Source organism: Caballeronia sp. LZ033 (assembly GCF_031451265.1).
GTDB lineage: Bacteria > Pseudomonadota > Gammaproteobacteria > Burkholderiales > Burkholderiaceae > Caballeronia.
This window is the reverse complement of sequence record NZ_JARUXQ010000002.1, coordinates 386,483-444,153: the sequence shown is the minus strand read 5'-3', so window position 1 is coordinate 444,153 and position 57,671 is coordinate 386,483. Positions and strand designations below refer to the sequence as shown.

Here is a 57,671-nt window from a genome sequence, read left to right as displayed (position 1 = left end):
AACCGCCCATCTTTTCGAAGTAGTCGCGCTTGATCGACCAATAGAGCGACTGCCCCACCACGCGCACGCGCATGGCTTGCGGATAACCGTCGGGACCAAGCGCCGCGCGCATGCGCGCCGAGACGCCTGGGCGATAAAAGCCGTGGCGAATGTCGTCTTCGCGCGAGCGGATAACCTTAACGGGTTTGCCCACGGCCTTCGACGCCACGGCCGCGTGAATCACGAAGTCCGGCAGGTACTTGCGCCCGAAGCTGCCCCCAAGGAAAGTCGTGTTCACGATCACCTTTTCCGCACGCACGCTGAAGATGGCGGCGAGCGTCCAGCGCACCTTGTCCTGCCCCTGAATCGGCCCCCATACCTCGATGTCGTGCTCGCGCACGTGCACGGTGGCATTCACGGGCTCCAGCGTCGCGTGCACGACATAGGGCGTGTGATAGTCCGCTTCGACCACGCGCGCCTGCGGCGCATCGAGATACGCCGCCGCGTCGCCGATTCGCGTGGCGACCGGCGCCCCGGTGGCGTTTAGCGCGGCCTTGCGCTGCGCGAGTATCGTCGCACTGTCGAAGGGTGCCGTGCCGCCGTCGTCCCATTGCACGTCGACCGCGTCGCAGCCCTTCTTCGCCTGCCAGTACGACTGCGCGACCACGATCACGGCATCCTTCGCCTGCACCACCTCGACCACGCCCGGCATCGCGCGCACCGTATCGCGATTGCGCACGGCAACAGGCCTGCCGTTGAGCGTCGGCGCCATTTTCACGGCCCCGTTGAGCATGCCTGGGACGACCACGTCGACACCGAACCCTGCACGCCCGCTCACTTTCGCGGGCACGTCGAGTTTGTGCAGCGACGCGCCGATGAGCGTGTGCATCGATTCCGGCTTCAAACGCGGCTCCGCATCGAGCGGCAGCTTCGCTACGTCATCGAGCAATTCGCCGTAGGCGACCGCGCGGCCCGTTTGCAGCTGGATTACTCGGCCGCTCTTCGTCGTGCACTGCGTGGGCCGCACGCCGAGCCGATGCGCGCCGGCCTTCAGGAACGCCTCACGCACCTGCGCGCCGGCCACACGCAAGCGCGTGTAGAACATCGTCATCGACATCGAGGCGCCGACGAACTGCTGCGGCATTTCATTCGCTGCCGAAATACGGTAAGCGTCGCGCCCCGTCACGAACGCCACGCTCACCTGGCTCCAGTCGGCATCCATCTCGTCGACGAGCACTTGCGGCAGTCCCGTGTAGACGCCTTGCCCGACTTCCGCCTGGGACAGACCGATTATCGTTCGGCCATCGGCGTCGATACGCACCCAGTCGTTGATCTCGTGAAAGCGCGAGGTTTCGCCGGCAGCTTCGGCGTGGGTGCTCCATGCGAGCGGCAGCACGAGACTGCCTGCCACGGCAAAGCCTACCCTCAGGAAAGCGCGTCGGCCTTCGCTGCACGCGCCCTGATCGCACTCACGAATTCGCTGCGACATGAATGGCCTCGCGAATACGGTGATAGGTCGCACAGCGGCACAGGTTCGTCACGCCCTGGTCGATCTGCGCGTCGGTGGGGTGCGGATACTGGGTGAGCAGCGACGCAACGGCCATCACCATGCCCGACTGGCAATAGCCGCATTGCGGCACGTCCTGCTTGATCCATGCGGCCTGCACGGGATGCGTCACGCCGGGCGAAAGCCCTTCTATGGTGGTGATGCGGCGCCCCGCGACCACTGATACCGGGAGCACGCACGAGCGCGTCGCCTCGCCTTCCAGATGCACCGTGCACGCCCCGCACGCGCCGATGCCGCAACCGTACTTGGTGCCGGTCAGGCCGGCGGCCTCACGAATCACCCAGAGCAGCGGCGTTTCTGGATCGCCGTCAAACTCGAAGGGGCGTCCGTTCAGTGTGAATTGCATGTCATCTCTCCCGGAAACATTGTCGGCCGAAGGCTCACTGCCGCCGAACGCGATGAGTGAAATTCTTGGGCCGGACCAAATGTTCGGCAATGGCATGCACACCCGATTAGGTTGCCGATCGTCTCGCAATGCGTCTTGCAGCGAGTAACCAGCAGAAGGGATTTGCTTTCCCTGAAACACTGTCATGCATGGTTTCACTGAATGCGACAGTCATATGGCCGCCGCATCATCCATACATGGCATTTTCTCGCTTGACGAAACATTGGAGAGACTCATGCACCTGTGGAGATTTCGGTTTCCCAATGAAAAACCTCACCCCGAACGGGCGCTCGTCGCGACGAGCGCCATCGGCATGGCCGAGAGCATCGGGTTCATCACGCTTCCAACTGCTCCAGCACCTTCCCCTTGGTCTCGATGCCGAGACAATGCACCGCGATAGCCGCAAGGAACGGCACGGCCGCGAGAACATAAAATGCAACATCGAGATTGCCGCCAACCATGGTTTTCGAAACGATGGCCGGCGCGAAGATCGCCGCCACCTTCAGCCACGCACCGCCCACACCACAGCCGAGCGCGCGAATACTCGTGGGATACAGCTCCGGCGTATAGACGTACGCGGTGATGAACCCGCACGCCAGCAAACCCAGCGCCAGCGCACAGAACGCCGCGACCACGAACACCGACATGGCGTGGCACACGCCCGCCATCACCAGTGATAGCGCGCACAAGACGAACGAAACGTTGATGATCGGCTTGCGTCCCACCTTGTCGACGAGCAGCGCACAGATCAGCGACCCCAGCACGCCGAGTATCGACGCTGCCACCGCGAGATTGAGCGCAAGCTGCAACGGCGCGTGATAGACCGTGCGATAGATCGTGGGCAGCCAGGTCGAAAGTCCGTACTGGATGAAACCGCAGGTCATCCACAGCATCGCAACGGCGAGCGTGCGCCTGCGGTACGCCGGGCCAAACAGGTCCTTCACGCGACGCCTGGGGTGACGGCTGACGAGTGCTTCGAACGCCTCGGCCTGCGCAGGAGCCGCAAGTGCGCCCTTGACGGTGCGCTCGAAAGCGGTCACGGCCATGTCTGCATCATTCAGGCGACGTCGCTCGGCCAGCCAACGCGGCGACTCGGGCACGAGACGGCGCAGTACGAAGAACAGCACGAGCGGCAGTCCGCCGATGAAGTACATCGCCTGCCAGCCGAAGCGCGGCACGATCCACGCACCCAGCGCATTTGACGCGAGCAGCCCGATCGGGAACACAATTTCGAAAAGTAAAACGAACCGTCCACGGCCATGAGCACGACTGATCTCATTGATATACGTTGCCGCCACGGGCAACTCGCCGCCGAGCCCGAAGCCCTGGATCACGCGCAGCGCTGCAAATGCGGCAAACGTAGGCGCAAAGCCGCAGGCAATGCTCGTCACGCCGATGATGCCGGAACTCCACGCGATCGCACGCACGCGGCCATGCCGCTCGGCCACCCATGGAAACAGGAATGCGCCGAACAATTGCCCGACCGATCCCGAGGCGATCAAACACGCGATTTCCCATGGGCTCAGGTGCCACTTCTGGATGAGAATCGGCAGCGTCGCGGCAATCGCGATCACGTCGAAGCCATCAAAAAACGTTGCAAGGCCGACGAGGAGGCGCGCACGCACCTGCATTGCGTTGGCCGGCAAGCGTTCCAGCCGGGCAATGATCGAGCCGCGCGTATGCGGTTCGTCCACGGCGAGTCGGTTGCTCTGTCCCACAAATTCATCGATGCTTCCCATGCGTCTCATCCTTCCACATGTGTGTGCGCCATGCGAGCGCCTTGCTGGTGTAGGTCGAGATCGAGAGATCGACCGGGCGGCCTCGACTCATCCACTTGCGCCCAAGCTTCAGGTCGCGCGGCGCATCGATGGCGATATCGCCGGGCAGGGTGCCGTGCCTGACGAAGCAGAGCGCAGCGCGCTTCCAGCGAGGTTGACGCGTATGGCAAGCTGCGCGTCCGCCGGGAGGTCACCGGGAATCAGCGCGTTCACGTCGTACTGGCCGGAGCAGAACCACGGAATCCCGGCATGTGCCACCTCCGCGCCCCGCACGGCCTCTGGCACGCCGCCGCACGCGAACACGCGCGGGTTGACCGTCGCGATGACGAGCCGGTCGTCCTCCACCTCGCGCCCAGAACGGGGCTCTACTCCACGCGCCGTGCGGTCGATCGAGGTCGCGCAATCGGGCTGCCACGTCTGGATGTCGAGCGTATCGACATCGCCCGCCAGCACCGCTCTCGGAAGCGGCGGCCGCTCGTCGGGCAAATCCGCTGCGCCGGCGACCATCACGAGGCGCCCTGCAAAGCCCTCCTTGCGCAGCGTCTCGACGACTGTACGCGACGCTTCGAAGGCGCCCTCGTCGAGTGAGCCGCTCATTGCTTACGCTGCGTCATGAACGCTCCGTGCGGTGAATCGGCGCTCTTCTGGCGGCGCGTATTGCCGTCGAGACCACCGTCCACGGCCCATTCCGCGAACACAGTGGGGCCCGGCTCGAAATCGCGCGGCTGCCACGCGGGTGTGAGCACGTCTTCGTCGGCGTAATACTCGATGAGGCCACCCGCCGGGTTCATGAAGTACCAGAAGTACGCCGACGACACCGGATGCCGGCCCGGGCCGAGCTGCGTGGTCCAACCGCAACGGCTGAGGTGCAGGCCGCCGCCGAACACTTCGTGAATGTCGCGCACGGTAAAGGCCACGTGGTTCAGCCCCTTCTTGCCGTCGGGCAGCGCGAGCAGGAACAGGTCATGATGGCCGCCGTGCGGCGCGCAGCGCATGAACGCGCCACGCTTCGGATAGCGGTCGGAGGTCTCGAAACCAAGCAGTTCGTGATAGAACGCTTCCTGTTCGGCGAGGCAGTTCGTGAAGAACACGACGTGGCCCACTTCGACGGGCTCCGCACGCTCGTACACGGGCGAAGGCGTATCGACGCGCAGCGCCTGCCCCCACACGTTCGACGGCGAACCTTCGACGTCGAGTTCACGGCGACGCGTGACTTCGACGCGAACCGCCATGCCCGCCGGGTCGAAGCAGCCCACCGCGTCATCGGTTGTGTAAAAGCCGGGCTGGCAGGCGAGGAGCTCGCGCAGCGCCGCGAGCTCCTCGCGCCGCGCCACGCCCCACGTGACCTCGCGCAGCGTCGGACCGGCTTCGAACGCCTTCGGCAGCGACGGGTCGTTCGCGTCGACGGCGAGCACCGTGCAGCCGTTCAGCGTTTCGAAACGCGCACGTGTTTCGTCATGCGCAACGTCCTTCAAGCCCCAATCGATGAAAAAGCGCCGGCAGGTTTCGAGGTCCGTCACGCCGTAAGTAATCTGTTCGATGCCGAGGATCGTCATGTTCGTGGCTCCTGTCGGTTCAGGCATTTGCCCAGGGCAGCGGTGCGTCGTTCAAGCCCCAGTAAAGGCTCTTTTGCTGCATGTATTCGCGAATGCCGAGTCGGCCCTTCTCGCGGCCCATGCCGCTCTCCTTCCGGCCCGAGAACGGTGTGGCGATCGAAAACAGCTTGTAGGTGTTGATCCACACGGTGCCCGCTTCGAGCGCACGCGCGGTGCGCCAGGCGCGCTTGTAGTCGCGCGTCCAGATGCCGGCGGCGAGACCGAACACGCTGTCGTTGGCCTGCTCGACGAGCGAGGCTTCGTCGTCGAACGCCAGCGCCACGAGCACCGGTCCGAAAATTTCTTCCTGGCAGATGCGCGCGCTGTTTTCGAGTCCTTCGATGATCGTCGGCTGGAAGAAGAAGCCCCTCTCGCGTCCGTCACCAACCGGGCGTTCGCCACCGCACAGCAAGCGGCCGCCCTCTTCGAGGCCGAGCGCCACGTAGCGCTCCACCGACTCACGGTGCTGCGCCGTGATGAGCGGCCCCATCTGCGTCTCGGGCCGCGAGGGGTCGCCCACGCGCAGCTTGCGCGCGCCCTCTGCGAGTCGCTTCATGAACGTGGCGTAGATGGGCCGCTGCACGAACAGGCGCGAGCCCGCAATGCACGCTTCGCCCGACGAACTGAAGATGCCGTATAGCACGCCGTTCACGGCGTGATCGAGATCCGCGTCTTCGAACACGATGGTCGGCGACTTGCCGCCCAGTTCGAGCGAGACCGGGATGAGCTTCTCCGCCGCAATGCGCGCAATGCCACGGCCAACTTCCGTGCCGCCCGTGAACGACACTTTCTTCACCAGCGGGTGGCGCACGAGTACGTCGCCGATCACCGAGCCCTTGCCCGGTAGCACGCTCAGCACGCCCTTGGGCACGCCGGCTTCCTCGCAGATGCGTGCGAGGGCGAGCGAAGCGAGCGGCGTCGGCTCGGCGGGCTTGAGCACCACCGAGTTGCCGCCCGCGAGCGCGGGGGCGAGCTTCTGCGCGTCGGAGGCAATGGGCGAATTCCAGGGCGTAATGGCCGCGATCACGCCGATCGGCTCGTACACGCTCATCGTCAGATAGTCGCCGCGCGAGGGCGTCAGTTCTTCGTCGAGCGTTTCGAGGCAGCCCGCGTAATAGCGGAACGTGCTCGCCGCGCTCGCCACCAGCGCGCGAGTCTCGCCAATCGGCTTGCCGTTGTCGCGCCGCTGCAGGTTCGCAAGCGCTTCGTGGCGCCGCGTAATGAGATCGGCAATGCGGTAGAGCACGAGCGCACGCTGATGCGGCTTGAGCCCGGCCCAGTCGGCGCGGCGCCAGGCGGCGTCGGCCGTGACCACGGCTTCGGCCGCGTCTTCGGCGCTCGCTGTCGACACCTCCAGGTTGAGCGACTGGTCGGCCGGATAGAGGCTCACATAAGGCGCGGCGCGCCCGCGCCGCCACTCGCCGCCGATCAGGATGTCGCCGTTGGGCACCAGATCGTGCACGTGGCTCGTATCGAATGAAGTCATTTCACAGGTCCCGGAATCTGTCTTTTCGCACGTGCCATTGCAGCGGCACGGCCCCGCATTACTGCGCCTCGTTCAGATCACGCAGCGTACCGCGCGGTTGCGCAGTGCGCGAATCGCGCTGTACGCGGTCAACGCCGAGGTTTTCGGGTTGTCGGGCAGCGGACGCCCGCACATTTCGAGCGACATCTCGCCAAACGCGCCGCGCGCGACGATGCGATGCACGTTGCGCTGCACCGCCGGATCGGCGATGAGGCGCACACGCGTTTCGTCCAGGCCGAGGCCCGCGAGCGCGATCGTCGCCGCCACGTTGGCGTTCTTCGGAAAGAGGCGCGCCGCCTCACGCGCACTGCCTTCGAAAACAATGTGTTCGCTCGTGAGCGTGCGCAGGTCGCATACGGCTTCGGCCGGTGTGTCGAGCCAGCCGAGCGGCGGCTTGCGGCTCGTGTACAGCACCTCGTCGAGCCCGCCCAACCGCGCCGCCGAAAGCGCGTCGATTCCGCCAATCGCGCCCGGCAGCAGCGTGAGCGTGGCGCGGCCTTCGTCGGCGGCAAGCGAGAGCCGCTCCAGCAGGTCAACGTCGGAGAGCGCGCCGATCGACGCCATCGCACAGTCGGTGCCCGACTTCAGTAGCGGTACCACGTGATCCTCGAGCGCGCCGTGACCCGCGCATTCGAGCGCGAACTGCGGTTTCGCAGAAAGCACATGCACGGACGACACGACTTCCACCGACGCATCGACAATGCCGCGAACCGCGGCCGCATACTGCGCAGGCACGATCACGTGCGAGACATGCACGAGCGGATCGGAGGCCACGGCCCGATAGACTGTCTGCCCGATCGCGCCAAAGCCGATCATCGCGACGTGGACAGGCGCGTGCCGCGATGCTCCCCAGCGGGCGTCATGCATGTTGCGACTCCTCCGCATCTTCCTTGCGCACCGGCGGGCCGGCGAATGCGGTCTCGAAGCTGCCCACGGTTTTCATGTCCACTTCGAGCAGCACCGGACCTTCGCATTCGAAGCCTTCGCGAATCAGGGCCTCGGCGTCATCGAGCGTAGAGACGCGCAAGTGCTTGAGCCCGAGGCTCGCGCAGAACTGCGCGAACTCCGGCTGATGCAGATCGACATACATGCGGCGGCCGCCGTACTGCGCGTCCTGAATGTTGCGGATCACGCCATAGCATTGGTCATTCATCAAAACGATCATGACGTTCGCTTTTTCCTGCACGGCCGTTGCCAGTTCGCCCACGTTGACCATCAGGCCGCCGTCGCCGACAAGGCACACCGTCTTCGGTGCCGAACCCGCCAGCGCCGCGCCAATCGCCATCTGCATGCCTTGGCCAATGCCGCCGCCAAGCGCATGCACGCCCGCGCGCGGCGTGAAGATCTTCAGCATGCGGTTGCCCCACGTGCTGTTCGAGATCGTCACGTCGCGAACCCAGTTGTAATCGCGGCCCACGACACGCTGCAGTGCGTCGACGAGACGGCGGTAAGGCCCGAGCCCCTTCGCCGTTTCGGCCACGGCCGTTTCGTGCGTGGCGGCGAGGTCGACGGCGAACTGCGGATCGACTTTCATGCGGCCTTCGAGCTTCGTTGCGAGCGCATCGAGTACCGCGACGGCGTCGCCGTGAACGAACAGCGCGTTGCAGTAGCCGCGGTTGTCGGCCAGCGCGTCGGCATCCACGCGATAAAGCGGTTGGGGCAAGGCGAGCATGTACTTGAGCGTTTCGTTGCCGCGCAGGCGCGAGCCCACCACGAGCATTGCGTCGCAAGTCCTGTAGAAGCGCTCGACCGGCTCGCTGACATTGAACGCACCGAGCGTGGCCGAATGATCTTCGGGCAGCACGCCACGGCCCTGCACGCTCGTCACCACGCCGAAGCCCAGCGCCACGAGACGCTCGACTGCCGCGCGCGCGTGACGCGCGCCGCCGCCGAGCCACAACAGCGGACGCCTCGCCTTGGCGAGCGCGTTCGCGAGTTCCTGCACGCGCGCGTCGTCGTGCGTGAGCGTAGTGAGGTGCGGCGCGGCGAGGTCGGCGGGCCACTCGACCCGTGCGGCCTGAATGTCGATGGGAATCTCTACGCTCACTGGGCCGCTTGGCGCGGTGCGCGCAACGCGCACGGCTTCGCGGATGGTCGGCAGCGCCGTGTCGACCGAACGCACGCGAAATGCGGCCTTCGAGATCGACTTGAGCATCGTGAGCTGGTCCGGAGCCTCGTGGATATAGGCGAGGTCCTGATCGAGATAATCGCTTTCGATCTGGCCGGTGATATGCAACAGCGCCGTGCCCGCGGTCAACGCTTCGACCATCGCGCCGGCCGCATTGCCCGCTGCCGTGCCGGTGCTCGTGAAGGCCATGCCGAGGGCGCCGGAAACGCGCGCGAGCCCGTCCGCCATGTTGACGGCGCCCGCTTCGCCGCGTGCGCCGACGTAGCGGATCTTGCCGCGCCGGCCGATCGCATCGAGGATCGGCATGTTATGGATCGAGATCACGCCGAACGCGGTCTTGACGCCACATTGTTCGAGAAAGGCGGCAATCAGCTCGCCGACGGTAGTGGTTTCAGACATGTCGCGCAACGCCTCCAGATACATCGATATGACTGCCCGTCGTGTAGGACGACAGCGCCGTCGCCAGATAAAAGAGCGCCTGGGCCGCTTCTTCGGGGCGACCGAAGCGGCCAAGCGGAATGTTCTTCTTGCGTGCGAGCTCGCGCGCCCAGTCGTCCCAGCTCTGGCCGGCGGCCTGCGCCTGTTCGTCCGCTTCATGGCGGCGGCGCCACTGGCCCGACTCGACGATGCCGATCAGGATCGAGTTCACACGAATCCGCTCCGGCGCGAGTTCGCTCGCGAGCGACTTGATGAGGCTCAGCACGCCGGCGCGCGCCGACGACGTCGCAATCATGTGCAACTCCGGCTGCAGCGCGAGCAGCGAATTCACGCAGACGATCGATGCGTTGCCGCTCGCCGCCGCGCGCAACATCGGCAGGAATGCGCGCGTGGGCCGGATGATGCTGAAGTACTTCAGTTCCAGTTCGTCGCGCCAGGCTTCGTCGCTGGTGTCGGCGAACGTCGAGATGCGGCCCTGGCCCGCGTTGTTCACAAGCATGTCGGTGCGGCCGAAGCGCGCCTGCACCGCGCTCGCGAAGGCGCTCACGTCGATCGCGTCGAGCACGTCGCAGCGCGCGACCAGCAATTGCGCCGCGGGAAAGCCATCGCGCAGGCCCCGCTCAGCGCGTTCGAGACGCGCGGCGTCGCGGCCGCAGATCGCGACCGAGGCGCCCGCCTGCAGAAAGAGTTCCGCCGTCGCGAGCCCGATGCCGGACGAACCGCCCGTCACCACCGCGACCTGACCGGTCAGGTCGAATCGAATCATCGGATCCCCAGGGCCTTCATGTATGGGTTGTGCTTCTGCACGGCCGAGCCGTGGCAATTGAACCGCTTCGCGAGGTCGCCAGCGGCATGACGCACCTTGTCGACAAGGAAAGCCGAGCAATTCCAGCGTCTGCAGCAGGCGAAACACAGTCGTGCGCGGAATGCCCACGCGGCGCGACCATCTGGGCACGTCGAGCATTCAGTGAGAATGCGCCGTCCCCGTGCCAGACCCGGCACGCGATAGTGCGCGTCGCTGCGGTCCTCGTCGGCGTCGGGTGCCGCGCTGGCGAAGTCGAGCGTCATTCAGTGACTCCGATTTGCGTCGCAGGCGCGGGCGAACGCGGCAATCAACGCGTTGTAGGCCCGCGGGGCTTCGATATAACCGGCGTGGCCGGCGTGCGGCACGATCTGCAACGGCGTGCGCGCAGCCTTCGCAATGCGTTCGCAGGCCGCGGGTGAAGTGATCGTGTCCTCGGCGCCCACCGCGACGCTCACTACGCCGCGGTAATGCGCGAGATCGGCCGCGAGATCGGCATGGGCGAGCAGATGGGTAGCCTGGGCGTAGCCGTGCGGAATCACACACGACATGTTCCAGCGCACCCATGCGCGCGCGGCCTCGTCGGCGGAGGCGGAAAGCATGTTTGGGCTGCGCCGTTGCGCGAGGCCCGCCGGGCCCAGCTCGGCGAGCATGGCAAGACGCGCGTCGCGCTTCTCATCGCGCAGCGCTTGCGTGGCCGCGCCGTATCCGCCTGCCGGCGAAACGAGCAGCAAGCCGCCGAGCCTTGCCGGATGCGCTACGGCGAACGCGCCCGCGACGATTGCACCAAGCGAGTGCCCGACCAGCACACAGCGCGACACGCCGAGCGCATCGAGCCACCCCGCGAGCACGCGCGCATAGTCTTCGGGGCGCGGCGAGGCCGGCGCCACCGGCGTGGAAACGCCGTAGCCTGGCGCGTCCCACGCGAGCACGCGGCGCGTGCCGCCCAGCGCTTCGAGTTGCTGGACCCAGGAGCCCGCCCCCGAACCGAGGCCATGCAGCAGCACGAGCGGCAACGCGTGTGTCGCGTGTGCCGCTGTCGCCTCGCGATACGCGACGATGACTCCGCCCGCGTCGGCAATGCGCGCCGGGAAGCGCGCGCTGCGTGCTTCGAGAGGCGCGGCGGCGCTATAGGCGGGTTGGTGGATATCATTCATGGATTCGTTTGCGGCAGCAGGCAATCTGTCATCCTTACTTTTTCAAGTCACGCTTGATCTTCGCGAGCGGCGAGTCCGGCGGGTATGTCGGCGTAATGGGCTTCGGCGAGCCGAGCATCACGCACATCAGCGCGTCTTCCTCGCCAACGTTGATTTCCGTGCGATAAACGCCCGGCGGCACCGAGATCAGATCGCGCTCGCCGAGCACGGCTTCCCAGGTCTCGCCATCTTTTTCGCAAACTACCTTCAACTTGCCGCGCAGCACGAAGAAAATTTCTTCGACGTCGGTATGGATATGGCTCGGGCCGATGTTGCCGGCCGGAATCACCATCGTCGAAAACGTGAAGCCGCCTGCGGGCACGGTGTTCGAATCGTTCGCCACGCCCGTACCGCCCGTGCCTACATAGCGCATTTGCGCGCGGCGATACGTCGGGTCGTAGTCGGCCTGAAACTTCAGCGCGTCCCAGTCGTAGCGGCGCGTTTCGAGACGCGCCACGCGGCCGTCCATCCACCGGCCAAAACTGGCGTCTTCGGGACGCTCCCACGACTTGCGTTCGATATCAGCATCCACCATCGCTTTCTCCTTTCGCTCCGACCAGGTCAATTCATCACAAAGCCGCCGTTCACCCGCAGCAACTACACGCTTACGACGCGCGCGGCATCCGGAGGCAGGAACAGCACCGGGGCTCCCTCTGCCCTTATCGGACGCGATAGCGACGATCGCCCCGCAACCCGACTCGCACAGCAGCGCTTCAGCTGACGGGCCCATGCCAACGCGGCGCCGTTGAACACGAACTCCGGCGATGTGTCGCCGGACAGGTCGCCGGCATGTCCGGCACGTGCGCCGTACTCCAACCAGCTGCCTCTATCGGCCCTGCGTTTTGTTCCTTATGTGGAACATTGATTTACATATGGTCATTATATGAGTCGGGTTCTCAGGGAAAAACAAAAATCCTTTTGTTCTAGGGAAAACACTTAGGTAGCTTCGAAAAAATCACCGTATCAATTCCCCGAAACGCTCGACGAGGTTGCCGAAACGCTTGATATTCAATACCTTGCGATCATGAGACTGCACTCATTCCGCCTTCCTGAAAGTGTCTCGATGACTTGAAAGTTTTTGAATACGTTCCATCCACGTTGTTCTTGACCACCTATGGAACATATGAGTCGGCATTCTCGGTCCTAGGCGGGGAGCGACCGAAATCAAAGTGAGGTCTACGCAGGGCTGGCGCAGTCAGTTCATGGTTGCCAACAGCGTGGGGGGCGGCGCAGCGCGCTTCTACGCTCTCCGGCCACCGCCGGACACACCACATGACCGGCCACGTGCACGCGCTTTCGAAGTCCACGCCGATGTACGTGAACGCGCTCTACGAGCACGCCACTTCGAGGCGCAGGCAGCGCTCTTCACGGCGGCGGGCATACATCCGGATCAGGCGATCGTGCTGACCGGCATGCGCCGCTCGTTCTGGTTGCGCGCGAAGCATGCACGGCGAGGCACGTGAAGCGCGGGCCTCGCCTGCTGTGGCAGCCGGCGTGTTTCAGGCCGCCGGGACCGCCCGGCGGTGCGACGCGAGCAACGCCGTAGGATCGTTCGGCCCGGGCCGGTAATTCAGGCGCGTGGACAGATCGAGCGCCGCGCCGCACACGGCGCTGACCAATGGCGCACGTTCGGCCTCTCCGCCGATGTTCGAGCGCGGCACCGTCACGGTAATCGCCGCGACGATGCGCCCCGACTGGTCGCGCACGGGCGCGCTCACTACCGATATGCCCGTTTCGAAGGAAGCCTCGCTGAGCGCAAAACCGTGCTCGGCGCTTTCGCGCACGCGCGCGTAGAGATCGGCAAGGGTGGCCGGCGTGCGGTCGGTATAACGTTCGAACTGCTTCTCCGGATAGAGCGCGCGCAGTTCGGCAAGCGTGAGGTCGCCCATCAGCACCTGGCCGTGCACAGTGGCATGCCCGGGCAAACGCGTGCCGACATTCACCTTCACGGAACTGAACATGGGCTCGCGTGTTTGCGCCTTCGCGACGAACACCACGTCGCGCCCATCGCGTATCAGCAGGTGAGCGCTCAGGCCCGTCGTGTCACGCAGGCGCTCCAGCACAGGCGTGCCGAGATCGGTAAGTTCGAGCGAACTCAGATACTCGAAGCCGAGGCGCAGCACTGCGACACCCAGTTGAAACTGGCGGTCGCCGTTGACGCGCTCGAGAAACCCGAGCGATTCGAGCGTCTGAAGCAGGCGGAACGTCGTGGTGCGCGGAATGCCGATACGGCGGGACAGTTCCGGTGCTCCGAGCACCGGTTCGCGCGCGGAAAATTCGGTCAGGATGCGCAGGCCGCGTTCGAGTCCTGGCACGAGATACGCGGACGCACCTGCCTCCTCCTCGCCCCGCTCCTCCATAGGTTCGTCCGATCCTGCACGATCGGACGCGACGATCTCATCCGCGGTGGCCCGCACTTCGCCTTCGCGCTGCCGCGCACCGCGGCGTGCGGCATCAGTGGTATTTCGTTTGGCCATTGTCGGCTGGTCTATCTGACGGGTCGTTTGTTCTTTGAAAAAAATAGCACGTGGCACTCGCGATCCCATGCTCACGCCGCATTCGTCTGCAATGGGAGCAAAGCCACGCCCGGCTTTTCGCCGCGCGCCTGGGCGACGCCGGAAGTGTCCGGTTCACACTGAGCGAGCATATCAGGTGGCCCCGGTGCGCCCCGTTTGCGCATGCTCACTCATTCGCCACCTCAGTGACGCCCGATGCCGTCGGATACATCACGCAGCGCCCGCTGCAATAGCGCTGCATGCAAGCCGTAACGGAGCGAAACGGCTGGGCAGTTCCTTGCGTCGCATAAACCGCCGTCCAAAATCTTAGGGCTCGAAAAGTAGCCTGCCGTCTCTTCTCAAACGATGCGCTCTCCCCGAACGGGACATTTCAGCGCCGAACGGAGAGACGGACGAAGCGACCCCGTTAAAGGCTGGAACGGGACAGTGCACTGGCGGCGGCCCTGACGCTCGCTTCGACCGTTGCGCGCAGGGAAACATCATTCGAAAACGCGATGTTCGGACCGGCTACGCTCAGGGCGGCGAGCACGCCGCCGCGGCGATCCGCGACGGCCGCCGCGCACGAATCGATTCCCGCTTCGAGGCCCGAAAAACTCCAGGCGCATCCTGTTTCGCGCACTTTGCCGAGCGCGGCATTGAGCGCTTCCCAGTCTGGCTGGTCGGCGACGCTTGCATCTGGATTGTGCGCGTATAGGTCGGCGAGCGCTGACCCGTCGAGCGTTGCCAGCATGGCAAGTCCCGGCGTTGCGCGATGCGCCGGAATACGGCTGCCGACACGAATGCGGCTGACGAGCGGCGTATCGGGCGTCTCGCACAACAGATAGATCAGTTCGGTGCCTTCGAGTACAGCCAGATACGCCGACAAGCCTGTTTTCGCGACCAGTTCGGGCAGGATCTGGCGCGCGCGCGAGGTGAGATCCGCCGAGCCGAGCGCGCTCGCTGCCAGCGTCAGGAACGGCATGCCGAGCCGGTGGCCGCCGCCGGACGGAACGGGTTCGATCAACCCGGCCGACGTCAGCGATTCGAGCAGCCGCATCACCGTGACGCGGTTCACGTTGATCTGCCGCGCGACCTCGCTCAGATTGGTGGTCGAGCCGCCGCCGGCGATATGGCGCAATAGGCTGAACGCGCGTTCGACGGGCGTTGCCGACGCGCCGGAAGCGCTCGCAGTGTCCGATGGCTTGGTCATCTTCAGATAGTTCCGGTCAGTTCAAGTCGTGCGCAGGAGGCTCATGGCAGCGCCACGGACCACGCGTCGTATCCGTAAACCCAGTCGGCATTGCCGCCTGTCTTCAGCCAGTTGTTGCCACGCGAGCCGATCTGGATCCTGGCGGTGCGCTCCTGGCGCGCGCGTTCATAGCGCGAGAGCGCCGCGCCGAGCCCGCTGGCTTCGACGCCCTCGAGCGCACGAGACAGCACAACAGCGTCCTCGATCGCCATGCCCGCGCCTTGCGCCATGAACGGCATCATCGGATGGCATGCGTCGCCGAGCAGCGCCATGCGCGCACCCGTCCAACTGGTCAACGGATCGCGAACATACAGGGCCGACGCGAGCACGGTGTCGCAAGCGTCCAGCAGTACACGTGCTTGCGGATGGAAGTTTGCATAGGCGCGCCGCAACGCGTCAGCATCGCCGGGCGTGGTCCACGATTCGTGCGTCCAGTCGGCTTGCGACGTCGTCGCGAATATGAACACATTGCGGCCGCGATCGAGCGGGAACGTGACGATCTGCAGATCGTCGGTGGGCCCCCACCATTTGACGAACGCGCCAGGATTGCTGCCGCTCAGGCGTTCGGCGGGCACCACCGCGCGATATGACACGATGCCGGTGAACTGAGGGTGTTCTTCGCCAAACAGGAACTTGCGCACGCTGGAATGGATGCCGTCGGCGCCGACCAGCAGGTCGAAAGCGTGCGTCGAGCCGTCCGCGAACGTCACGCCTGCCTGGCCGTCTGCATCGGCGAATGAGACGCTTCTTTTGGCGAGGTGCAGTGCGCCGGGCGCCATGGCCTGCTCGAGCGCGGCCATGACGTCCGCGCGGTGCATCGTCAGTTGGGGCGCACCGTACTTGCGTTCCGCTTCATCCGACATCGCGAGCCGAGAGGTTTCTTCGCCCGTGTCCCACATCCGGCTGATACGCGCGTTCGGACGCGCCGCCGTTTCCCGCAACTGTACGCCGACACCCAGACCGTCGAGCGCGCGTACCGCATTCGGTGTCAGGTTGATATCCGCGCCGACCCTTCCAAAGCGCTCGGCCTGCTCGAACACGCTTACCTGATGTCCCGCTTGTTGCAGCGCGATTGCCGCCGCCAACCCGCCGATTCCGCCGCCGATGATCCCGATATTCATGCTCTTCCTCGCCTGGACTCGCCATTGAATCGTTCATTTATGAACATTACGAACGAAAATGAACAATCATTCTGTGACAGTTTGGCTTCGATCGCAAGGGAAAGCTCATCATGAAAGGCCAAGCTAGACGTGCCCGGAAATGCCGTTCGCTCGAGACGAACGACAGCCTTTTGCGATGTTGGAGAGATCGTAGACAGGCAAGCGCGCCTGCGTCGAAGACGCGCGTCACTGCTTGCGAAGTACGCGCAAGGGCGCGCATGGAGTGAGCGTACATGGGTCCGTCGCCCGCGCCGGAATTGCCAGGGCGTCGGCCGCTCTTGTCAACACGCCCCCTGCCTTCACTCGCGGACTCGCATCACGTTGCGTTCGCGTGGTTTCGCACACCGGAACGCGCAACCTGTTGATTGCTGCGCGAGTGTGTTCGGGAACGGGTCGGTGCGGACCTGCCAGAAAACATCCGGCGCAGCAACGCCCGACTACGCTTTTGTGAGTCTGGGAAACCTGTCGGATTCAGTGCGAGGTGCATTGAGTTGTATTGGCTGTATTCGCGGTGTTGGCCAGGACTTGATCTGACAGCAACGCCGCCAGAGCCCCGGAACCACCTCGGCACGTCACCCGCCCGGCGACCAGCCCCCGCCCCCGAACGCCCCTTCCAGAAACTCGACACAAGCCTTCACCCGCGCCGAGGTCGCGAGCCGCGACGGATAGACCGCGAATACATCGGCGGGCTGCGTGACTTCCGGCAGAATCTGGATCAGCCGGCCATCGTCGAGATAGGTCCGCACGTTCCAGATCGAGCGCAGCATCACGCCGCGCCCGGCCAGCGCCCACTGCACCGCGGCCTCGCCATCGTTCGAAGCCAGCGCGCCGCTCACTTTCACCCGCATGTCCTCGCCGTTCACGACGAAACGCCAGACGCCGAACGGATGATCCCGCTCCTTGATGCACAGACATTCATGTGCCTGCAACTCGCCGATACTCCGTGGCGTGCCGCGCGCCCTGAGATACTCCGGCGCAGCGCATAGAATCCGGTGATTGGTCGCAAGACGCCGCGCGATCAGATGCGGCGCGATGTCATTGCCGACGCGGATATCGAGGTCATAACCTTCAGCGGCCACATCGACGATACGGTCGAACAAATCGAGCCGCATGTTCAGTTGCGGATGAGTCTCGATGAAGCGCGCCAGCACCGGCGCGACCACCCGCCGCCCGAAGCCGAAGCTGCTGGAAATCCGCAGCATGCCGCGCGGCGCGTGCTTGACGCCGGACACATCGTCGAGCAGTTGATCCGCATCGTCGAGCAGCTTCTGCGCGCGCCGGTACAGCCGCTCGCCGGCTTCGGTGAGCGCAACGCGCCGCGTCGAACGAAACAGCAGCGGCGCATCCAGCGCGCTTTCCAGCAACCGGATGCGCTTGCTCACATAAGCGGGAGACACCGACAGAAAATCAGCGGCCGCCGCAAAGCTGGACTTCTGCGCGACCACATGAAACACGCGCAGATCGTTCAGATCGACATGCCGGTTCAATCGAGCCCGCCTTCGCACACATACTTGACGCACAGGTAGTCGTCGAGCCCGTAGCGCGATCCTTCGCGGCCATAACCCGATTCCTTCACGCCGCCGAACGGCGCCGCCTCGCTCGACACCGCGCCTTCGTTCGCACCGATCACGCCCGCCTCCAGTTGCGCCGACACGCGATGAATGCGCCGCGCATCGCGCGTGTAGAAGTAGGCGGCAAGTCCGTAAGGCGTGTCGTTCGCGGCGCGGATCACGTCTTGCTCCTGCTCGAAACGGAACAGCGGCACGACCGGTCCGAAGGTCTCCTCGCAGCACACGGCCATGCCGTCTTGCGCGTCGAGCAGCACGGTCGGCGCATAGTAGTTCGGACCGATCGCATCGAGCCTGCGGCCGCCGGTCAGCACGCGTGCGCCGAGCGACAGCGCATTGCCGACGTGACGCGCGATCTTCTCGACCGCACGCGCGTTGATCATCGGACCGATCTGCGCGGTCTCGTCGGTGGCAGGCCCGACCTTCAGCGCCGCCACGCGCTCACCGAGCTTGCGCGCGAAGGCATCGTAGACGCCCGCCTGCACGTACACCCGATTCGGGCACACACACGTCTGCCCGCCGTTGCGGAACTTCGACGCCATGAGCCCTTCGATCGCCGCATCGAGATCGGCGTCGTCGAACACGATGAAAGGCGCATTGCCGCCCAGTTCCAGCGACAGCTTCTTCAACGTACCCGCCGATTCACGCGCAAGATGTTTGCCGACCGCCGTCGAGCCGGTGAAGGTGATCTTGCGCACACGTGCATCGGCGAGCCAGTCGGCGACCGCCGCCACGCCCCGTTCGCGCGACGCCGAGATCATGTTGAGCACGCCTGCGGGCAAGCCGGCTTCCAGCGCGAGTTGCGCAAGCGCCAGCGCGGTGAGCGGCGTGTCCTCGGCGGGTTTCGCGACCACCGTGCAGCCGACCGCGAGCGCGGGCGCGATCTTGCGGGCGATCATCGCGAGCGGGAAGTTCCACGGCGTGATCGCCGCGACGATACCGATGGGCTCCTTCACCGCGCTCATGCGCTTGCCGCGCTGCTGCTGAGGAATGAGGTCGCCATACACGCGCGGCCCTTCCTCCGCGAACCACTCGACATACGACGCACCGTAGCGCACTTCGCCACGCGCCTCGGCAAGCGGCTTGCCCTGCTCGGTCGACATGATGCGCGCGAGATCTTCCAGGTTCTCCAGGATCAGCCCATGCCAGCGGCGCAGGATGGCCGCGCGCTCGCGCGGCAGCGTCGCGCGCCAGGCGGGCCATGCGCGCGCGGCGGCATCGGTCGCGGCGCGCGCATCGGCGGGCGTGCTGTCGGGGACCTCGGCGAAGCGCTCGCCGCTGGCCGGATTGATGACCGGATAGCGCCCGTCTTCGGCCGCCCCGCTCCATTTACCATCGATCAGATTGCCCGTGCGTACGAGCTCCGGTCGCGTCAGTTCGAGAAACATGCGAATTCCTTGTGATGAGTCCGGCGATCCCGCTTCAGGCGCCGCGCGCGAACACCGTACCGGCTTCGTGCATCGCGTCGATCTGTTGATCGGCATAGCCGATCTCGCGCAGCACCTCGCGCGTGTGCTGTCCGAGCAAGGGCGCGGCGAGTCCCGATTGCGACGCATTGCCGCCCGAGAAACGGATCGGCAGGCCGATGCCCCTCACGTCGCCCGCGAGCGGATGATGCGACTCCACCACCATGCCGCGCGCCTGCGCCTGCGGATGCTCCAGCGCCTGCGCGACATCGAGCACGGGACCGGCGGGCAGGCCCACTTCGTCGAATGCGCGAATCCATTCGTCGGTCGTGCGGGTCATCAGGCGCTCGGTCAGCAGGCGCACGAGTTCGTCGCGATTGGCCATGCGTCCGGCGTTGTCGGCGAAGCGCGGGTCGGCGGCGAGTTGCGGCATGTCGAGCACCGCCAGCAGGCGTTCGTAGTTGCTCTGGTTCGCCGCGCCGATGTTGATCCAGCCGTCCTTCGACGCGAACACCTGATACGGCGCGCTCGTCGTGTTGGCCGAGCCCATCTTCTTCGGCAGGGTCCCTTGCGCGAACCAGCTCGCGGCGGGCCAGTACATCTGCTGCAGCGCGGCCTCGAACAGCGACGTATCGACGACCTGCCCTTCTCCCGTTTTCAGCTTGTGCGTGTAGGCCGCCGAGATGCCGAGCGCGGCCAGGATACCGGCGTTGATGTCCGCCACCGGCGAGCCGGCCTTGACAGGTGGCCGCCCTTCCTCGCCGGTCAGGCTCATCATGCCGCTCATGCCTTGCGCGATCAGGTCGAAGCCGCCCTTGCCCGCCCACGGACCGGTCCGTCCGAAGCCCGAGATGCAGCAATAGATGAGACCCGGATTGAGTTTCTTCAGCGTGTCGTAGCCGAGACCGAACTTCTCCATCGTGCCTTCGCGATAGTTCTCCGTGACGACATCCGCGCTCGCGAGCAGCTTGCGCAGCACTTCGCGCGCGCCTTCCGTCTTGAGATTGAGGCCGATGCCGCGCTTGTTGCGGTTGACGATCATGAACGAAGCCGATTCGCCGTTATCGAGCATCGGCGAGAAGCGCCGCGAATCGTCGCCAAGCGGAATCTTTTCCACCTTGATGACTTCGGCGCCCATGTCGGCAAGCATCATTCCGCACACGGGTCCCGACATGATGTGCGCCAGTTCGATCACGCGCATGCCGCTCAAAGGTCCTGCCATGTCTGTCTCCTTTCAGTTCGATTCGATGATTCAGGCCGCGCGCCGGTCGACGCCACCCGCGGCCAGTCTGCTTTCGCGGGTGACGAGCAGCACCAGCGCCGCGCCGAGCGCAAGGCACGCGCCGACGACGATCAGCGCCACGTCCGTGCGTCCCGTCACGGTATTCAGATAACCGATCAGATAGGGCGCGATAAAGCCCGCCAGATTGGCGATCGCGTTGATCAGCGCGATGCCGGCGGCCGCCGTGACGCCGGTCAGCAGCGCCGTGGGCAAGCCCCAGAAGAGCGCCGGAATAGAGTACACGCCCATGTTCGCCAGGCACAGCGCGATGATCCCGAGCACCGGCTGATGTTGCCAGACGACGCACAGCGCGAAGCCCAATGCGCCGGTGACATAGGCGATCGTCAGATGCCAGCGCAAATCTTTGCGGCGGCTCGAACTCAGGCCCATCAGCACCATCGCGGCGATTGCGCAGGCGCTGGGGATCGCCGTCAGCAGCCCGATGCTCAGCGCATCCTTCACGCCCATGCGTTGCACGAGTGTCGGCATCCAGAAGCTGATTGCGTAGAGGCCCATCGTGAAGCCGAAATAGATGGCGATCAGCGCCCAGATGCGGCCGCTCGCGAGCAGCGCGCCGAAGCCCGTTTCGAGCTTGTGGCGGTTCTCGCTGGCGAGCACGGTTTGCAGATGGCGCTTTTCGTCGTCCGAGAGCCAGGACGCGTTGGCGATGCTGTCGTTCATGCGGAACCAGATGTACACGCCGAGGAGCAAGGTTGGAATACCCTCGCAGAGGATCAGCCATTGCCAGCCCCGCAATCCGCCGAGATCGCTCATGTAGTGCAGGATCGCGCCCGATACCAGACTGCCGAACAGACCCGACGACGCCAGCGCCACATAGAACACGCCCCATGCCCGGCTGCGCCGCGCGCCCGGATACCACTGGCTCATGTAATAGATTGCGCCCGGAATGAAGCCCGCTTCGGCGAGGCCGAGCAGGAAGCGCATCCCGTAGAACTGCATCGGCGTCTTGACGAAGATCGTCGCGCACGAGAGCAGCCCCCATGTCAGCATGATGCGCGAGATCCAGCGCCGCGCGCCCACCTTGTGCAGGATGATATTGCTGGGCACTTCCAGCAGGAAGTAGCCTACGAAGAAAATGCCCGCGCCGAAGCCGTACACCGCGTCGCTGAAATGCAGGTCGCTCGCCATCTGCAGCTTGGCGAAACCCACGTTCACGCGGTTCACATAGGAAAAGAAAAACGCCAGCATGAGGACCGGAAGAATTCGCGTGGATATCTTCCGGAAGAGCCGGTTCTCGTCGATTGCCTGCATGTTCGTCTCCTGGGTTTTCTTTATGATCATGCGTTGGGAAAGGCTTGCTTCACGGGGCGTCTACGCGATACACACGCCGGCAGGTTTCCGCGAACAGCGCGCGCAACTGTGTTTCAGTGGCATCGGGCAGCGCGTCGGTCACATCGGCGATCATTTGCGTGAAGCTCGCGGAGAGACCGCCTACCGGCAGGTTGCTCGCGAACATCGCGCGCTCATAGCCGAACATGTCCACGGCTTCGCGCACCACGCGCCGGTTGCTAGCGCTGTCCCACACGCCGCCCTTCAGACCGAGTTCGGAAACCTTGAGGTGCACGTTCGGGCAATCGGCAAGCGCCCGCATGCCGCGCCGCCACACGGCAAGCCCCTGCTCCGAGCGGTCCAGCGGCAGGCCGAGATGATTCAGCACTACCGTCGTATCCGGAATGCCGCGCACCACTTCGGCCGCTTCCTCGAGATGCCAGAACGGCACGCGCAAATCCCACGAAAGACCGAAGCGCGCGAGCAAGGCGAGGCCGCGCAGCCATGCGGGGTCCTGCATCGTGCCGGGCTGGCCACGCACGCTCGAGGCCGCATCCGGCGCCGTCACCGGCTTCGACCGCACGCCGCGCACGAGCGGATGGGCCGCATGCGCGGTGAGCACCGTTTCGCCATCGTCCTGGGTAAAGTACACATGCGCGACCGCCGCGCACGGCAAGCCTTCATGCGCCTTCAGTCGCGCAAGGAAATCGTTCTCGCGGGTCTGCTCGCTGCGGGCGCGCTCGGCTTCCATGTGCACCGTGCCGATCACGTCGAAGCCCGCCGTCGCGGCGCGATAGTCCGCAGGCAGGAAGTCGCGGCAGATCGCGCGGTAATCGCCCAGGAAGAAGTCCGGGTTATACGCGTCGGTGAGCCACGGATAGTGGCCGTCGGACAGATCGAAGAAATGATGGTGCGCATCGAGGATCGGCAAGTCGAAGCCCAATGCGTTACGCGGCGCGCCCGCCTGCATCACGCGGCCTGCTCGACGTTGCCCGTAAGCAGCGCGATCAGTTCCGGCACCGGCGTGTGTTCGCCGCCTTCGGTCACGGCCTGTTGATACACCTCCCGCACTGCGCTGGCCGCCGTATGCGCGGCGCCGACTTCACCCGTCATCGCGACGTAATAGCTCATGTCCTTGAGCGCATTCGACATCGAGAAGCGGAAGCCGGAACTGTCCGCCGACTCGATGAACGGCTTCAATCGCTTGAACACGACGCCGTCGCCGCCGCCCGCCGCCAGCACGCTGATGAGCACGTCGGGGGACACGCCTGCGCGGTTCGCACACGCGGCGGCTTCGGCCAGCACGGCAGAAAAGCCGAGCGAGACGAAGTTGTGCAGCAGCTTGAGCCGATGCCCCGAGGACGCCTCGCCCGCATACACGATGTTCTCCGCAAACGTCTGCAAGAGAGGCAGGCACTCGTCGAACACCGCGCGCTCGCCGCCGACGATCAGATTGATGCGGCCTTCGGCGGCTTCCTTCGGGGTGCGCGTCATGGGCGCATCGAGGAAGCGCGCGCCGGCGTCCTGCACCGCCGCCGCAATGCGCATGGTCGATTCCGGAATGGCCGTCGAGCAGTCGATGACCACCGTCCCCGGACGCAAGGCCTCCAGCACGCCGCGATTGAACAGCACGTCCTCCACTTGCGGCGTGCCGGTGACGCACAGGATCAGCACATCCACCGAAGCCGCGAGCGCCTTCGGATCAGCCGTGGTGCGCGCACCCGCCGCGCGCAGCGCATCGAGCGGCTGGTTGCCGGGATGTTCCAGCACGTTCAGTGCATAGCCGTGCTTCTGGATGTTGCTCGCGATACCATGCCCCATCATCCCTACCCCGATCACGCCAATCTGCTTCATGCCATCTCCTGGTGTATGTTGTCGGTGCATGCGAGACGACTGACTCGCATCGCAAAGTCATAGTACAAATTTATACGACACATTTGTCAAGCGAATTTCTCGACGATGTTATGATCGAGTGACCCGAACTCATCGCTTCCGATCATGCAAGACGCCAGGATGAACAACGACGAATCCACCCTCGCCGACCGCGTGACGCGGCTGCTGGTGGATCAGATCCGCAGCGGCTACTACCCGGTGAATGCGCGCCTGCCCACCGAGAAGTTCATGACCGAGCAGTACGGCGTGAGCCGCACGGTGGTCCGCGAGGCCATCTCGCGCCTCAAGTCCGAGGGGCTCGTGGACACGCGCCAGGGCAGCGGCACCATCGTGCTCGATCCGAAGGCCGCGCAGGTGTTCCGCCTCGCGCGCGACGAGCTCAATCCGGCGGCGGGCGTGGTGCGCATCATCGAGTTGCGGCGCGGCATCGAGGCCGAGATGGCGGCGCTGGCCGCCGAGCGGCGCACGGTGGCGCAAATGAGCGTGATCCGGCGTGCGCTCAAGGCCATCGACCGCGCGGTGGCCGAAGGCGGCGACGGCGTCGAGGCCGACCTCGAATTCCATCTGGCCATTTCACGCGCGGCGGGTAATCCCTACTTCACCGAGCTCCTGTCGATGCTGACGCACGCGCTCCAGGACGCCATCCGCATCACGCGGACCAACGAGGCGCGCCGCGCCGATCTCGCCGACGACGTCCGCGCGGAACACGAAGCCATCGCGGCCGCGATCGAGGCGCGCGACCCCGACGCCGCGCGTCAGGCGGCGCACGCGCACATGCAGCGCACGGCCATGCGCATCCAGCAGGTGGATCGCAGTTTCTGGAGCGGCGACCGCGGCGCGGCCGCGCAACGGCTGTCGCGCGCGCGGCTCGATACGGTGATCGAAAAGCCGGCGCGTGGTGCAAAGGGGTGAATCAGGCTGGCGCGTAAAACGCCACTGCGTTGTCATGGAAGAGGCGCCGTTGATCGGCCTCGCTCATGTCCTGCACGATCTCGAAGAAGCCGTCATAAATTTCGTCGAACGTCGCGCACAGGCTGTCCACCGGGAAATTGCTCGCGAACATGCAGCGGCCGGCGCCGAACAGTTCGATGGTCGTGCGCACGATCCAGTCGTTCGCTTCCGCCGTCCACGGCATGCCGGGCTGACCCAGACCCGAGATCTTGACCCACGCGTTATCGCATTGCGCGAGCTCGGCCATGGCATCGCGCCACGCCGCGAGCATGGCGGCGCTGCGATTGGCGGGCAGACCGGTGTGATTCAGCACAAGGCGCGTATCCGGATGATCGCGCGCCAATTCAGCCGCTTCGTGCAGATGCCACCACGGCGTCTGCAATTCGAAATGCAGGCCGTGTTGCGCAAGCCGCGCATAACCCGCGCGCCACGCCGCGTCGCTCATGCCGCCCGCCGCGCTCATGCCCGGCGCGGCATTGGCGCGGGGCTTGTGACGGATGCCGCGCACGAATGCATGGCGCGTCAGTCCCGCAAGCGTCGCGTCGAGATCCGGGCGATCCAGCCACGCCTGTCCCACGGCGACGCTCGGCAAGCCTTCCCGCCGCCGGAGTTCCGCGATGTACTCCATTTCGCCGAGCGGATCGCGCGGCTCCCATTCCGCCTCGATATACACGCTCCCCGCAAGCCGGAAACGCTGTGTGTCGCGCCGGTAATCTTCCGGCAGGTACGGCGCCCGGATCGGGCGATAGTCGCCATAGCGGAAGTTCGCGATGGTCTCGCCGCACAGCCACGGATAGGTGTTAAGGCGCGTGTCCCAGAAGTGCTGGTGGGCGTCGAAGATGGGCAGGGTCATGTCGGCAGGAATCCGGTCGAAATCCACGGCACGAACGCGACCACCACGATCACCAGCAGCAGCGCGAGCAGATACGGAACGACGCCGCGCATTACGCCGTCGGGTGAGGTCTTGCCGATCATGCACGCCGCATAGAAGCCCACGCCGAAGGGCGGCGCAAACAGGCCGACGCCCATGCACAGCACGACCACGATGGCATAGTGCACGTCGCCGATGCCGAGCGCGCGCGCCACCGGAAACAGCAGCGGACCGAACAGCACGACGGCCGGAATGCCTTCGAGCACGCTGCCGAGCACAAGAAACACGACGATCGAAATGGCCAGGAAGCCGATGCGCCCGCCCGCCACGCTCTCCATCAACGCGGCCAGCGACGCCGAGAAACCCGACTGCGTCAGCGCCCAGGACATGGCCGTCGCCATGCCGATCGTGAACAGAATGGCTCCCGACAGACTGGCGGTTTCGATCAGGATCGGATACAGCCGCCGGAACTCGATATGCCGGCGAAACGCATGCAGCGCGAGCCCCGCGACAATCGTATAGGCCACGCCGACGGTCGCCACTTCGGTCGCGGTCGCGACGCCTTCGACCACGGCCGAGCGGATCAGCACCGGCAGGGCGAGCGCGGGCAACGCGGCCAGGAAGGCGCGCAGGATCTCGCGCGGCGGCGCACGGCGGAACAGGCTTTTCGGTTCGGAACGGGTCTTGAACCAGACCACGGCCGCAATCGCCAGGCTCGCGACGCACGCGGGCAGCAGGCCGCCGGTGAACAGCGCGGTGATGGAGATGCCGCATACGGCGCCGATGGTGATGAGCACGATGCTCGGCGGAATGGTCTCGGTCATCGCCGCCGATCCGACCAGCAGCGCAACGAGTCCGCGCGGATCGCAGCCGCGCTCTTTCATTTCGGGAAACAGCGCGGGCGCGACGGCGGCCATGTCGGCTACCTTCGAGCCCGATACGCCCGAGACGAGGAACATCACGACCAGGAGGACGAATTGCAGGCCGCCGCGCAGATGGCCGATCAACGCCGCCATGAATTCGATCAGCGCGCGCGCCAGTCCGGACAGATCGAGCAGCGCGCCGAGCAGCACGAACAGCGGCACGGCGAGCAGGATCATCTGCGACATGCCCTCGTCCATGCGATTCACGACGATGCTCACGTCGATGCCTGCCGCCAGGTTCAGGTACGTGACCGTGGCCACACCGAACGCGAAGGCAATGGGAATGCCGGCCGCGATCGCCATGCCGAGCAGCAGCACGAAGAACACCAGCAGGTTGTAATTGCCCATCGCGGCCAGCGGTTCACGTGCGAACCACAACGCCGCGCCGATCGCGCCCAGCACGGCGAAGGCCAGCGCCAGCTGACGCGGCGAGCTTTCACGCACCAGCACCGCGAGCGAGGCGATCAGCATCAGGATCGCGCCAACCGGCAGCGCCGCCGTGCGCAGGCCCACGGGAATTTCCAGCGCGGACGTGGTGATCGCCATGTCGGCCTGCGCGTGACCGATGGCCGGCACGATGATCAGCGCGACGAACACGCACACCAGCATCGCAGCGACCGTGCGGCACCAGGTCTGCCAGCGCGCGGGCAGCCGGCTGACGAGCGCGGTCATCGCCATGTGCTCGCCGCGATCGAGTGCGAGCGCCGCACCGAACATCGCGAGCCAGACGAACAGGATGGACGCGAGTTCGTCCGACCAGACGAGCGGCGCATCGAACGCATAGCGCGCCACCACGCCCGCGAACAGGATCACCGTTTCGGCCACCACGAGCAACGCGGCCAGCGCGCCGGCCAGCCGCATCGCCGCGCGGCTCGCGCAGACGAGCATGCGCTGCAGCGGATGACGCGCCGCCTCGCCTTTCTTGTAGACGGCGCTCTGCATCAGCCGATCCTGCCGGTGTATTGTTCGAGCTTCGCCCACAGCGTGTCGCCGAAGCGCTTCTTCCAGTCGGCATAGAAGCCCGCGCTCTTCAGGCGATCGCGGAACGCCGCGTGATCGACTTCGTTGAACTGCAAGCCGTGCCCCTTCAGTTGTGTGATCAGCGAATCATTGAGCGCCTTCACGTCGGCGCGCTCCTTGAGCGCGGCGGCGTTCACATTGCGGCGCACGATCTCCTGCATGTCCGGCGGCAGCTTCTTGAAATTCGCCGTGTTGCCGAGGAACCAGAAGCCGTCCCACATGTGATTGGTCAGCGCGCAGTATTTCTGGACTTCATAGAAGCGCGTGGTGTCGATCAGCACGAGCGGATTCTCCTGCCCGTCCACCACGTGCGTCTGCAACGCCGAGTACACCTCTTCGAGGCTCAGCGTCGTCGGCGACGCGCCGAATGCGCGAAACACCGAGGTCCACAAGGGGCTCGACGGCACCCGGATCTTCAGGTCCTTCAACTGGTCGGGCTGCGTGATCTGGCGCGTGCTGGTGGTGATCTGGCGATAACCGCCGTCGAATATCTTCTCGAAGGCGAACAGCGGCGTAGCGTCGATCTTCTGGCGGACGTAGGCGCCAAGGGCGCCGTCCATCGCTTTCCACACTGCGTCATAGTCCGGAAACGCGAAGCCGACGCCGCTGATCTGCGCGTCCGGCACCATCACGCCGAGCGAGAGCGGCGAGTACGTCAGGAAGTCGATGGAGCCCGCCCGCAGCTGCGAAAACATGCTGACATCCGAGCCCAGCTGCGCGTTGGGAAAGACCTGCAACTCGATGCGCCCGTTCGATTCCTCGCGAATCTTCTGCGCCATCTCCTTGACGCGCACGGTCATCGGATGCGTGACAGGCTGGAAGTTTGCGTACTTGAGCCGGAACTCCGCCGCGCTGGCCCTGCCCGACCAGCCCGTCATGGCGCCGGCGGCGGTCGCCGCGGAAACGGTCTTGAGGAAACTGCGCCGCGTCACTGATTGCATGTCGTCTCCATTTATTCTGTGGCGATGCAGCCTGCAAAACCGCAGCCCGTCATCGCCTTCCGATGGCAACCGCTTTGTTGTATGACGAAGTTATCATATAAGTTGGTACGGCAAATCTACGGTATTTCCCGTAGTTGCGATGCGGGAACGTGCGGATGACGGACGTGCGAAAGCGACGCGCTGACCTTGCGGCCCGCGCGTCGCGTGTTTGAGCGTGAAAGTGAGAGAGTGAGCGAGGAGCGCGCCGCCCGGCGTCACTCGCCCGTCCAGACCGGCGGCCGCTTCTCCGTGAACGCCGCGACGCCCTCATGAAAATCGCGGCTGCCGTAGCACTCGCGCACGAGATCGTCGCCTTGCAGCGGCAGAGCGGCGAGCATGCGCGAGATGGATTGCTTGGTCACGCGCATCGTGACCGGCGCATTGTGCGCGAGCCGATCCACATGCGCGGCGGCACGCGTATCGAGCTGATCCGGCTCGCAGCTTTCGAACACAAAGCCCGCGGACAGCGCGTCATCCACGTTCAGCATGTCGCCCAGCACGAGCATGCGCTTGGCGCGCCCGATGCCGAACTCGGCGACGAGCCGCGCCGTATTGCCGATCGCGAGGCAGTTGCCCAAGGTACGCGCGATGGGCACGCCGAACTTCGCGTTGGGCGTTGCGATGCGCAGGTCGCAACAGGCGGCAATCGCGAGCCCGCCGCCCACACACCAGCCATCGACGATGGCAAGCGTCGGCATCGGTAATGCATCGATGCCGCCGAGAATGCGCTCGATGCGATGCTCGTAGTTCACGCCGTCCTCGCCGCTTTCGAACGCGCCGAACTGCCGGATGTCGGTGCCCGCGACGAAGGCCTTGCCGCCCGCGCCGCGAAACGTCACCACGCGCACGTCACGTGACGCGGCGAGGCGTTCGCAGATCGCTTCGAGTTGCTCGTACATGTGCCAGGTCATCGCGTTGTGCGCGGCCACGCGGTCGAACACCACGTGCGCCGCCGCGCCCTCGATGACGAGACGGACGTCGCCGTCGCTGCTTGCATCGGTCTGAGTCATGCCGTGTCCCCGTTGTCGATGATCCGCTTCAGCCGAGGCGCGCCACCACCGCGCCGCCCACTTCGCTCGTGCTGGCCTTGCCGCCGAGATCGCCGGTATGCGGGCCGTCCTTCAGTACGTCGGTGATGGCGGCGAGGATCGCGTCGTGCGCCTGCTGCTCGCCGAGAAACTCGAGCATCATCGCGGCGGACCAGATCATGGCAATCGGATTGGCGATGCCCTTGCCCGCGATATCCGGCGCCGAGCCATGGACCGGTTCGAACAGCGACGGGAAGTCGCGTTCCGGATTCATGTTCGCCGACGGCGCGATGCCGATCGTGCCCGTGCAGGCCGGACCCAGGTCCGAAAGAATGTCGCCGAACAAGTTGGTGGCGACGACCACGTCGAAGCGGTCCGGGCTGAGCACGAAGCGCGCGCACAGGATGTCGATGTGCTGCTTGTCCCACGTCACGTCCGGATACTGCGCGGCCACTTCGGCGGCACGCGCGTCCCACCACGGCATGCTGATCGAGATGCCGTTGCTCTTGGTGGCCACGGTGATTTTCTTCGCGCGGCTCTGCGCCAGGTCGAAGGCGAACTTGAGCACGCGTTCCGAGCCCTTGCGCGTGAAGATGGACGTCTGCGACACGAACTCGCGCTCCGTGCCTTCATACATCACGCCGCCCACCGACGAATACTCGCCCTCGGTGTTTTCCCGCACGATCATGAAGTCGATGTCGCCGGCCTTGCGCTTCGCCAGCGGCGAAGGCACGCCTTCGAACAGGCGCGCGGGCCGCAGGTTGATGTACTGGTCGAACTCGCGGCGGAACTTGAGCAGCGAACCCCACAGCGAAATGTGATCCGGCACCTTCGCGGGCCAGCCCACCGCGCCGAACAGGATGGCGTCGCAGGCTTGCAGTTGCGTCTTCCAGTCGTCGGGCATCATCTGGCCGTGGGCTTCGTAGTAATCGCAACTGGCCCATTCGATATGCTCGTATTCCAGCGCAATGCCGAAACGCTTGCTCACGGCATCCAGCGCGCGCAGCGCTTCGGGCATCACTTCCACGCCGATGCCGTCTCCCGGAATCACGGCGATGCGATAGGACTTGCTCATGCTGCTCGTCTCCTTGATGGTTCGATGGTGGCCATTCTAGTCGCCGCGCGTCCGCGCTTCGACCGCATAACGGTGAAGTGATTCTGCACGAAGTGTGAATAATCGGCTGACGGTGCCGGGGCGCGCCCGCGCTAGAATCGGCACGTTCCTTTCATCAGGCAAGCCATGACGCGCCGCTCCGACCGCATCCAGTTCGACCTGAAGACGCTGCGCCTGTTCGAGGCCACCGCGGAACTGGGCGCGATCACCAAGGCCGCCGAGCGCCTCGCGCTGGCGCCCGCTGCCGCTTCACGGCGCATCAGCGAAATGGAGACGCAACTCGGCGTCGCGCTGTTCGAGCGCCGTCCGCACGGCATGACCCTCACCGACGCAGGCCGTGCGTTGCTGGCTCACGCGCGCAGCATGATCCACACCGCCGAGCGCATGCATGAAGATGCCGCCGCGTTCCGGCAAGGCGCGCGCGGCGTCGTGAAGATCGCGGCGTGCACGTCGGCGGTCTTGCAGTTCCTCGCCGAGGACGTGCAGCGCTGCCATGCGGCGCATCCGGGTATCGACATCGACTTGCAGGAAGCCAACAGTCACGGCGTGATGCAGGCGCTGACGCGCGGCACGGTCGATATCGGCATCTATGAAGCCTCGCTCGGGCGGCTCGATCTGCCGACGCGCCCGTATCGCGAAGACCGGCTGGTCGTGCTGACCACCGCCGATCATCCGCTCGCCGCGCACACCGAAGTGCGCGCCGCCGACCTGCTCGACTGCGACGTGATCGGCCTTACCGTAGGCTCGGCCATCTCGATCGCGCTCAGCCGTCTCGCCAGCCAGATGGACCGGACCTTGCACATGCGCATTCGCGTCGGCAGCTTCGACAGCATGACGGCGATGGTCGCGGCGGGCGTCGGCATCGGCGTGATGCCGCTGGGCGTGGCGCGCGTGCTGGCCGACGGGAAGCGCTTCCGCATCCTGCCGATCGAAGGCACGTGGCCGGTGCGCCAGATGCTGCTGTGCCATCTTCCCGCCGATGAACTGTCGTCCTCGACGCTCGCCGTGCTGGACCTGCTGGCGCAGCCGGTTTCGCAAAAGGCGAAACCTGCATAAGCCAAAGAGCGATGGCGTGAGCGCGTGTTTGTCCTTAACGTAAGGACTTTCCGCTCGCAAGAAGCGGAGCGTTCCCACTGTCATCGCCGGAGCTTCATGACTTCAACTCCCGTACGCATTGCGCTCAGCATCGGCGACCCCGCCGGTATCGGCGCGGAGATCATCGCGCGTCTGCTGGCGGATCCCGCCACGCGCCAGCGCGCCCACGTCACGCTGATCGGCAACCGCGACGCCCTCGCCCGGGGCGCCGCCGCCGCGAACGTGCCGGTTCCGCAGGCCAGCGACTGGCTCACAATCTTGCCGTGGGCCGGCAGCGACACCGTGTTCGAGCCGGGCGTCATCAGCGAGGCGAGCGGCCGCTTCATGCTCGATTCATTGCGGCTCGCCGTGCAGCACGTCACCGAAGGCCATGCCGATGCCGTGTGCTTCGGCCCGCTCAACAAGAGCGCGCTGCGCGCCGGCGGCATGCAGGAAGAAGACGAGATGCGCTGGTTCGCGAAGCTGCTGGACCATCGCGGCGTGTGCGGCGAACTCAACGTGCTGGACCCGCTGTGGACCGCGCGCGTGACTTCGCACATTCCATTGCGCGAAGTGTCCGAGCGGCTTTCGCCGGAAGCGGTGGCGGACGCCATCGGCATGCTGACGGCGGCGCTGCGTGCGGCGGGCGTTGCGCAACCGCGCATCGGCGTGTGCGGCCTCAATCCGCATAACGGCGATCACGGCAACTACGGCAGCGAGGAGACCGACATCATCGAGCCGGGCATGCGCCTCGCCGCTGAACGCGGCTGTGCCTCCACCGGCCCCTATCCCGCCGACACCATTTTCCTGCGCGCCCGCGCCGGCGAACTCGACGGCATCGTCACGATGTATCACGACCAGGGGCAGATCGCGACCAAGCTGCTCGGCTTCGAAGTGGGCGTGACCGTGGAAGGCGGCCTGCCGATCCCGGTGACGACGCCCGCGCACGGCACCGCATACGACATCGTCGGACAGGGACGCGCGAGCGGCACCGCCATGGCGCGCGCGTTCGATCTCGCCTGCCGCATGGCGCACTCGACGCAAGCCGCCACCGCCTGAGCAAGGCAATGTGAATAGAAGGGCCGGCGGCGCACGCACGCGCCGACACGGCCATCGCATCTGGAGGAGACATGGTTTCGCAATCGCTGCGCGCCCCGCGCACGCAGGTTCAGAAAGTGGTGCTCGCGCTGCTCTGCGCGATGTCGTTCATTCTTTATCTCGACCGCGTGAATCTCGCCGCGGCCGCCGGGCCGATCAAGGCCGAGCTGGGCTTGTCAAACACCACGCTCGGCGTCGCGTTCTCGGCGTTCGGCTATACGTATGCGATCTTTCAGATAGTCGGCGGCTGGCTCGCCGACCGCATGGGCGCGCGCCGCACGCTGTTCGTCTGCGGCGCGATCTGGGTGGTCGCGACCATCGCCACCGGCATGGTCGGCGGACTGGCCTCGCTGTGCGCGGCGCGTCTGTTGCTCGGCATCGGCGAAGGCGCCGCGTTGCCCGCGCAAGCGCGCGCCATCGCCAACTGGTTCCAGATGAAGGACCGCGGCTTCGTGCAGGGCATCACGCACTCGTCGTCGCGGCTCGGCAATGCCGTCGCGCCGACGCTTATCGCGCTGCTCGCCACGCTCTATTCATGGCGCCTGTCGTTCGTCATCGTCGGCGTGCTGACGGCGATCTGGATCGTCGTGTGGGTCTGGTACTACCGCGACGACCCGCGCGCGCACCGGCGCATCAACGAAGCCGAACTGGCGCTGCTGCCGCCCGCCGCCGATCCTTCGCAGGCGCGCGCCGCGACGCCCTGGCGGCGCATCTTCGGCCGCATGTCGCCGACCATCTTCGTGTACTTCTGCCAGGTATGGAGCAACACGCTGTTCTTCAGCTGGGTGCCGCTGTTCTTCCTGCATGGCTATGGACTCAACCTGAAGGAGTCGGCCATCTTCGCGTCGGGCGTGTTTCTCGCGGGCGTGGTCGGCGACGTGACCGGCGGCTTCCTCAGCGACCGCGTGCTCAAGCGCACCGGCAGCCTCAGGAAGGCGCGTCAGGGCGTGATCGCGTTCAGCCTGCTGGGTGCGCTCGGCTTCATGATCCCGGTGATGCTGAGCCGCGACCTGACGGTGGCCACCACGTGTTTGTCCGGCGCGTTCTTCATGCTCGAACTGACGGTGGGCCCGATCTGGGCCGTGCCGATGGACATCGCCCCGCTCCACGCCGGCACCGCGAGCGGCATGCTGAACACGGGCGCCGCGCTCGCGACGATCATCTCGCCGGTCGTGTTCGGCGTGGTGATCGACGCCACCGGCAACTGGAGCCTGCCGTTCGTGGGCTCGCTGCTGTTCCTGCTGCTGGGCGCGTTGATGACGCTCATGATTCACCCGGACCGCACGATCGACGATGCCTCCGAGCGGCACGGGCTGGACGGCGGAGATGCGGCTACGGTCGTGGGGCGGTCGGGCTGAAAGCTGAAGGCTTCAGCCGTCGGCGATGAGCCGCCCGAACGCCTCCCTGACAGCATCGCAGAAGGTATGCGCGACGGCCGGAATCGGTTGCGAGGCGTTGGTCACGATGTAGAAATGGTCCGGCACGGCAGGCGTGAAGGGCTTCACCGCCACGCGCGGCCGGGCATAGGCGGCAGTCACCGGATCGATCAGCGCCACGCCCGCGCCGTTCGCCACCAGCGCGACGATCGCTTGCGACAGTTGCGCCTCGATCACGAGGTCGCGGCTCACGCCTGCCTCCACGAACACGCGGTCGATGGCGCTGCGTGCGTCGAAGCTCTGCGGGAATGACACGAAACGTTCGCCGCGCAAGTCGTCCGGCTTAAGCGACGCGCGCCGCGCCAGCCGATGTCCGCGCGGCACGATGCAGCGCATGACGGCGTTGCCGAGCCGCTCGCTTTTCACGGCGGGATGCGGAATGGGCTCGGCGATCAAGCCGACATCGCATTGTCCCGACGCGATCTTCTCCACCACCGTCGTGGCGCTATGTGCGAGCAGGATCACGTCGATGCCCGGATAACGCTCGACGAAGCGCGCGATCACGGCCGGCAACAAGTCCAGCGCCACCGCGGGCGATCCCGCCACGCGCAAGGAGCCGCGCCGCATGGCGCGAATCTGCTGCGCGGCCTGCGCGATCCGGTCCATGCCGACGAACGCCCGCTCCACTTCCTCGAACAGCACGCGCGCTTCGGCCGTTGGCGCGAGCCGGCCCTGCTGACGCTCGAACAGCACGAAGCCCACGCGTTCTTCGAGATCGGCAATGAGACGGCTCACGGCGGGTTGCGAGATATGCAGCGATTCGGCGGCGCGCGTCACGGTATGCCTCAGCATCACGGCGCGGAACGCTTCGATCTGGCGGATCTTGAGGTCGGAGGAGGTCATAACACTAGATTATAGGTGACGGACAAATCGACATTTGACGGCGTATTTTGCCGCCGTCAGAGTTCGTCCTTGATCTGTAAAAGCAGGCAGGAAACCTCATTCATGCAGGACAAACCGGTCCATAACACGGCGCGCCGCTTCGATCACGTCGTGGCGGGCGGCGGTCTCGTGGGCATGGCGATCGCCTACGGACTCGCCCGCGCGGGCAAGCGCGTGGCCGTCTGCGACGGCGCGGACTCCGCTCATCGCGCGGCGCGCGGCAACTTCGGGCTCGTCTGGGTGCAGGGCAAGGGCGGTCGCTGTCTGCCCTATGCGCAGTGGTCGCGCCAGTCGTCGGAACGCTGGGGTGCATTCGCGGCGCAACTGCGGCGCGAGACCGGCGTCGATACCGGCTTCGAGCGGCCTGGCGGCATCGAGCTTTGTGAAACCGCCGAGCAACTCGAAGCAGGTGCAAACCTGCTCGAATCGATCCGCGCGCAGGACCCGTTACTCACTTACGAGGTGCTCGACCCTGCCGCGTTGAAGGCGCGTGTGCCGGCGGCGTCGGACCGGCTCGCGGGCGCGCTCTACTCTCCCCACGATGGCCACGCCAGCCCGCTCTACACGTTGCGCGCCCTGCAGCAGGGCTTTGCGCTGCTCGGCGGCACTTACCTGCCGCGCAACGAAGTGCGCGAGATCCGCCCGCGCGCGGACCGCTTCGAGATCGATACATCCGGCGGCACGCTGGAAGCAGAACGCGTCGTGCTCGCTGCCGGGCTCGACAACCGCCGCCTCGCGCCGATGGTCGGCATGCACGCGCCCATCACGCCCTTGCGCGGACAGATCATGGTGACCGAGCGGCTTGCGCCGTTTCTCGACTATCCGACGCTGGTCGTGCGGCAGACGTCCGAAGGCTCGGTCCTGCTGGGCGATTCCGCCGAACCGGTCGGGTTCGACGACGGCCAGACCCGCGCCGTCATGGCCGACATCGCGCGGCGCGCGCGCACGGCGTTTCCGTTGCTTGCGCACGCGCGCATCGTGCGGGCGTGGGGCGCGCTGCGCATCATGACCCCCGATGGCCTGCCGGTCTACGAGGAATCGCGCGCGCATCCGGGCGCGTTCCTCGCCATCTGTCACAGCGGGGTGACGCTGGCTGCCGCGCACGCGGACGTCATCGCGCCATGGATCGCGGGCAGTGCGCCGCCCGCGCTGATTCACCCTTTTGTCGCCACGCGCTTTTCGAGTTCCGCCGATGTCCACGCTCTTTGAATCCCTCACCACCGGGCCGACGCCGATGGTGTCCGTCGACCTCGACGGCACGCTCCGGCGCGTGCCGCCGCATTACACGGTGGCGGCGGCGCTGCTCGAAAGCGGTCTCGCCGCGTGCCGTACCACGCCGGTCAGCGGCGCGCCACGCGGCCCGTTCTGCATGATGGGCGTGTGCTTCGACTGTCTCGTCGAAATCGACGGGGTGCCGAACGTGCAGGCCTGCATGACGCGCGTGCGTGACGGCATGCGGGTGCGCGCAATGGACGGCCGGGCGAGGCTCGCATGACGCAACTGTCGACGCAGCCGCTCTGCGACCTGTTGATCGTCGGCGCGGGACCGGCGGGCATGGCGGCGGCCATCGAGGCGCGCCGGGCGGGTCTCCAGGTGATCGTCGCCGACGAGGGCGAAGCCCTGGGCGGGCAGATCTACCGCAACCTCGGGCACTCGCCGCTCGCCGACGCCCACGTGCTCGGCGACGATTATCTGGCGGGGCGCGATCTGATCGAACGTTTCGACGCCAGCGGCGCGAGGCTGCTGTCGCGTGCGTCCGTATGGCAGATTGCCTTCGAGGACGGCCGCGCGGTCGCCATGCTGACGCGCCGGCCGCACGGCGCCGACGCCGGCGGCACGCTGGACATCGCGGCGCGCGCCGTGCTGGTCGCGACCGGCGCGCAGGAGCGTCCGTGGCCGGTGCGCGGCTGGACCCTGCCCGGCGTGATGGGCGTCGGCGCGGCGCAGACGCTGCTCAAGTCGTCGGGGCTCGCGCCGTCGCGGGATGCGGTGCTGGCCGGATGCGGACCGTTGCTGTGGCTTTTCGCGTCGCAGTTGCTGAACGCGGGACGCCAGGTGCGCGCCATCATCGACACCACGCCGCGCGATGCCTGGCGCGCCGCCTTTCCGCACGCCCTGCCCGCGCTCGCAGGCGCCGACTATCTGCTCAAGGGCGTCCGCATGATGCGCGCGGTAAAGCGCGCGGGCATTCCGGTGCATCGCGGCGCGCGCGTGGTGTCCATCGAAGGCGAGGCTCATGCGGAGCGCGTGCGTTTCGTCGACGAACATGGCGTGCCGCGTGCCATCGACACATCGCTCGTGCTGCTGCATCAGGGCGTGATTCCTTCCACACAACTGGCGCGCTCGCTCGGCTGCGAGCATCGATGGGATACGGCCTCGGCCTGCTGGCGGCCGCGCACCGATGCACGCGGGCGCAGCAGCGTCGAGCGTGTCTGGATTGCCGGCGATGGCGCGGGCATCGGCGGCGCGAAGGCGGCGGCGCTCGCGGGCACGCTGGCAGCGCTGGAGATCGCGCGGGAACTGGGCGTGCTGGACGCGCCGACGCGCGATGCGCGCAGCCGCCCCGCCTTGCGTGCGCTGAAGCGGCACCTTGCCGTGCGGCCGTTGCTCGATGCGCTGTACACGCCACGCGCCGCGCTGCGCCGTCCCGCCGACGACGTGATCGTGTGCCGCTGCGAGGAAATCACGGCGGGCGAAGTGCGCGGCATCGCGGCGCTCGGCTGCCAGGGCCCGAACCAGATGAAGGCATTCTCGCGCTGCGGCATGGGACCGTGCCAGGGCCGCTGGTGCGGCACGACGGTCGGCGAACTGATCGCGCAAGTGCAGGAGCGTCCGGTTGCCGAGGTTGGCTACTACCGCATCCGCGCGCCGATCAAGCCGGTCACGGTGGACGAGATTGCCGACTCCATCGCCCTCGACGAAGACTTCACGCGCGGCGAATTCCCAAGTTGAGCGCACGGCCTGAACATTCAATCAACGACACCACCCACACGGAGCCCACATGAAAATTACCCGCGCCCGGACCTTGCTGAACGCTGCCGCGTTTGCCCTGATGGCCACGGCCACGCTGGCCCAGGCCAAGGAATGGAAGACGATCCGCGTCGGCGTCGATCCGACCTATCCGCCGTTCGAATCCGTCGCCAAGGACGGCAAGGTGCAGGGCTTCGACATCGACCTCGGCAATGCACTGTGCGCGCAGCTGAAGGCGCAGTGCGTGTGGGTGCAAAGCAGCTTCGACGGCCTGATCCCCGGTCTGCAGGCGCGCAAGTTCGACGTGGTCCTCTCCTCGATGGCGGCGAACGAAAAGCGCCGCCAGCAAATCGATTTCACGGACCGGCTGTATCGCAACCAGACACGCCTGATCGCGAAGGCAAGCGACCATCTGCTGCCCGAGGCGGCCAAGCTGTCCGGCAAGCGCATCGCGGTCGAGCAAAGCACGGTGCAGGAGACCTACGCGCGTGAAAAGTGGGCGGCGGCGGGCGTCGAAGTGGTTGCGTACCCCAGCTATGACCAGGCCTACGCGGACCTGACGGCCGGACGCGTGGATGCGGTGCTGATGGACGCCGTGCAGGGCCAGCTCGGCTTCCTTTCGACGCCGGCGGGCAAGGGCTACGCGTTCGCGGGCGACGTGGTGTATGACGCGAAGATCATGGGCGACGGCGACGCCGCCGGCGTGCGCAAGTCGGACCCGGACTTGCGGGACGCGCTGAACGGCGCGATCGCGCAGATCCTGAAGGATGGAACGTATCGCAAGATCGAGGCGAAGTACTTCGATTTCGACATGTACGGGAAATGAGGCACGCCCGCAGGTTTGCCGATTTTCGATCACGCCCGACGCACTGCCCTGCTTGACATGGACTGATCGCGATCAGTCCAGGAGCAGTCGTGTTTCCGTCCGCGCGTCATCGGTGCGATCCGCAAGGCTTCGTGCAGGCGCTGGCGCGGCCGTTGATCGAAGCAAGACGTTGCGCCCGCATGGAGATTGCCACGCTTAACGCAAGCGTGCGCGGCATCGAGATCGGTACGGCGGATGGGCGCGGCATCCCCGCGGACCGCGTGGTGCTCGCGGGCGGGCCGTGGTCGGCGCAACTGATCGCAGGGGAACGCCCCGCGCTGCTGGAACGGTTCTCGGCGAGGCGCTTCGCGTAGCGCGAACGCCCCTGCCGCGCGGGCTCGTTCAACGCTCAGGCCAGCACCGCCGCCCCCACCTTCGTCTTCCAGTCCGACATGACCTGGTGCGAATTGAGCGCGTGATTCAACAGTCCCTGCACGCTCTTGATGGCCGCCTTCTGCTTCGTGGTTTCATCGCTCGTGTGCAGGATCACTTCCTTGCGCTCGCGCGCCTTGAACGAGAAGCCGGAATCGCGCATGTACTTCGCCGCGTAGTGCTTCAACGCGGAAAAGTAGTCCGTACCCGCGTCATAGCTGCGCTGCGAGGTATCGCCGAGATCGTTCACCATGCGGATCATCGTCATCAGGCTGCCGCAGATGCCGGTGTTCAGCGTGAGCATCGGGATGATCGCGCTGGCCTTGCAGCCCTCCTTGAAGAACTCGGTGAAGCGCGCCGTGTCATGCACGAGGCCGCCACGGTCCTTGGCCGCCGGCGCGAAGTTGCCCGTCTGATAGTTCTGACGCGGCTCGCGGTCGTACATCTGCCGCGCGAGCTTCAGGAAATCGCCGATACGATGCGCTTCCGCCAGACGCATGATGGTCTTGACCAGCCATTCGATCGCCGTCATCACCGCGCTGACGAGCGCGCCCGCGCCCGGCAGGAAGATCTGCGCCGACAGGCCGCCCACGCCCTTCAGCACGTCCTTGACGCCCGCGCCGATATCCATCTCCATCTCTTCTTCGATGGCGCGTGCGAGTTCGGCCGGATGTCCTTCGCGCAATTCGAACTTCTTGCGCAAGGACACCATGGAGAACTTCTGGGCCACGGCCGCGAAGGTCTTGGCGAGCCCGGTGAAGATCTCGATGCCCGAGCCGACATACGGCGCGGACGCCTGGCAGATCGCCACGACCGCCTTCTCGATCAGCGCCTTGATCGCGCTGCCGGCCAGCGACGCGGGCCAGTCGCCGTCCGCCAGCATCTTGGTGCGCAGGGTCTCGATGACGCCGACGATCTTGTTGTACACCCATTGCTTGAACTTCTGCCACTGCTCGGCAAGCTTGAACGGCGTGTCGGGTCTGAACGCTGCGCCGAGCACCCTGTCGTCCTTCTGGTTGGTGCCGTCCGTCGATGCAATCGTCTTGCCGAGACCGAGCGCCCCGCCGCCTGCGCTGATGAACGTCGATGCATTCTGGCTCGGCAGCTTGCCCATCCCGACCGACTTCGAGGTCATCTTGTTGCCGGTCGCGCTGAAAATGGCGTTGCCGCTGTCGCCAGACAGCTTGGTCGGATCGTTCTTTGAGATGTCGAAGGTCGTGCCAAGCGAAACCGCCGTGCCCGCCACGCTCAGGCCTTCAAACGCCATGCTCGCGTAGTTCGCCGCGCTCAGTTCGACCGAGATGTTGGAGAGCAGGTACAGCACGCCGAAGCGCGCATGCGGAATCTCTTCGCTATCGATCTTGGCCAGCGCCGCCGCATGTCCGACCGACGGCGCCACCGCCACGCTCTTCTCCAGCGCCTTGAAGAGATCCGCCATGAAGCCCTTGCTGGCCTTGTTGCGCTCGCACTTGCTCCACATTCCATGCTTCTCGCGCAGATAGACCTTCATCTGGTTGTAGAGCAGGTGCGCCGCGTAGCGTTCCTGATCCGGCGACTTGTTGACCTGCGCGTAGAACGCCTTGTAGCACTCGTCCATGGCGAGCGTAGACGAACTACGTTTCGAGAACGTCAGCGAAGTCTTCTTGATCCATTCGTCGGGGCTCGGCAAGGCGCCCAGCGTGGGCGTGAGCGACGAAATCCTCGGAAAGCTGGCAGGCATGTTCATGACAGGACCCGTTGGTCAATGATTGTTGTCTTGGTGATGGAGCGAACCCATGGAGCGAACCCATGGAGCGAACCCATGGAGCGAACCAGCGTCATTCGATGCCGAGCATCGACAGATAACGGGCCATGTCGCCTTCGCTGCGCACGACTTCACGCATCAGTTCGGGCAGCGGCATCTTGCCCCAGGCCACCGCGCGCCACAACAGGAAGGGCGTCGGGCTGTGCGGTTCCTGCTCGGCGAGATAGTCCGCCACGAGTTCGAGCAACTGATACGCATGCGCGCGGCTTTCCACGCGCGAGAGCGGGACGGCGCCCGCCACGCTCAGCGGCATCGCGGGAGCAACGGGCGTCGTCGGGAGTTCGTGCAACACGGTGTCCATGGCGTGCTCCTGCGAGGCAAATTGAGTGTGGGCGAGTGCAGCGCCGACATGGATCGGCTCGGCCGGCGCCGGCCGCGCGTTGTCGCCGAGCAGGCTCGTCACCGCTTGCAGCACGCGTCCGAGCGTGTCCGCGACGCGCCCCAGATGCGGCGCGTCGTGTCCCAGCCGCTCGTCGAGCCGCGCGCTGAAGGTACGCCACACGGCCTGCGCGGTCTCTACCTGCTGATGCAGCGACACCAGCGCCGCGAGGTTGCCGGCGCGGCGCACGTGCTTGTCGAGCAGATCGCGCGTGAGCGTGGCGCCCTCGCCCGCCTGCGACGTGATGACGTGCTGCCATTCGTCGAGGTTCACGTACTCCGGCTCGCGATCCTCGATCATCAGCAGCGGCAGATGCACGGTGAGCACGAGCGGCAAGGCTTCGTTGAGCCACGCGAACGGCGCAGTGCGCGCGTCGGCGTCGCCGGGTTCGAGTTCGGGCCATGCGTGCGGCCAGTAGCGGTCGGCAAGCGCAATCATCAGCCGCGTGCCCGCGATCAACCCTTCGACGCGATGCATCCGCGTCCACGCCTCGCACAGCCACGCCGCCAGCTGGAAGTCCTTGCTGCGGGTGGCGAGCGCCTCGGAGCACAGCGCCGCGACGCGCTTCCAGTCCGCCTTGACGAGCGGCCGTTCCCATTCGCCCATCGGCAGCGTGGCGTCGTCGTGACGGCGCGCATCGCGGATCTGCTGATACACCGGGTCATAGCGCAGCGACACACCCGCGCCGTGGTTGTCGTCGTCGTTGCTGACCGGTTCGAGCAGCGCGTCGAAGTCGATCACGACCGTCGCTACGGTTTCCATCGGATAGGCCTGTTTCATAGTGCGCTCCATTCGGGTGCCCGAACCGGGAAGCTGCCGGGCCACGGCAGCGGCGTCTTCTTGCCCGCGGGCATCAGCGTGACGCGCATGAAGAGGCGCCCGCGCGCCTGCTTCGGCAACAGCGAAAGATCGGCCGGGTTGGCCGTGCTCAACGGGAATTCGAGGCGCAGCAGTTGCGACATGCGATCGCCGCGCGGCCCCGCATCCGCCACGCGCTCACGGTTCACGAACGAGATCAGCGCCCACGGATCGTTGAACTGCCAGGTCAGCGTGCGGCCATCGGTGCTGTAGCCGCGTTGCTGCGGATCGGCGGCGGCGGCCAGCGGCGAGTCCTTCGCGAAGTGCACCGTGAGCACGACCGGCGTGCCGAAGTCCCAGTGCAGCGTGCGCGGCGTGTCGTTCATCGACAGGCTTTGCGAGCCGGTCGTGAGCGTCCAGTCGATCATCTGGTTGCCGGCCACTTCGGCATTGCGGTTCACGCGGAACTCGACGTTCAGGTCATAGCCGTTGGGTGCGCCGTCGTCGGACGGATAGAGCGGCGCGAGCAGCGTCTTCACCTGATCGAAGTTGTCGATGAACTGGCGCACCTTGTTGTTGGTCAGCGACGCCGTGGAGCCCGAGGCATGGAAGGTCTCCGACACGGCGTCATAACGCTTCAGCACCTGCCCCAGTTCGCCGAAGTCCGCGACGGTCGGCGTGGCCGCGTTCGCGCGCGCCGCCACCGGCTGCATGCTGGCGCTCTCGAACGGCAGGCGGCCCGCGACGCTCTCGTTGAACGCGCTCGCGAAATTGCCCCATTCCTGCCGCAGGTCGAACACGTAGCCCGAGCGGCAGCGCGCCAGCAGACGGTCATAGAGACGCGCATGCAGGGTCGCGAAGTAATCGTCGCCGCCGCCGCTCGACACGCGGCCCGAGAACTTCGACATGCAGCCCGCGCCATTCGGATCCGCCGCCACCGACAAAGCAAATTGCTCCAGACGCAGGAGGCTGCTGTTCGGGTTCTTGAGCCGATAGCGTTCGAGATCGCGTTCGATGGCCTGCCAGCGCTGCGCGAGCGGCGAAGCGGCATCGGCGCTATCGAGCGCGGCGAGATAGGTCGCGGCCTGCTTGCCGAGCGCCAATGCGCGCTGCGCCTGCTGATCCAGATACGGCGCGAGACCGGCCGCATCGTTGACGCCGAAGGCCGCTAGAATCGGCGCACGCGTGCTGTGCGCGGTGTCCGGCAGGTCCTGACGCGTCGCGTACAGCTCGGATTGCGAGAGCCCCTCGTCGACCCGCTGAAGGTGCTGCATCGCATCGTCGGACACGAGCGAATTCAGTTCGTCGATCTGCGCGCTCGCGCCGAGCTCCGTCAGCAACGCGCCGATGCGCGCGATCCGCGCGCGCGCCGCGTCGAAGGCGGCGGTGTCGGCATCGCTCAGCGGCGCTGCGGGACCGATGTTCGCCGCCGACGCCGTCTGCGCAATCAGCAAGCGCGCAAACTGCTGGTCGAGCGCCGTCTCGACAGCGGGACGCGCCGTCGCCGGCAGGTTCACGAGGCCATCGGTCAGGAAGCGCTTGCGCATGTCGCCGAGCGCGAGCGCCTGATCGAGCTGCGTGCGGTCCCAGACGATCGCGGTGCCATCGACGAGCGTCGGCAGTTCGCGGTCGCGCGGCGCGATCATGAACGGCTGGTTCAGCAGGTTCGACAACGCATCGCGCAGCGCAGCGCGGCCCGGCGACACCGTGTAGCGCGCGTCCTTGTCCGACCAGACCACGCCGCTGTCCGCGCCGCCGAAACGCAGCGCCAGTTCGCTGCGGAAGGCCTGGAAGCCGGTGTCGTCGCGCTGGCGCATCTGGTTCGCGAGATCGGCGCCGAGCAGGCGGTTCTGCGCGATACGCGAGAGCGTGCGGTCATACACCGCGCCCGGCATGAACTGCGCCTGATGCAGCCAGCCGCCCTTGCCCGAGGCCAGCAGTTCGCGCTGCGTATCGACGCCCGCCACCACCGCGCGATAGCCCGCCGCGATACGCGTGATGTCGCCGGCGTTGCCATCGGCCATGCCGAGTCCATTCAGATGCTCGCTGATGCCGCGTTCCGCCGTGAGCAGCGGATTGTTCGCGAACAGGCCGTTGTCGAGTTGCTGCGCGCCCTTGTCGAGGGTGCAGCGGAACGCCTGGCGCACCGCATTCACGTCGACGCCCGCATCCGTGCTCGCCACGCCGTCGCGGCCCGCACGGGCGCGATGAAAGTACGGCACGCTGTCCGCGACGCTGCCCTGCAACTCCGCGCCGAGCGCATAGCGCACGACGAGCCGCAGCGCGTCGGCGTTGCCCGACGAGGGCTGCTGCAAGCGTTGCAGCGCCTGCAGCGCGGCGTCGAACTGATCGACGTTGTTCACGTACAGCTGAAGCGCGCGCATCTGGGGCAGATCGTCGATGGCGAGGCTCGCGGGCGCGAGCGCATCGCTGCGCGCGCCGGCGGGCGCGGCGCAGTCGTCGCCGATGATCAGTTGCCCCGTGCTCGGGTCGCGTCCCACGCCGGTCAGCGTGCTGACGCGCGCGACCATCTGGCGTTCGAGCGCGGCCACCGCAATCTCGCCGAACTCACGCTCGAAGCGCTCTTTCACGCGCGCGTTGAGATCGTCGATGAAGGCCCACGAGCCCGGCATGAACACGGTCCACCCCGTGCCGGTCTTGATGTTCTGATTCAGCGCGATCAGGCCGAGCGCCTTGCGCCGGTACCAGTCGGCGGGCATGTCCTGGCCTTGCTGCGCGGCGGCGGCACGCTCGGCCGCATCGCGATGCAGCGAACCGAGCGCCGCGACAAGTTCGCCGTTGCGATGACTCAGCTGCGCCGTCGCCACTACCAGTCCGATGCCCCAGCCGCCCAGCAGCGCCACGCCGCCCCAGCGCAGCGCGCGATTGAGCACCGGCCGCGTCAGATGCTGCGACCGCGAAGGACGCGTGAGGCCGTACTCGGAGAAGATCTTCTTTTCGAACAGATCGCGCAGGAACGCGGGCTGCAACATCAGGTCGTTGATGTGCGCGTTCGGTTCGCGGCGGCCATCGCCGAGTTCGTGTTCTGCTTCGGGCGCTTCGTCTCCCGGCAATGCTTCCGGTGCGGCGGTCATGGCGTCCTGAGCCACGCTCCACTGCGCGAACTCGCTCGCATCGCCGGTCAGGTAGATGCCGCGGAAGAAGAACGGCTCATGGTACGCGCTCGCGCGCAGCAGTTCATCCACGTAGGACTGAAGCTGCGCACGCATGGCGTCGATGCGCGAAGGCAGTTGCAGGAACTGGCGTGCATCCAGATGCGCGGGATCGAGCGCGAACAGTTCCGCGCTCGCATCCGACACCGAACGCATCACGCTGTTCATCGCGGTATCGACCCAGCCGGGCTGATACGTGGTCGAGAGATCGTAAGGCGACGACCAGCCGAGCATGCTGGCGCGCAGCGGCTCCGGCAACGCGCGCGCGAAGGTCGCGAAACCCGGCAGCGCATCGCAACCGGTCACCACGACATACACCGCGAAACGCATCGCGAAGCGGTTCTGCGCGAGCCACAAACGGCGATGCGCAAGCTTCGCGTGGCGCACGAGTTCGAGGCGCGCATCGGTGTCGTCGGCGAGCAGGGTTGCTGCGGGCACCGTGATGACCACCGAATCGAACGGACGCTGCGGCCGATAATTCCGGCACAGGCTCAGGAACTCGTCCCACGGCTTGCCTTCGTCGTCATCCGGCGAGCCGAGATAGGCCGCCTTGATATCCACGACGATGCCGCGATCGAAGAAGTGCCACGAGATGCCGTCGGTAGCCGCGAGACTCGACGCATCCGCGCCGAGCACGCTCGCCACGCCCGCCTGCGCGATCGGCAGCGGACGCGGATCGTCGCCTTCGTTGAGGATCATCACCCACGGAATGTTGTAGCGTTCCGCGCGCGTGGCGATATTGCCCTCGATCAGTTCGACCGCCTGCCGGAACGCGCTGCGCAGCGAATCCGAGCGCAGCCGCACGATCTTGCGCTCGGCCTGCGGCTTCGCATGCGAACCATGCAGCGCGAAGTAGACCACCGCGCCGAGCACGGCCAGCACGACCAGCGTGAGCACGCCGATCGACAGCAGAAAGAGATTGCTCGTCAGCATGGCCGCGCTCCTTGCTGCGCGCGGCGCGCCGTGTTCATCGGGGAAATCAGGCGCTTCATTGGCTCACTCCCGCGACCGGATCGGCATGCAGCGCTTCGCGCACGGGCCACGACTGCCACAGCCACAACAATTCCGACACCGCGAGCAGCGACACCGCCGCCAGCATGAAAATCACGGCCCAGCGGCTCACGGTCGGCAGCTTGCGCGGCGCGACGTGCGACAGCGTGTTCGCATACGCGGCCTCGGACAGCACGCGGTCGCGCCCGCCGAGATCCGCGCGGCGCTGATACACGAACTCATACAGTTCCTCGCGATAGCTGCGCAGGCGCGCGGCGGCATCGGTGCCGCGAAAACGGCCCTGGAAGCCCATCGCCAGCGTGAACAGATACAGCCGCGCGATATTGCGGCGCGACGGCTCACGATCCGACAGCAATTGCTCGATACGGCGAAACACCAGGTCGCCCGCAACATTGGTGCGGAACAGCGTCGATTCGAGCAGATACGCGGTCCAGCGCTCCTGCCCGGCCCACGGGGTGTTGAGCAGCAGTTCGTCGGCGAGGACGGCCTTCAGATAGCGCGCGTCCGACACCGTCTCCATCTCGAAGCGCGTCGTGTCGCGGCGCGATTGCAGCGTCTGGATTTCGAGCAGATTGATCAGGTGCCGGCTCATGCCTTGCGCGGCGAGGTCCGGATCGGCGTCGGGCAGTTCGGAGAGGCGCGCCTGAGCCTTCACGAGTTCATCGAGAAAGGTACGGAACTGCTCCGTGACGACGTCGTCTTCTTCGGGTTCGGGTCGGTTGCGTGCCATGCTTAACCTGCTTTCGTCTCTGCTTTCATCTATGTGGATGCGCTGCGCGTCAGCCCTTCACGAACAGCAGCATTTCCTGCGGGCGCTGCGCGCTCGCGCCTTCATTCGGGTTGCCGATCACGAGCAGTTCGCTGGCGAGCACCAGCGCCGGCTCCGCCATCAGCTCGAACAGCAGATAGCCCGAGCCCGAGCGCAAGCCGAGATCCTCGGCATAGTCGATCCCGCGTCGAGCCGCGCCGAGCACACGCCGGCTGCGCAGCGACGCATACACCGACTGCGAGCCGATCACCGCGCCGTCCATCCACGCGAGCAGGTCGCGATCCGACTGGCCGCGCAGGCCCACGACGAGCCGCTCGCCGATCCAGTCCGGATCGAGCGTCAGTTCGAACGCGCCATGACGGAACTCGAACTTGTGCTCGCGATATTCCTCGTTCACTTCGGACATCGATTCGCGCAGCGAGCGCAGGAGCGGCGTGAAGACGCCCAGAGGATCGGCGTGATCGTAGTCGGGCGGCGCGGGCGGCAGGCCGCCGGGCTTGAGCGTCGCGAGCGAGCCGTTGAGCGCCGCGAGCGCGTGATACAGCCCGAGCGGATGCAGATGCGGCGTGCGCAACACGGCTTCCGCGAGCGGCAGCGCGCTCATCAGGCTGCGCAGGCGGTCCTTCAGTTCGAGCTGTGTCAGACGGTCATCGACCTTCGACGAAGGATTCGCCGTCTGACGCGCGACGAAGGCGGCCTTGCCGCGCAACTGACCCAGCAGCGATGCAACGCTCGTCCACAGCGGATTGTCGCGGGCGATTTCGAGCAGCGGCGGCTGATGCTCGCCGAGATGCACGACTTCATTGTCCTTGTAGAGCGAGCCGAGGCGCAGCCACACGTGCATCGCGGAAGGCACGTCACCTGCCGAGAGCGCGAGGTTCGGCACGAGGCGCGGGATATCGGCGGGCGGGGCATCGGAGACCTGGTCGTCCACCGGCTCGCCGGAGGTCGAACGGAAGCGGCGCACCTGCGCGGCGCGGCGCATCGCGCCTGCACCCGGCAGCGTCAGGTAGAAGTCCAGCGGCCCGTTCGACAGCTGCTCCGCGAACGGCTCCAGCGAAAGTTCGAGGCGCGCGCCGTCGCTGTGCTGCGCGTCGTAGGTGACGGCGGTGCCGTCGGGCAGGATCGCGTCGAGTTCGAGCACGCGCAGCAGGCCCGCGGGCAGCAGGCCCTGATCGAATCTCAGTTTGCGCACGCCCCAGCTGAACGGCGCGGCGGCGAGCGTCTGCCACGCGACGAGCGTATCGACGCGCGCAGCCATCTGCTGGAAATGCTGCGGCGAGAGCAGCATGCCCTCGTACCACTCGATACGCTCGGTCACCGCCGGCGTGCGGTCATGCATCATTTCGAATCCGTCACGATAAGGTTGTTGGCATTCAGCTGCACGACCATGCGGCCGCTGAAGCGCTCGATCCGCACGCGATGCGCGCCCGGATCCCGATAGTTCGCGAACACGAATGCGCCCGCGACGCGCGGCCCCGCAAACGTCTCGCCGTTCACCTCGATGCGAAAGCCCGGCACGATCTCCCAGCTTTTGTAGCGCAGCGCCTTCGGGAAGGTGCGCGCGAGATCCTCGCGGCCCGCGAACCACTTCGACGCGGGCAGTTCCGCGATGCGCGCGAGCATCGCCTCGTCGCTGACGAGCACGATGTCCACCGCGACCGGGCTGTTGTTGTTGATGTCGTCGCTCGCGTCGAGCGTGACTTCCGACCACTTCGCCTTTTCGCCCGACAAGCCCAGCGCGCCGCAGCCCGAAAGCGCGGCCGCCAGCAGCAGCATCACGATCAGATTCACCTTCTTCATCTTGCTCCCACTCCAATTCCCAGCAGCACGATCAGCGAGGCCACCGTCATCAGGCAGCCGGTCGCGAGCGCGAGCTGGCCGCGCGTGAACGTGAAGCGCAGTGTCGTATCGAGGCGCGCCACGCCGCCCGTCGCCTCGACCGCCGCATGGCGCTCCGAAGGCAGGCCCGCCGACACCAGCGCGATCACCATGCACGCCGACAGCAGGCTCAGCGCATTGCGCGGCCCTTCGCAGATGAGGTCGAGCGTCACGAACAGCACGCCGGCCGCTTCCACCGGCAGGTGCAGCATCGACAGGACGATGCCCATGTAGCCCACCGACGCCACGCCGCCCTGTCCCGCCGACACCAGCGCGGCGATCACCGACGCCGCGCAGACGATCAGGATCTCGCCCGCGCCGAGCGGCCGGTTGTAGAGGTTCGCGACGAACACGGCGGCGAGCGCGTAATACAGCGCGGCGCCGGCGCGCACGAACACGGAGCCGAACGGCACGACCAGTTCCACGACGCCGCGCGAGAAACCCAGCCGCTGGCTGAGCGCTTCGATGGTGTGCGGGATCGGCGCGGTCGCGCTGCCCGACGTGAGGCCGACCAGCAGCGGCGCCTTCAGCTGGCTCAGCACCTGCATGAAGGGCTGGCCGGCGCGCACCGCGATGGTCACGAGCGCCAGTCCGCCGAGCGCGCACGAGGCCAGACCGAAGCACACGAGGAAGCTGCTCATCGCGTGGAGCGTCGCGGCTTCGGTGTTCGCCACCAGATGCGCGGCGACGCCGAACGCGAGCACCGGCAGCAGCAGATTGGCGCGCGCAATGATGGTTTCGAGCGCGCGATACACGCCTTCAAACACGCTGCTCAGCGTGCCGGTCTGTTCGCGCGACAGCGCCGCGAACGCGAGGCCGAACAGGATGGTCGCGGTGAAGATGCCGAGCGAATGACCCTGCGCGAGCACGCGATAGAAGTTGTCCGGAAAGATGTCGCCGACGCCGACGAAGCTCGCACCCGCTGCGGCCGCCGCGCCGTGGTCGAACAGCGCGACCTGCACGTCCTCGGCGCTGCTGGCGCTTTGCAGCACGAGGCGGCCGAGTTGCGCGCGCGCTGTGGCGGACAGGTCCTGACCCGGGCCGGCCATCACGCCGATCAGCGTGCCCGCCACGCTGCCCAGCACCACGAGACCGAACGCGACCAGCAGCATCATGCCGATGCGGGTACGCGGACGCGGCAGCGCGATTACCTGGCGCAGCCCGAAGAAGGTCGCGACGACGAGCAGCGGAATCGCCGCCATGTTCACCACCGCGAGATACATCTGGCCGACGAAATACGCCGCCGCGCCGGCCGGCTCCGCAAAGACGCCGCACAGCGCGCCCACCGCGATACACACGATGAGCCCGAGCGTGCTTTGCGAGAGCGTATGCAGTGCCTTCATTGCGGGCGGTTCCAGCCGCGTTCGCACGCGTAACGGACGGTGGCGCGCGCGAGTTCCAGCGTGCTGTCGATCAGCGTGACCGGCGGCTTCCCGATGCGCCGGGCCGCCAGCGGAATCTCGGTGCAGGCCATCAGCGCCGTGCCGATGCCCTGTTCCGCGAGCAGCGTCAGCGCGGCTTCGAGATGCGCGGCGGCGGCATCGAGATCGCCGGCCTTCACTTCGCGGATGCAGTCGCGCACCAGCGGCTGCATGGCTGCGTCCGGCACGACGGGTTCGATGTCGAGCTCGGTCAGCGCCTGCTGGTAGAAGCCCGACACGAGCGCGCCGCCGGTCGCCAGCAGCGCCACGCGGCGGGCCGTGCGCGGCACCGCCGCCACGCAGGTCTGCGCGATGTGCAGCACCGGCGCGGCGCTGCGCGCGCGCATCGGCTCGTACCAGTGATGCGCCGAGTTGCACGGAATCGCGATCAGGCCCACGCCGTTGCGGTTCAGCAGGTCGATGCCGTCGAGCAGCGCCGGCAGCGGATCGGCGCCGTTGTCGATGATCGCGCTCGACCGGTCGTCGATGTGCGGCAGGTTCGCGACGATCATCGGCAGATGGTCCTGGTCGCGGCTTGCCTGCGTGAGCCGCACGACCTTGTCCATGAAGTCGACCGTGGCGAGCGGTCCCATGCCGCCGAGAATGCCGATCAGTGCCATGACGGTGGGCTCCTCGATTCCTAGATCTTCAGCGGACGCGGGCAGATCACCGAAACCGCCGCCGCGTTGCCGATCACCAGCACCAGCGTGCGCAGCATGTCGCAGATCGGATCGACGGCGAGGAACAGGATGAACGCGGCTTCGAACGGCAGTTGCAGATACGAGCAGGTCATGCCGACCAGCGACACCGTGACGAGACCCGTCATGCCCGCCGATGCGAAGCCCGCCAGTACCGACGCGAGCAGCACCGTCACGATCTCGACCACGCCGAGCGAATGCCCGTACAACTGCGCGATGAACAGCGTCGCGCACACGTAGTACACCATCGGGCCGACGCGCAGCAGCGAAATGGTCAGCGGCACGAGCAGCTCGACACGCGAGCGCGCGAAGCCCAGGTCATCGACGAGGCTCTCGATCATGCTCGGCATGCAGGCGGCGCTGTTGCGCGTGGCGAGCGCCAGCGCGAACGGGGCGCGCAGTGCGTCGAGGGTCTTGCCGAGGCTGTGATTCGAACGCTTCCAGATGATCGCGGCGGCCAGCACGATCAGCAGCGCCGTCGCGATGACGAACGCGATCACGAATTGCAGCATCGCGTGCAGCGGGCCGACGCCCGACTTGCCGAGTTGCGTCGCGCTCATGCAGAACAGGATCAGCGGCAGCGGATAGCTGAGCCAGTGCATCAGCTTCTGGCACGCGTGATAGACGGTTTCGAGCGACTGGCTCAGGCCCACCGAAATGCGCTCCGGCACACGGCCCACCGCGAGGCCGAACAGCAGCGCGAACACCAGCGCCTTGAGTGCGTCGCCGCTGGCGAGCGCCGCGAAGATGTTGGTCGGCACGAGGCTCGACAGCACGTCGGCCAGGCTCAGCGTCTTCTGCGGCAGGTCGGCGCCGTAGAGGTTCATGACCGTGTCGCTCGACGAGCTGTCGCTGCCCACCATCAGGCCGAAGGTCTGCATCGTCGCCGTCGAAATGTTCGCGCCCGGATGCATGACCAGCAGCACGATGGCGCCCACCGCGGCGACCGTCGCCGACGCGCCGAGGAACACCGTCAGCACGCGCACCAGCAGGCGCGAGGTGCCGCCGTCGCGGAACAGGCGCTGCAGGCTGAAGATCACCGCCGAGATCATGAAGGGCAGCGTGGTCATCTTGAGCAGATCGACATAGATGTCGCCGAGCAGGCCGAGCTTCTGTGCTTCGGCGGGCATCAGCAGACCGAACGTGCCGCCGAGCGCCAGGCTGCCGATCACCACCCACGGGTTGAGTACGAATGCATAGATCCTGCTGGAATTCATGGCTTTCTCTTAGGGAAGTCTTATGGTCTCGTCGCGTACCGCCAACGCTCAGTGGTCCGCCGCCTGAAGTACCGAACTCACGTTCAGCTTCACGCTGCGTTCCGAGAGGAACTGGTTGATGAAGGACAGCAGCGCCGGGGCGTTCACATTCACGCCGATGGCGAGCGTATCTTCGAGGTCCTGCAAGGTCACGACGCGCAGGCGCAGCGAAGCGGTCGGATCGACCTTGAGCACGCGCTTGACTTCGAACTCGTCGCGGTAAGCGGCGGTGATTTCGCCGGCATTGAGCGCCTTCAGCACGTCTTCCCAGGTCGCGAAGCTGCGCACCTGCGCATGCGGGAAGTTATTGACCACATAGCCCGCATACGACGAATTCGCGACCACGCCGATGGTGCTGTCGTAGTTGCGGATCACTTCCGGCACCGAGCGGCCGTGCGCCAGTTGCGCGAACTTCACGCGGTTCAGCAGCAGCGCGCGTTCGAGGCGCAGATAGGGCGTGCTGAAGGAGATCACCGTCGCGCGCGTCAGCGTGCGGGAGAGCTTGCTCACGGCGATATCGGCCTGGCCGCGCGCCAGCAGATCGACGACTTCGTCGAAGGTCTTCGCGTCGCGGTTGAAGCGGACCTTCACGCGCAGCTTTTGCGCGATGTCCTTGGCCAGATCGATGTCGAGGCCCGTGAGCGTGCCGTTTTTCTCTTCGAAGAACGGCGGCTGATCGACGCTCAGCACCGCGACCACCAGTTCACCGCGCCCGATGATGCGTGCGAATTCCGGCGCGAGCAGGCGTCCGTCCGGCATCTGCACGAGGCCGGTCGAGGTGAGTGTCTGCGGTGCGGCGGGTGCGGCTGTCGTTACGGGAGCGGCGAGCGGAGGCGTTGCAGCGAACACGCTTGCCATGGCAAACAGCATCGGCACGGCGGCGGCCAGCGCGCCGATGCGGCGAAGGTGTGTCGAAAGCAGGCGGATGAAGGTCAACGGCATGAAAGACGGTCTCAATTGGAAGAAGCAGAAGCGCTCGACGCCGCGGACGGATCCTGCGGCGGCAACAGGTCGGTGGGCGCGGACGCGGCGATGGCGGGCGTTGGGCTTGCCGACACCGCCGCCGGATGCCCCATGCGCGCGCCGATCTCGACGCCCAGCAGGAACAGCAGCACACACAGCAGCAACGCGCTCGCCGCGGCGATTGTCACCATGCGCGAGGTCATCGAAAAAACGTATTGCATCGTCGGTCCTCAGGCGGTCATCGTCGTGACCTGGGCGGGCGCGACCACCTGGATCACGCCGGCCCACATGCACATCAATTTGGAAGAGTTCTGCAACGCGGGCAGCGAGCCGATCAGCACCGTCGGCGAACCCGGCGCCCACGGCGCGGTGGTGGCGGGCACGCACGGCATCGGCGTCAGCGCGCCGAGCGCGGCGGCCGTCGCGGCGGCCACGACCGGATTCGCCATCGAGGTGCAGGTGCCGAACGGCAGCACGTTGACCATCGGCACGTTGTCCATGATGGTCGCCGCCGGCGTGCCGCACAGCACGCGGTTCACGGGCAGCACCTGCAGCGTGCCCGGCGCCGCGCCAAAGCTGCATTGCAACGTCGCCCCCGCTGTCACCTGGATTCCCATGTCCCTGTTCCTCGTTCTCGTGCGGGCCGATCAGCCGCGCACCCACTTTTCCAGCTTGTTCACCAGACGCGGACCGCGCGCGCCGTCGCCGGGCTGCGCCCCGGCCTCGACCGCGCGCCATTCGCCTTGCGGCTTGCCGAGCTTGTAGCTGCGCTCGTGCGTCACCGCGCCGTCCGGCGCGTAGCGGCGCGCCGTGCCGTGCAGCAGTCCCGCGCGATACGGCAGGCTCGCCGCGAGCCCGCCGTGCATGTCGTACTCGCGCGTCTCGCCTTCGAACTGGCCCCGCGCGTAGCGCACGCGGCGCGTGACCACGCCGTCGTGCATGAACACCGCTTCGCCGTCGGGCTTGCCCGCTTCCATCTTCATCCGCGACGTCACCAGACCCGACGGCGCATACGTCACGCTCTCGCCGTGCAGCACACCGAGCACATAGTGCTGACGTGCCGCGAGCCGCCCGTCCTGATACAGCGACATCACGCCGTCCAGCCTGCCGCCGCGATAGTGCGACGCCTGCACCGGCGCGCCTTCCGCGTCGAAGGTCTGCGTCGGGCCGTCCAGCACGCCGTGCGCGTACATCGCGCGCAGCAGCGTCGTGCCTTCCGGCGTGCACTGCATGGCCTCGCCATGCGGCACGCCGTTCGCGAAGTGCATGTGGCCGACCCGATTGCCGAGCGCATCGCGCGTTTCGACCAGGGTGGTGTCCACCGCAGCGGCTTCCTTCATCACACGCCTCAGTTCAACTGCACGACGCCGCCCTTCAGGGCCAGCTGCGCCGATGCCTCGACGGTCTGCGTCGCCGAAGCCTTGTGCGAAATCATCGCGCCCTCGGTGCTGAGCGTCGTCGCCGCCTTGCTGGCGTGCGTCGTGCCCGCTTCGGTCGCGAACGAGGTTCCGGCCTTGATACTGACGGAGCCTGTCACCTCTATCGTCAGATTGCCGCCGACCTTGAGCGTGTAATTGCCATTCACCGTGTGGGCGTGGTCGCCGCTCACGGTGTGCGTGAATTTCGCGTCGTTGGTGTGCGCTTCGTCGCCGGTCACGGAGAGCGTGCGCTTGCCCTTCACCGAGTGCGTTTCGTTGCCTTCGCTCACCGCCACCGTGCGGTCGCCCTTCGACACCGTGTGGGTTTCCGCGCCCGCCTTGACCGTCGTGGTCAGCGCGTTCTCGATATCGACCTTCATGTCCTTCTGCGCGTGGAAGAACAGCTCTTCGGCATCGAGCTTGTCTTCCATGCGGATCTCGTTGCCCGCCGCGCCGTTCTTCGACGAGCGCGAGCGGATCACGCTCTGCGTCTGGTTGGCCGGCAGCGTGACGGGCGGCGCGTTCTGGCCGTTGTAGACGCAGCCGGTGACGATGGGCCGGTCCGGATCGCCGTCGACGTAACTCACCACCACTTCCTGGCCGATGCGCGGCAGGAACAGGTGTCCCCAGCCCGCGCCGGCCATCGACTGCGCCACGCGCACCCAGCACGAGCTGTCTTCGTTCGAGCCTGCGGAGCGGTCCCAGTGGAACTTGAGCTTCACGCGACCTTGCGAGTCGGTCCAGATTTCCTCGTCCGACGGCCCGACGACCTTCGCCGTATGCGTACCGGCCACCAGCGGACGCCGGCTCGCGTGCGGCGCGCGGAACGGCACGGTGGCCGGGAACACGTCGAAGGTATTGCGATACGACGCGTTCGACGCCGTGTGCCGCACCACGCGCACCACATAGCTGGTGTTGAGCGCGGCGCTCGGATGGCCGCTCAGCGTGAACTTCGCGCCTGCCGCGAGGCTGTAGCAGCCGCCCTCGCCATGGCCGGTCTGCGCTTCGAGCGTATGCGCCTTCAGGTGCGTGCCGATCAGCGCGCCGCCGCGCGTCGTGTCCGTGTACTTGCCCGGAAATAGGTAGCGCGGCGCGGTCTGGATGGTCGAGCTGCCTTTGTCCGTCGTCAGCAGCGCGACGTCCGGCGCCGTGTAGTCGTAGTCGCCCGTGATGTGCTCGCCCGCCGTCACGCCCTGCGACATCGAGAAGCGGCCCAGATGCTGCGCCTGCGACACCTGGCTCTCGGGCATGTAGTAAAGCGTGCTCACGGGGCCGTCGAGGTGCGCGGAGGTGTCGTCGGCGAGCACCAGCGTGTGCTGGTCCGCCGCGAACTCGAAGAAGAAGAAGATGCCTTCCTCTTCCATCAGCCGCGACATGAACGCGAACGGGCTCTCGTCGTACTGCACGCAATATTCGCGCGCCGTGCTGCCCGCGCTCTTGGTGCGGTCCGCGAAGGTCACCGCATACGTGTTGAGCAGCTGCTTGATGATGTCGAGCGGCGTCTTGTTCTGCCAGATCACGCGGTCCTGGCCGAGCGCGAGCAGCCACAGGCGCGGCGCGAGTTCGGCGGAATAGAACGCGTGATTGCCATCCGCGCCCGCATGCGCGAAGCGCGTCACGATGCCATTGAAGCAGCGCGGCGTGCCGCTGCCGTCCTTGAGCGTCACGGTGACGCTCTTGCCGACGATCTGCGCCGCATCCAGCGACATCTCCGTCGAACGCATCCGCAGGTCGAAGCGAAACAGCTCCGACAGCGCCTCGTGTCCGCCGAAACCGTCGAGCAGCAGCACATCGGCTCCGAACGGCGTGGAGACGGTGGCGAAGCTGTTGGTCTGGGTCGGCGTGGACATGCGCTTACGCCTCCGCCGGGGCGAAGCGGAACACGATCTCGTCCGCCGCCGACAGCGTCAGATGCACGCCGCCGAACGGCTCGGAGATCGAGATCCGTTCCAGCACCTGTTGCGCGAGTTCCGGCAAGACGGCCTGCGTCAGGATGTGATCGACATTGCGCGCGCCGCTGTCCACTTCCTTGCAGCGTTGCGCGATCAGCGTGGCGACGCTCTCGTCCCACGTCAGCGGCGCATGATGATTGCGCTCGAAGCGCTTCGCGATGCGCTCCAGCTTGAGCGTCACGATCGCGTTGATCTGCGCGTCGCCCAGATGGTAGTAAGGCACCAGCACGAGCCGGCCGAGGAACGCCGGGCTGAACTGGCGCAGCAGCGCCGGGCGCAGCTTCTCGATGATCTCTTCCGGCGGCGGACGGCGGCCGCCCCGGCAGGCGTCGGTGATGACGTCCTGCGCCGCGTTCGAGGTGAGCAGGATCAGCGTGTTCTTGAAGTCGATCGGCACGCCTTCGCCGTCTTCCATCACGCCCTTGTCGAACACCTGGAAGAAGAGTTCCAGCACGTCCGGGTGCGCCTTCTCCATTTCGTCGAGCAGCACGACGCTGTACGGACGGCGCCGCACCGCTTCCGTCAGCACGCCGCCGCGCCCGTAGCCGACATAGCCCGGCGGCGCACCCTTGAGCCCGGACACGCTGTGCGCCTCCTGGAACTCCGACATGTTCACGGTGATCATGTTGCGCTCGCCGCCATACAGCATGTCCGCGAGCGCAAAGGCCGTCTCCGTCTTGCCGACGCCGCTCGGCCCCACCAGCATGAACACGCCGACCGGCTTGCCCGGATCGTCGAGATCGGCGCGGAAGGTGCGCACGCGGCGCGCGATGGCGTCGAGCGCTTCGTCCTGCCCCACGACGCGTTCCGCCAGCTTGTCCTGCAGAT

General features: G+C 66.3%; 50 protein-coding genes and 1 pseudogene (2 of these 51 running past the window's edge). 9 read left to right on the top strand and 42 right to left on the bottom strand.

From position 1 onward, the window contains the following. The 21 genes and pseudogenes from QCE62_RS17480 to QCE62_RS17380 form a co-directional block, all read right to left on the bottom strand. Positions 1–1,468, bottom strand: the 5' portion of a protein-coding gene (locus tag QCE62_RS17480) for a molybdopterin cofactor-binding domain-containing protein (protein ID WP_309920919.1). It extends 734 nt beyond the left edge of the window; the window shows 1,468 of its 2,202 coding nt (coding positions 1–1,468); it begins with the start codon at positions 1,466–1,468; the stop codon falls past the left edge of the window. Further along, positions 1,449–1,892: a 2Fe-2S iron-sulfur cluster-binding protein gene (locus QCE62_RS17475; RefSeq protein ID WP_309920916.1), complete on the bottom strand. Its 444-nt coding sequence runs from the start codon at positions 1,890–1,892 to the stop codon at positions 1,449–1,451. Before QCE62_RS17475 ends, QCE62_RS17480 begins: the two co-directional genes overlap by 20 nt. A 374-nt stretch (positions 1,893–2,266) precedes the next feature. Further along, complete coding sequence (locus QCE62_RS17470; RefSeq protein ID WP_309920913.1) at positions 2,267–3,670, bottom strand: MFS transporter; 1,404 nt, start codon at positions 3,668–3,670, stop codon at positions 2,267–2,269. A gap of 108 nt (positions 3,671–3,778) precedes the next feature. Further along, positions 3,779–4,306, bottom strand: coding sequence for a hypothetical protein (locus QCE62_RS17465; protein WP_409017870.1), 528 nt, complete (start codon positions 4,304–4,306; stop codon positions 3,779–3,781). Further along, entirely contained in the window at positions 4,303–5,265 is a 963-nt protein-coding gene (locus tag QCE62_RS17460; RefSeq protein ID WP_309920911.1) for a VOC family protein, read from the bottom strand. The genes QCE62_RS17465 and QCE62_RS17460 overlap by 4 nt, the downstream gene beginning before the upstream one ends. A gap of 19 nt (positions 5,266–5,284) precedes the next feature. After that, complete coding sequence (locus tag QCE62_RS17455; RefSeq protein WP_309920908.1) at positions 5,285–6,790, bottom strand: aldehyde dehydrogenase; 1,506 nt, start codon at positions 6,788–6,790, stop codon at positions 5,285–5,287. A gap of 72 nt (positions 6,791–6,862) precedes the next feature. Further along, positions 6,863–7,696, bottom strand: coding sequence for an aspartate dehydrogenase (locus QCE62_RS17450; protein WP_309920905.1), 834 nt, complete (start codon positions 7,694–7,696; stop codon positions 6,863–6,865). Next, complete coding sequence (locus QCE62_RS17445; protein ID WP_309920902.1) at positions 7,689–9,356, bottom strand: thiamine pyrophosphate-binding protein; 1,668 nt, start codon at positions 9,354–9,356, stop codon at positions 7,689–7,691. The genes QCE62_RS17450 and QCE62_RS17445 overlap by 8 nt, the downstream gene beginning before the upstream one ends. Next, positions 9,349–10,161, bottom strand: coding sequence for an SDR family oxidoreductase (locus tag QCE62_RS17440; protein WP_309922868.1), 813 nt, complete (start codon positions 10,159–10,161; stop codon positions 9,349–9,351). Before QCE62_RS17440 ends, QCE62_RS17445 begins: the two co-directional genes overlap by 8 nt. A gap of 138 nt (positions 10,162–10,299) precedes the next feature. Beyond that, positions 10,300–10,359: pseudogene (locus QCE62_RS17435) on the bottom strand (hypothetical protein); the annotation flags it as partial. 104 nt (positions 10,360–10,463) lie between these two features. Next, entirely contained in the window at positions 10,464–11,354 is an 891-nt protein-coding gene (locus QCE62_RS17430; protein WP_309920899.1) for an alpha/beta fold hydrolase, read from the bottom strand. 34 nt (positions 11,355–11,388) lie between these two features. After that, complete coding sequence (locus QCE62_RS17425) at positions 11,389–11,928, bottom strand: cupin domain-containing protein (RefSeq protein ID WP_309920897.1); 540 nt, start codon at positions 11,926–11,928, stop codon at positions 11,389–11,391. 964 nt (positions 11,929–12,892) lie between these two features. Then, positions 12,893–13,753, bottom strand: coding sequence for an IclR family transcriptional regulator (locus QCE62_RS17420; RefSeq protein ID WP_409017885.1), 861 nt, complete (start codon positions 13,751–13,753; stop codon positions 12,893–12,895). 562 nt (positions 13,754–14,315) lie between these two features. Beyond that, positions 14,316–15,098, bottom strand: a complete 783-nt coding sequence (locus tag QCE62_RS17415; RefSeq protein ID WP_309920894.1) for an IclR family transcriptional regulator — start codon at positions 15,096–15,098, stop codon at positions 14,316–14,318. Positions 15,099–15,139: 41 nt separating this feature from the next. Then, the gene (locus tag QCE62_RS17410; RefSeq protein ID WP_309920891.1) at positions 15,140–16,258 is read right to left on the bottom strand and encodes an FAD-dependent monooxygenase; all 1,119 of its coding nucleotides are present in this window, start codon (positions 16,256–16,258) and stop codon (positions 15,140–15,142) included. A gap of 611 nt (positions 16,259–16,869) precedes the next feature. Continuing rightward, positions 16,870–17,784, bottom strand: a complete 915-nt coding sequence (locus QCE62_RS17405) for a LysR family transcriptional regulator (RefSeq protein ID WP_309920888.1) — start codon at positions 17,782–17,784, stop codon at positions 16,870–16,872. After that, complete coding sequence (locus tag QCE62_RS17400; protein WP_309920885.1) at positions 17,781–19,253, bottom strand: NAD-dependent succinate-semialdehyde dehydrogenase; 1,473 nt, start codon at positions 19,251–19,253, stop codon at positions 17,781–17,783. The genes QCE62_RS17405 and QCE62_RS17400 overlap by 4 nt, the downstream gene beginning before the upstream one ends. 34 nt (positions 19,254–19,287) lie before the next feature. Further along, positions 19,288–20,493, bottom strand: coding sequence for a CoA transferase (locus QCE62_RS17395; protein ID WP_309920882.1), 1,206 nt, complete (start codon positions 20,491–20,493; stop codon positions 19,288–19,290). A gap of 30 nt (positions 20,494–20,523) precedes the next feature. Beyond that, positions 20,524–21,825, bottom strand: a complete 1,302-nt coding sequence (locus tag QCE62_RS17390) for an MFS transporter (protein ID WP_309920880.1) — start codon at positions 21,823–21,825, stop codon at positions 20,524–20,526. Between the two features lie 49 nt (positions 21,826–21,874). Next, positions 21,875–22,813, bottom strand: coding sequence for an amidohydrolase family protein (locus QCE62_RS17385; RefSeq protein ID WP_309922864.1), 939 nt, complete (start codon positions 22,811–22,813; stop codon positions 21,875–21,877). Continuing rightward, positions 22,813–23,697 carry an NAD(P)-dependent oxidoreductase gene (locus QCE62_RS17380; RefSeq protein WP_309920877.1) on the bottom strand — a complete coding sequence of 295 codons (885 nt, stop codon included), beginning with the start codon at positions 23,695–23,697 and terminating at the stop codon, positions 22,813–22,815. Before QCE62_RS17380 ends, QCE62_RS17385 begins: the two co-directional genes overlap by 1 nt. Positions 23,698–23,841: 144 nt before the next feature. Between QCE62_RS17380 and QCE62_RS17375 the strand changes: the two genes are divergently transcribed. Continuing rightward, a complete protein-coding gene (locus tag QCE62_RS17375) occupies positions 23,842–24,648 on the top strand; it encodes an FCD domain-containing protein (protein ID WP_309920874.1) in 807 nt (268 codons plus the stop codon). Between the two features lies 1 nt (position 24,649). Here the strand turns inward: QCE62_RS17375 and QCE62_RS17370 are convergent, their stop codons facing one another. The 5 genes from QCE62_RS17370 to QCE62_RS17350 all read right to left on the bottom strand — a co-directional run bounded on the left by QCE62_RS17370 (position 24,650) and on the right by QCE62_RS17350 (position 30,584). Then, a complete protein-coding gene (locus QCE62_RS17370; RefSeq protein ID WP_309920872.1) occupies positions 24,650–25,540 on the bottom strand; it encodes an amidohydrolase family protein in 891 nt (296 codons plus the stop codon). Continuing rightward, positions 25,537–27,423: a TRAP transporter large permease subunit gene (locus QCE62_RS17365; RefSeq protein ID WP_309920868.1), complete on the bottom strand. Its 1,887-nt coding sequence runs from the start codon at positions 27,421–27,423 to the stop codon at positions 25,537–25,539. Before QCE62_RS17365 ends, QCE62_RS17370 begins: the two co-directional genes overlap by 4 nt. Beyond that, positions 27,423–28,442: a TRAP transporter substrate-binding protein gene (locus QCE62_RS17360; protein ID WP_309920865.1), complete on the bottom strand. Its 1,020-nt coding sequence runs from the start codon at positions 28,440–28,442 to the stop codon at positions 27,423–27,425. The genes QCE62_RS17365 and QCE62_RS17360 overlap by 1 nt, the downstream gene beginning before the upstream one ends. 254 nt (positions 28,443–28,696) lie before the next feature. After that, positions 28,697–29,491, bottom strand: coding sequence for an enoyl-CoA hydratase/isomerase family protein (locus QCE62_RS17355; RefSeq protein WP_309920862.1), 795 nt, complete (start codon positions 29,489–29,491; stop codon positions 28,697–28,699). A 28-nt stretch (positions 29,492–29,519) separates the two neighbouring features. Further along, entirely contained in the window at positions 29,520–30,584 is a 1,065-nt protein-coding gene (locus QCE62_RS17350; protein WP_309920859.1) for a tartrate dehydrogenase, read from the bottom strand. 165 nt (positions 30,585–30,749) lie between these two features. Here QCE62_RS17350 and QCE62_RS17345 point away from each other — a divergent pair, with 165 nt between their 5' ends. The 3 genes from QCE62_RS17345 (at position 30,750) to QCE62_RS17335 (ending at position 34,153) form a co-directional block, all read left to right on the top strand. Then, positions 30,750–31,679, top strand: a complete 930-nt coding sequence (locus QCE62_RS17345; protein WP_309920855.1) for a LysR family transcriptional regulator — start codon at positions 30,750–30,752, stop codon at positions 31,677–31,679. 96 nt (positions 31,680–31,775) lie between these two features. Beyond that, positions 31,776–32,756: a 4-hydroxythreonine-4-phosphate dehydrogenase PdxA gene (locus tag QCE62_RS17340; protein ID WP_309920852.1), complete on the top strand. Its 981-nt coding sequence runs from the start codon at positions 31,776–31,778 to the stop codon at positions 32,754–32,756. Between the two features lie 71 nt (positions 32,757–32,827). Further along, positions 32,828–34,153: an MFS transporter gene (locus QCE62_RS17335; protein WP_309920847.1), complete on the top strand. Its 1,326-nt coding sequence runs from the start codon at positions 32,828–32,830 to the stop codon at positions 34,151–34,153. A 12-nt stretch (positions 34,154–34,165) separates the two neighbouring features. Here the strand turns inward: QCE62_RS17335 and QCE62_RS17330 are convergent, their stop codons facing one another. After that, the gene (locus tag QCE62_RS17330) at positions 34,166–35,074 is read right to left on the bottom strand and encodes a LysR substrate-binding domain-containing protein (protein ID WP_309920845.1); all 909 of its coding nucleotides are present in this window, start codon (positions 35,072–35,074) and stop codon (positions 34,166–34,168) included. A gap of 102 nt (positions 35,075–35,176) precedes the next feature. On the opposite strand from QCE62_RS17330, the gene QCE62_RS17325 reads away from it, so the two are divergent. The 5 genes from QCE62_RS17325 (at position 35,177) to QCE62_RS17305 (ending at position 39,262) form a co-directional block, all read left to right on the top strand. Then, positions 35,177–36,322 carry an FAD-dependent oxidoreductase gene (locus QCE62_RS17325; RefSeq protein WP_309920843.1) on the top strand — a complete coding sequence of 382 codons (1,146 nt, stop codon included), beginning with the start codon at positions 35,177–35,179 and terminating at the stop codon, positions 36,320–36,322. A gap of 25 nt (positions 36,323–36,347) precedes the next feature. Continuing rightward, positions 36,348–36,608 (top strand): (2Fe-2S)-binding protein, encoded by a 261-nt coding sequence (locus QCE62_RS17320; protein WP_309922862.1) that lies wholly within the window; start codon positions 36,348–36,350, stop codon positions 36,606–36,608. Next, on the top strand, positions 36,605–38,065 hold the full coding sequence (locus QCE62_RS17315; RefSeq protein WP_309920839.1) for an NAD(P)/FAD-dependent oxidoreductase: 1,461 nt from the start codon (positions 36,605–36,607) through the stop codon (positions 38,063–38,065). Before QCE62_RS17320 ends, QCE62_RS17315 begins: the two co-directional genes overlap by 4 nt. Positions 38,066–38,114: 49 nt before the next feature. Then, positions 38,115–38,909 (top strand): ABC transporter substrate-binding protein, encoded by a 795-nt coding sequence (locus tag QCE62_RS17310; RefSeq protein ID WP_309920836.1) that lies wholly within the window; start codon positions 38,115–38,117, stop codon positions 38,907–38,909. 89 nt (positions 38,910–38,998) lie between these two features. Beyond that, positions 38,999–39,262: a hypothetical protein gene (locus tag QCE62_RS17305; RefSeq protein WP_309920833.1), complete on the top strand. Its 264-nt coding sequence runs from the start codon at positions 38,999–39,001 to the stop codon at positions 39,260–39,262. Between the two features lie 35 nt (positions 39,263–39,297). Here QCE62_RS17305 and QCE62_RS17300 read toward each other — a convergent pair whose 3' ends face one another. The 15 genes from QCE62_RS17300 to tssH form a co-directional block, all read right to left on the bottom strand. Then, positions 39,298–41,046 (bottom strand): hypothetical protein, encoded by a 1,749-nt coding sequence (locus tag QCE62_RS17300; protein WP_309920831.1) that lies wholly within the window; start codon positions 41,044–41,046, stop codon positions 39,298–39,300. Positions 41,047–41,137: 91 nt separating this feature from the next. Then, positions 41,138–42,283, bottom strand: a complete 1,146-nt coding sequence (tssA, locus tag QCE62_RS17295) for a type VI secretion system protein TssA (protein WP_309920828.1) — start codon at positions 42,281–42,283, stop codon at positions 41,138–41,140. Beyond that, on the bottom strand, positions 42,280–46,407 hold the full coding sequence (locus tag QCE62_RS17290) for a type VI secretion protein IcmF/TssM N-terminal domain-containing protein (protein ID WP_309920825.1): 4,128 nt from the start codon (positions 46,405–46,407) through the stop codon (positions 42,280–42,282). Before QCE62_RS17290 ends, tssA begins: the two co-directional genes overlap by 4 nt. A gap of 55 nt (positions 46,408–46,462) precedes the next feature. Then, entirely contained in the window at positions 46,463–47,215 is a 753-nt protein-coding gene (locus QCE62_RS17285) for a DotU family type IV/VI secretion system protein (RefSeq protein WP_309920822.1), read from the bottom strand. 49 nt (positions 47,216–47,264) lie between these two features. Then, a complete protein-coding gene (gene tssK, locus QCE62_RS17280; RefSeq protein ID WP_309920820.1) occupies positions 47,265–48,599 on the bottom strand; it encodes a type VI secretion system baseplate subunit TssK in 1,335 nt (444 codons plus the stop codon). Further along, positions 48,596–49,057, bottom strand: coding sequence for a hypothetical protein (locus tag QCE62_RS17275; protein WP_309920817.1), 462 nt, complete (start codon positions 49,055–49,057; stop codon positions 48,596–48,598). The genes tssK and QCE62_RS17275 overlap by 4 nt, the downstream gene beginning before the upstream one ends. Next, complete coding sequence (locus tag QCE62_RS17270) at positions 49,054–50,478, bottom strand: cation:dicarboxylate symporter family transporter (protein WP_309920814.1); 1,425 nt, start codon at positions 50,476–50,478, stop codon at positions 49,054–49,056. Before QCE62_RS17270 ends, QCE62_RS17275 begins: the two co-directional genes overlap by 4 nt. After that, entirely contained in the window at positions 50,475–51,176 is a 702-nt protein-coding gene (locus tag QCE62_RS17265) for an amino acid racemase (RefSeq protein ID WP_309920811.1), read from the bottom strand. Before QCE62_RS17265 ends, QCE62_RS17270 begins: the two co-directional genes overlap by 4 nt. A 20-nt stretch (positions 51,177–51,196) precedes the next feature. Further along, positions 51,197–52,471 carry a cation:dicarboxylate symporter family transporter gene (locus QCE62_RS17260; protein WP_309920808.1) on the bottom strand — a complete coding sequence of 425 codons (1,275 nt, stop codon included), beginning with the start codon at positions 52,469–52,471 and terminating at the stop codon, positions 51,197–51,199. Between the two features lie 48 nt (positions 52,472–52,519). Further along, positions 52,520–53,452 (bottom strand): substrate-binding periplasmic protein, encoded by a 933-nt coding sequence (locus tag QCE62_RS17255; protein WP_409017869.1) that lies wholly within the window; start codon positions 53,450–53,452, stop codon positions 52,520–52,522. 11 nt (positions 53,453–53,463) lie between these two features. Then, positions 53,464–53,694, bottom strand: a complete 231-nt coding sequence (locus QCE62_RS17250) for a hypothetical protein (RefSeq protein WP_309920805.1) — start codon at positions 53,692–53,694, stop codon at positions 53,464–53,466. A gap of 9 nt (positions 53,695–53,703) precedes the next feature. Further along, positions 53,704–54,090, bottom strand: a complete 387-nt coding sequence (locus QCE62_RS17245; protein ID WP_309920802.1) for a DUF4280 domain-containing protein — start codon at positions 54,088–54,090, stop codon at positions 53,704–53,706. Positions 54,091–54,120: 30 nt separating this feature from the next. Continuing rightward, positions 54,121–54,813 (bottom strand): toxin-antitoxin system YwqK family antitoxin, encoded by a 693-nt coding sequence (locus QCE62_RS17240; RefSeq protein WP_309920800.1) that lies wholly within the window; start codon positions 54,811–54,813, stop codon positions 54,121–54,123. Between the two features lie 8 nt (positions 54,814–54,821). Next, positions 54,822–56,741, bottom strand: a complete 1,920-nt coding sequence (gene tssI / locus QCE62_RS17235) for a type VI secretion system tip protein TssI/VgrG (protein WP_309920797.1) — start codon at positions 56,739–56,741, stop codon at positions 54,822–54,824. A 4-nt stretch (positions 56,742–56,745) separates the two neighbouring features. Beyond that, positions 56,746–57,671, bottom strand: the 3' end of a protein-coding gene (tssH, locus tag QCE62_RS17230) for a type VI secretion system ATPase TssH (RefSeq protein WP_309920795.1). The gene runs 1,762 nt beyond the window's last position; the window shows 926 of its 2,688 coding nt (coding positions 1,763–2,688); its start codon lies beyond the right edge, outside the window; the stop codon is at positions 56,746–56,748.

Excerpts from the sequence above, each read along its gene's own strand:
- QCE62_RS17475 (WP_309920916.1), bottom strand. The coding sequence starts at position 1,892 with ATGCAATTCACACTGAACGGACGCCCCTTCGAGTTTGACGGCGATCCA.
- QCE62_RS17340 (WP_309920852.1), top strand. The coding sequence starts at position 31,776 with ATGACTTCAACTCCCGTACGCATTGCGCTCAGCATCGGCGACCCCGCC.
- QCE62_RS17260 (WP_309920808.1), bottom strand. The coding sequence starts at position 52,471 with ATGAATTCCAGCAGGATCTATGCATTCGTACTCAACCCGTGGGTGGTG.
- QCE62_RS17355 (WP_309920862.1), bottom strand. The coding sequence starts at position 29,491 with ATGACTCAGACCGATGCAAGCAGCGACGGCGACGTCCGTCTCGTCATC.
- QCE62_RS17380 (WP_309920877.1), bottom strand. The coding sequence starts at position 23,697 with ATGAAGCAGATTGGCGTGATCGGGGTAGGGATGATGGGGCATGGTATC.
- QCE62_RS17365 (WP_309920868.1), bottom strand. The coding sequence starts at position 27,423 with ATGCAGAGCGCCGTCTACAAGAAAGGCGAGGCGGCGCGTCATCCGCTG.
- QCE62_RS17450 (WP_309920905.1), bottom strand. The coding sequence starts at position 7,696 with ATGCATGACGCCCGCTGGGGAGCATCGCGGCACGCGCCTGTCCACGTC.
- QCE62_RS17300 (WP_309920831.1), bottom strand. The coding sequence starts at position 41,046 with ATGAACATGCCTGCCAGCTTTCCGAGGATTTCGTCGCTCACGCCCACG.
- QCE62_RS17330 (WP_309920845.1), bottom strand. The coding sequence starts at position 35,074 with ATGACCTCCTCCGACCTCAAGATCCGCCAGATCGAAGCGTTCCGCGCC.
- QCE62_RS17385 (WP_309922864.1), bottom strand. The coding sequence starts at position 22,813 with ATGCAGGCGGGCGCGCCGCGTAACGCATTGGGCTTCGACTTGCCGATC.
- tssI (WP_309920797.1), bottom strand. The coding sequence starts at position 56,741 with ATGTCCACGCCGACCCAGACCAACAGCTTCGCCACCGTCTCCACGCCG.
- QCE62_RS17250 (WP_309920805.1), bottom strand. The coding sequence starts at position 53,694 with ATGCAATACGTTTTTTCGATGACCTCGCGCATGGTGACAATCGCCGCG.
- QCE62_RS17265 (WP_309920811.1), bottom strand. The coding sequence starts at position 51,176 with ATGGCACTGATCGGCATTCTCGGCGGCATGGGACCGCTCGCCACGGTC.
- QCE62_RS17465 (WP_409017870.1), bottom strand. The coding sequence starts at position 4,306 with ATGAGCGGCTCACTCGACGAGGGCGCCTTCGAAGCGTCGCGTACAGTC.
- QCE62_RS17325 (WP_309920843.1), top strand. The coding sequence starts at position 35,177 with ATGCAGGACAAACCGGTCCATAACACGGCGCGCCGCTTCGATCACGTC.
- QCE62_RS17315 (WP_309920839.1), top strand. The coding sequence starts at position 36,605 with ATGACGCAACTGTCGACGCAGCCGCTCTGCGACCTGTTGATCGTCGGC.
- QCE62_RS17395 (WP_309920882.1), bottom strand. The coding sequence starts at position 20,493 with ATGGCAGGACCTTTGAGCGGCATGCGCGTGATCGAACTGGCGCACATC.
- QCE62_RS17410 (WP_309920891.1), bottom strand. The coding sequence starts at position 16,258 with ATGAATATCGGGATCATCGGCGGCGGAATCGGCGGGTTGGCGGCGGCA.
- QCE62_RS17350 (WP_309920859.1), bottom strand. The coding sequence starts at position 30,584 with ATGAGCAAGTCCTATCGCATCGCCGTGATTCCGGGAGACGGCATCGGC.
- QCE62_RS17415 (WP_309920894.1), bottom strand. The coding sequence starts at position 15,098 with ATGACCAAGCCATCGGACACTGCGAGCGCTTCCGGCGCGTCGGCAACG.
- QCE62_RS17290 (WP_309920825.1), bottom strand. The coding sequence starts at position 46,407 with ATGCTGACGAGCAATCTCTTTCTGCTGTCGATCGGCGTGCTCACGCTG.
- QCE62_RS17360 (WP_309920865.1), bottom strand. The coding sequence starts at position 28,442 with ATGCAATCAGTGACGCGGCGCAGTTTCCTCAAGACCGTTTCCGCGGCG.
- QCE62_RS17335 (WP_309920847.1), top strand. The coding sequence starts at position 32,828 with ATGGTTTCGCAATCGCTGCGCGCCCCGCGCACGCAGGTTCAGAAAGTG.
- QCE62_RS17470 (WP_309920913.1), bottom strand. The coding sequence starts at position 3,670 with ATGGGAAGCATCGATGAATTTGTGGGACAGAGCAACCGACTCGCCGTG.
- QCE62_RS17320 (WP_309922862.1), top strand. The coding sequence starts at position 36,348 with ATGGTGTCCGTCGACCTCGACGGCACGCTCCGGCGCGTGCCGCCGCAT.
- tssK (WP_309920820.1), bottom strand. The coding sequence starts at position 48,599 with ATGATGCATGACCGCACGCCGGCGGTGACCGAGCGTATCGAGTGGTAC.
- QCE62_RS17460 (WP_309920911.1), bottom strand. The coding sequence starts at position 5,265 with ATGACGATCCTCGGCATCGAACAGATTACTTACGGCGTGACGGACCTC.
- QCE62_RS17420 (WP_409017885.1), bottom strand. The coding sequence starts at position 13,753 with ATGGAGGAGCGGGGCGAGGAGGAGGCAGGTGCGTCCGCGTATCTCGTG.
- QCE62_RS17425 (WP_309920897.1), bottom strand. The coding sequence starts at position 11,928 with ATGGTGGATGCTGATATCGAACGCAAGTCGTGGGAGCGTCCCGAAGAC.
- QCE62_RS17375 (WP_309920874.1), top strand. The coding sequence starts at position 23,842 with ATGCAAGACGCCAGGATGAACAACGACGAATCCACCCTCGCCGACCGC.
- QCE62_RS17390 (WP_309920880.1), bottom strand. The coding sequence starts at position 21,825 with ATGCAGGCAATCGACGAGAACCGGCTCTTCCGGAAGATATCCACGCGA.
- QCE62_RS17345 (WP_309920855.1), top strand. The coding sequence starts at position 30,750 with ATGACGCGCCGCTCCGACCGCATCCAGTTCGACCTGAAGACGCTGCGC.
- QCE62_RS17270 (WP_309920814.1), bottom strand. The coding sequence starts at position 50,478 with ATGAAGGCACTGCATACGCTCTCGCAAAGCACGCTCGGGCTCATCGTG.
- QCE62_RS17275 (WP_309920817.1), bottom strand. The coding sequence starts at position 49,057 with ATGAAGAAGGTGAATCTGATCGTGATGCTGCTGCTGGCGGCCGCGCTT.
- QCE62_RS17245 (WP_309920802.1), bottom strand. The coding sequence starts at position 54,090 with ATGGGAATCCAGGTGACAGCGGGGGCGACGTTGCAATGCAGCTTTGGC.
- QCE62_RS17255 (WP_409017869.1), bottom strand. The coding sequence starts at position 53,452 with ATGCCGTTGACCTTCATCCGCCTGCTTTCGACACACCTTCGCCGCATC.
- QCE62_RS17310 (WP_309920836.1), top strand. The coding sequence starts at position 38,115 with ATGAAAATTACCCGCGCCCGGACCTTGCTGAACGCTGCCGCGTTTGCC.
- tssA (WP_309920828.1), bottom strand. The coding sequence starts at position 42,283 with ATGAAACAGGCCTATCCGATGGAAACCGTAGCGACGGTCGTGATCGAC.
- QCE62_RS17445 (WP_309920902.1), bottom strand. The coding sequence starts at position 9,356 with ATGTCTGAAACCACTACCGTCGGCGAGCTGATTGCCGCCTTTCTCGAA.
- QCE62_RS17430 (WP_309920899.1), bottom strand. The coding sequence starts at position 11,354 with ATGAATGATATCCACCAACCCGCCTATAGCGCCGCCGCGCCTCTCGAA.
- QCE62_RS17285 (WP_309920822.1), bottom strand. The coding sequence starts at position 47,215 with ATGGCACGCAACCGACCCGAACCCGAAGAAGACGACGTCGTCACGGAG.
- QCE62_RS17455 (WP_309920908.1), bottom strand. The coding sequence starts at position 6,790 with ATGACTTCATTCGATACGAGCCACGTGCACGATCTGGTGCCCAACGGC.
- QCE62_RS17440 (WP_309922868.1), bottom strand. The coding sequence starts at position 10,161 with ATGATTCGATTCGACCTGACCGGTCAGGTCGCGGTGGTGACGGGCGGT.
- QCE62_RS17370 (WP_309920872.1), bottom strand. The coding sequence starts at position 25,540 with ATGACCCTGCCCATCTTCGACGCCCACCAGCACTTCTGGGACACGCGC.
- QCE62_RS17400 (WP_309920885.1), bottom strand. The coding sequence starts at position 19,253 with ATGTTTCTCGAACTGACGCGACCGGAGCTCGTACGCACGGGCAATCTG.
- QCE62_RS17240 (WP_309920800.1), bottom strand. The coding sequence starts at position 54,813 with ATGAAGGAAGCCGCTGCGGTGGACACCACCCTGGTCGAAACGCGCGAT.